This is a genomic window from Streptomyces sp. NPDC001594 (assembly GCF_042893675.1).
Classification (GTDB): domain Bacteria; phylum Actinomycetota; class Actinomycetes; order Streptomycetales; family Streptomycetaceae; genus Streptomyces.
Map to the genome: position 1 here is coordinate 1 of NZ_JBIAVB010000013.1, position 56,043 is coordinate 56,043.

Sequence of the window (56,043 nt, forward strand, 5' to 3'; positions counted from 1 at the left end):
TGGGCGCGGGAGACCAGCTCGTCGATCAGCCGGTCATCCACCGCCCTCGACGGCGTCGGCTCAGAGGGCTCGACGGTCTCTGCCTCGGTCACGTTCTCACTCGTCATCGGTGCATCCTCCATGATCGGGAGTTACACCGAACGATTTACAGTCCCGGAACAGGGAGCGGTTGACAGGAGGCCGGACGCCTCCCGCGGACGCGGGGCCGATTCAAGAACCTTCGCGTCCGGCTCCGCGACCGTCGGACCATCCCCACGAGCGCGGGGCCAACCCGACGGTCGTCGATATCTTCAACGAGATCGACGGCACTTCCCCGCAGGCAGGGGGCAAGTCGTCGTTGTCGTAGGTCGGTTGGTGGCCACCGACACACCCCCGCCAGCGCGGGGTCGACCGGCTCAGGCCTGACCGCCACCGAAAGGGGGCCAGCACATCCCCCGTCGGCGCGGCGCCAACTCCTCCCAGGCGTCGACGGTGGCCTCGTCGAACGGCACATCCCCGCAGGCGCGGGATCCACTAGCGGGTTAGGCTTGACCCCACCCTGATCCCAGGACGATCCCGCGGGCGCGGGGTCGACGGACTACCGGGGCAGCCCAACTCACCGAGGCAGGACCATCCTCGCGGGCGCGGAGTCGACGGCGGCCACTCCCGGACGACGACCCACTGCGCCTGGAAGCCACCTTCCAGGACGCCAGACACGCCGAATGGGCAGTGTGGCAGCTCGGCACCAGCGCGGAGGCCCTGGCACCGCAGTGGCTGCGCGACTCCCTGCGAAACCGCGCCACCGCTATCGCCACCCGCTACGCAGCAGCACCGGGCGCAGGCCGCCCTACGGGCGACAGGCCGACAGATGCGACGCATGCAGGAACCCGCGCTCCGACTACGGATCGTAGAGCAGCAGCACAAACATGACGAGGTCCCGCTTGCTCCCCGGACGTACCCCGCGCCATCCCCGTCCCCGTTGGTCGACGTAGCGGGCCCCTTTAGGGGCCCGCTACCAGTCGTACCAGCTGACGGTGTGCGCACCGTTTGCCGGGCTCAGAGCTCTGGTTCAGTCACCCGATGACAGATGGCGTGGTCGCCCTTCTGCACAGCGACCGCACCAGCCTGGCAGCGGGTCACAACCACCAACCGTCCGTCGCGACAGGCAACGATGAAGTGGCTGTTCTGTACCTTCGTTCCCCTGAAGTTGCATGGCTGGGCGGCATCAGCAGACGCGATGGGAAGGCTGGCGACGCCCAACAAGAGCAGGGTCGTGAAGAGCGAGCGAGTACGCACAGTGCGAGTCCTTGTCGTAGCAGCAGTTCGTCGCTCTCTCCAACGACCGCCAGCGCGCTTCGTGCCGTGCAGCGGTCCGGGACTTCGCCGGCGGCCTGCCGCCCCGGGCCGTGCGGCCCTGCGGGCCGCCGGCGGACCGCCCCTCGGGGCGGTCCGCCCCCGGCAAGCGCTAGCGCGCCAGGGCGAGGTGCAGGTGAGCGAAGCGCATCGGCATACCTGGCTGCTTCGAATCGCTGATCCCTCAGGGTCGTGTGCGGCTCGACGTCGATTCGAAACCTGCCCGCTCCTGCACTCGATCACCGGTCTGCTGCGGGCTCTCGATCGGAGCCCCCTTGGGCTCCGATGGCCGGCGCTTGCGTCGGTCGGTCCGAGGACCACCGGTCAGCACATGACGTGCCTCTGCGGGACCACCTCGGCGGCGAGGGCAGCACCGCACCCGTGGCAGACCGGGGTGCCCTGCGTTTCAGACATGCGCATCACAGATGACTCTAAAGGTGAAAACGCGGATCACACCCCCGGCGGAGGCATGATCCGCACAGTGCGGGAGACAAGGGCTAGCCCCGCAAGTCCCGACAAACCCGCAGGTCAAAGCAGGATTGAGCTGTACTCGCGCACGCGGGACACCGCTGCCCCCTTTAGCCCCGCAACCCCCTGCGAACGCCGAAAATCCGGTCATCCGGCTGCGGCGGCCCGACCCTCCCCGAACCGGGGGACATCCCCCACCGTCACGTCCAGGCGCAGCCGCTTAAAGCGGAGCTGGTGGCGCCAGACGCCGCCCCGGTCCACGGCGCGGTTGGCGCTGATCTCAGCCACGTTCTGGATCATCCGTTCTGTGGGCCTCGGCGCGAGACATACTTCGTCACGTGGCGTGCACGCGCCACGGCCGTCAGCGGCATCCCTGCCGGCCTGTCGGGGACCGGCGGGAGCCGGCGCAGGCGGGGGTGTCGAGTGGGCGGTGTCCGGCCGCAGGCGTTCATCGGCGCCTGGCAGCATTGCGGAGGTGTGGGGATGACTGAGGTCGTCAACGACGACGATGAGTTCAAGCGGGACGTGGTGGCCGGAATCTGCGGCGCACTGGGTGGTACGGGCGCCCGTTCGGGCATGGGGGCCAGGATGGAGCGCAGCAGCTCCACCAACGTCCTGCTGGCCGTGATGCTGAACGGGTTCGCCCGGCACGCGGCCGGGCAGCCCCTGTCGGACCTGGAAGGCGTTTTTACGAACGCGTTCTCCCGTGCGGGTTTCACGGCCGACGAGCTCGGCGAGATGGGGCAGGCGTTCTCTGCGGCGGCGCCGGAGGTCCGCGGGAGCTTATTCCCCGGGCGTTTCGCCGCTCTGGGAGTGGAGGACTCCTACGGTCTGGCCGACCTGCGGGCCGATCTGCCGCAGCTGGGCCGGGATTTCCTCGCCACGTGCAGCAACATTCGGGCGGTGGACGCCACCCGCCCGACGGGCCCGCTCGGTGACGATCCGGATGCGGGGGCGGTGCAGGAGGCGGCCGTACCCGAGCCCAGCGCAGCGTTTTTGCAGGAGACCGCCGACAAGGGATGGGGGCTGGTCTGCATGGGGCTGCCCCTCGACCACCCCACCGCCGCGACCGCACGATCGGGCGGCGCGGGCAAGTATTGGGTGTCGCTCGACTACCTCACATGCCACCGGGAGTCCAACGAGTGGGGCAAGGACGAGCCGAAGTTCTCGCTGGCCCTGTGTGACGGGGATACTCAGCGCAACTACACCAGCGAGAAGTTCAGCATGAACACCGGCGATACCCGCGCTTTCGAGCCGAACCGGCTGTGGAACACTGCGGTGGCCAACGGCGGTCTTGCTGTGGTGGTCGACGCCTGGGAGATGGACCACGGTGGCGGTGACGCCAAGGCCAAGATGATCATCGACGAGGTCCTCAAGATCCTGATGGCCGAGCTGTCGATCGAGACCTGGCTGGACATGGTCGACACCGTCATCGGTGAGCTGACGGGCGTCGGAGTCCCCCCAGCGGTCGTAGCGATGTTCGCGATGATCCTCACCTTCATCAGGCAGATCCTGACGAACCAGGATGATCACATCGGCACCTACTCGCTGCTGGTACCCGAACCAGTGCTGATGCTGCAGAAGCAGATCCAGGACACCCTGCGCAACCCTCCACCCGAGGGAGTGGTGCGCAAGATTGCCGCGCTGACCCGCACCAGCGAGCCCATCGTCGAGATCTTCCTGCGCCTGGGCGCCTACCGGACCTCCAAACGCGCACTGATCTTCGACTCCGGCAGCGACGGGAAATGGGAGATCGGCTTCCTGCTGCTGCCCGACGCCTCGAACCAGCTGACCGGCCTGCTCCCCAGAGTGCGGCTGGAATCCGTTCTCAGCGGCAAGTTCGCCACCATCCACGGCCCCTACAACGACGACAGCCCCTCCATCCGGCAAGAGGGCTGGTATAACGCATCCCACCAGCGCTGGGAACTCAACAGCCTCGCAGGCGACCTCTACAAATTCACCTCCGTCTTCGCCCCCACCCGCGTCATGTCGATCCACGGCCCCTACCCCGGCAACGCCCCCGACATCAACCTGTGGACCTGGAGAGACGCATCGCACCAGAAATGGCACCTGCTCCCCGTCGCCCAGAACGAGTACTTCATCGTGTCCGACTACCGCGGTGGAGCAATCAGCGTCACCAACGCCTCCACCAACGACGGCGCAAAACTGTGCCACCACGGCCTGCAAGGCAACCCCAACCAGCTCTGGAGGCTCCTCGGAGCCTAGTGACCTGAGTCAGAGATTCTGTGGCAGTAGGCGGCGACTTTGTCGAGGATCTCGTCGGCTGTCTTCGTCCAGACGAAGGGTCGTGGGTGCTCGTTCCAGTCGGCGAGCCAGGCCCGGACGTCGCGTTCGAGTGCCTGGACGGAGCGGTGGACTCCCCGCTTGAGTTTCTTTTGCGTGAGCTCGGCGAACCACCGTTCCACCAGGTTCAGCCACGACGCGCTCGTCGGCGTGAAGTGCAGGTGGAACCGCGGGTGGGCCAGCAGCCACCTCTTGATGTCCGGCGTCTTGTGGGTCGCGTAGTTGTCCAGGATCAGATGGACAGGGAGATCCGCCGGCACCTCCTTGTCGACCTTGGCCAGGAACTTCTTGAACTCGGCTGCCCGGTGACGACGGTGGAGCGAGCCGATGACCTTGCCGGTGGCGACCTCGAGGGCCGCGAAGAGGGAGGTGGTGCCGGCCCGGACGTAGTCGTGGCTGCGGCGTTCGGGAACGCCCGGCATCATCGGCAGGACCGGCTGGGACCGGTCCAGGGCCTGGATCTGCGACTTCTCGTCCACACAGAGAACCAGGGCCTTCTCCGGCGGGTCGAGATAGAGGCCGACGACATCGCGGACCTTGTCGATGAACAGCGGATCGGTCGACAGCTTGAACGTCTGCGAACGATGCGGGGCCAGCGCGAACGCCCGCCAGATCCTCGAAACCGCCGACTGCGACATCCCCGTCGCCGCGGCCATCGAACGGGTAGACCAGTGCGTCGCGTTCTTCGGCGTCTCCTCCAGGGTCTTGACGATCACCCGCTCGACATCCGCGTCGGTGATCTTCCGCGGGACGCCCGGACGGGGCTCGTCATGCATGCCCTCCAGGCCGCGGTCGAGGAACCGGCGCCGCCAGGTGCGGACCGTCTCGGGAGCGATCCCCAGGCGGCACGACACCTCCGCGATCGAATGGCCCTCCGCGGACTCCAGCACGATCCGGGACCGTAACGCCAAGGCCTGAGCCGTAGAACGACGACGCACCCACCCCTCGAGCACAGCCCGCTGGGCATCGGTCACAGACTACGGCGGGATCTTCGGTCCAGGACGACTCACACCAAACCAACGATGAATCTCTGACTCAGGTCACTAGGTGCAGATGTCGCAATCCACACCGAACCCGGAGGCCCTCACCCATTCAAGAACCCAGCACGCGTGTCACCAACGTCCCGGGACAACACACCAGGCCCCGGTTCCAGTTCGGGCTTTCGAGAGACTGTGCCGGAGCCCGGCCGCCGCCCTGGGTAGCGTTGGCCAGGCGAGCGTTACGCTCTGTGGCCCAATCCGAAGCGTACTGCCACCTGATTGGCGAGGTCGGTGGCGGGAGTGCTGCCGTCGACCGTGATGGTGTCGAGCCGGTGGTCGTAGGCCTGTCTGCGGACTTCCTCGTCCCAGAGGGCATCGCGGGCAAGGCGCTTGGTCAGCATGGCCTCGGGATCGTTCCTGCCCCAGGTGGCTCTCACGCGGGCGGGATCCGCATAGCGCGCGCCGAGTGCATCCTGCCGGAACTGGGGTGTGGGCAGAAGGAAGACTGCTTGGGCGGGTCGGCACAGCAGAGGTGCGAGGTGGTTGGGCAGGATCCCGAAGTAGTCCACCAGGATGATGTGATCGGTGGGCATGGCGAGGAGGTCTTCGATGAGGAAGCCGGTCGTCTCTCCGTACAGGCTCGCCATCGCTTGGAACACCTCCTTTGCGGTGCGGCTCGCCCACATCCCGCCCGGTGGCATTCCGCGCATGGCGGACAGGCGCGGGTGGCGTTGCGGCGTGCATCGCGTCAGCCAGCCGTGCTCCGCACGGTCGCCGTCGTAGACCTCGACGCCGTACTGGTCGGCCAGTAGGTGGGCCAGCGTGCTCTTACCGGAGGCCGTACCGCCGGCGATCCAGCGGACGTGGGCGAGTAGATCGGACAGTTCTCTGCTGGTCTCGGCGTCCGAGGAAGGAGAGGTCACGCGTGCCATGGTCCCGCTCCCCGCCTGAAAATTGCAGTCTTGTTCTTGGGTAGCAGATGACCGACTCTGAAAGAGAGGTCAAACGACGACACGCCGTCAAACCGAGGCCGCCCTGGCCTACCTGGCCTTCAGATTTGATGCCCTCCGGCTGCAGGAAGTCGTTGCGTCGACAACCGTCAACAACATTCGCTCCCAGTCGGTGATGCGCCGGATTGGCATGACCCGCGACCCGGCCGAAGACTTCGAGGATCCGAGCGTGCCCGAAGGGCCGCTTCGCCAGTGTGTGCTGTACCGGGCCGCCCAAAGAGAAGCCCACGGGCTACACGCGGCGGGACACGAGCTTCTCGTCGCGCCTGGCTGATCACCGGCGAACCCGGACAGGAAGTGACACCGACGATCACGCTTGCAGGAGCGCGCTCCCCAGGGGCAGGAAACTCGGCGAATCGGCGCGGCAGCCCAGCGGGTCCCCGGCCGTGTCCCGCGCCGGGGAGACCGCGATGCGCGTGAGGCGAAGGAGAAGATCAAGGACGTCTTCAAGCACTGACCTACGCGCCGTGAGGGCCCGGACCGCAGGGCGGTTGGGGCCCTCACGCGTGCCGGCGGTCAGGGGGCGGGCTGATGACCTGTTCTGATCTCTGGCCATGTGTCACCCGTGCGCGTGGTAGACCGCTCTTCGGTCGCGCGGCACCGCGCGCACCTGCCCGGTCGTGGACAGGGAACGAGACGCTTTCGACGTCCGGGGAGGTAATGGCAGCTCCCGATCGGGCGACCGCTGCGGTCGGGCGCCCCGTGGGCGGCCGGGGCGCGGGCCGTTGGTGATCTCGAAGGCGGTCTGGGCGTTCTTGTTCGCCCGGGCCGTGACCAGGTCGGGGCCGGGCTGGCCGGCGGCCTTGAGGTCGGGGGCGGTGAACGTGGCGGTGGCGTCCCAAGACGGCTTGGCCGCAGCGCAGCGCGGCGGTCGCCGTGTGCCGGAGCCCCCAGCCTGGCCCCTCCGGCTCACGACGCCACCCCTCGGACCACCCTCGGCGAAGGCCCGGCCGGCAGCAGCCGGCCAGGCCCTCCACAGGGACAGGCTGCCTACGTCCGGACCTGGCGCGCCCACGGCGCCGCTCGGCCCGGCCCTGGAACAGTGGCATCCGCCGGCGGAGCCGGACCCGAACCGACCGCCCTCCTTGACGCTACGGTGGCCGCCTTTGCCCGGCGGCCACCGCAGGGGGTTATGCGGTGGCCGTGTCCTGGCTGGAGGAGTGAGCGACGAGGGCGTGGGCGGCGGTGGGGTGGGCGGGCAGCAGGGTGCTCAGGCCGGTGAGGTCCAGCAGCCGCTCCAGGCGGTCGGGGACGGCGGCAAGGGTCAGGGTGCCGCCGGAGGTCTTGGCGCAGCGGTAGATGCCGACGAGAGCGCTGAAGCCCGTGGAGTCGCAGAAGGTGACGGCTCCGAGGTCCAGGATCAGGTGGCGGTGGCCTTGTTCGATCAGGGCCAGTGCCTGGGCACGAAGGTGGGGAGCGGTGGCTATGTCGAGTTCCCCGGAGACGTGGGCCAGGGCGAGGTCGCCCTCGGTGTGCTGTGTGGTGAGGCGGAAGTCGGTCACGGGTGGCTCTCCGACATCTCGTCGGCGGGGGCGATGGTGTGGGCGGTGGCGGTCGCAGTGAGGCCGTCCGCGGTGCCGGTGAGGGGGACGGACAGGGCCAGCAGGGCGACGTCGTCTCCGGCCCCGTGGGGCGTGGCATTGATGAGGTCGACGGTGTCGTCTATGACCGCCGCCGCGCTGACGGGCCCGGTGCGTGCGGACAGGAAACGGGTCAGGCCCTCTTCTCCGATCATTTCACCGCCAAGGGTGCGGGCCTCGGTCAGCCCGTCTGTGTAGAGGAGCAGTCCTTCGCCTGGGGCGAGGTGGATGGTGTGGGAGGCGAAGCGCGCCTCGGCGAGGGCGCCGATGAGCATGCCGCCTGGGGGGCGAACTTCTTCCGCTGCTCCCTGCCCGCGCAGGTGGTAGGCCGGGGGGTGCCCGCCGGTGGCCACCGTGACAGTGAACCCGTCCTTCTCGTCGGGCTCGAGGATGCCGAAGACGGCGGTGCAGAACCGGGTACCGACGGCGGGGTCGAGGAGCAGCGCCGTGTTCAGAGCGGTGAGGACTTTCTCGGGGTCGGGGTCGATCAGGGCGGCGGCGCGCAGGGTGTAGCGGGTCAGGGAGGTGACGGCGGCCGCTTCGGGTCCCTTGCCGCACACGTCTCCGAGGAAGAACGCCCACCTCGTGCCGTCGAGGGGGAAGACGTCGTAGAAGTCGCCGCCCACGTCCCGCGGGGAGGCGGTGGCGTAGTGGCAGGCCAGCTCCAGCCCCGGTACCACCGGCAGTGCCGGCGGCAGCAGGGTGCGCTGGAGGGTGGAGGCGAACGCCTGGATGGCGGCCATGTCGCGCTCCGCGCGCTCGCGGGCGGCCTCCTGCTCGATGCGCCGCTCCTGCTCGGTGCGCAGGGTGTTCAAGGCTGCCAGGCGCATCTCCAGCTCGTCCAGCACGATCGCGGCCAGGTCGGCGAGGGTGGCGGTGTCGTCCTCGGTGATCAGGCGCGGCTTGGTGTCGAGGATGTTGACGGTGCCCAGCCGGTGCCCGTCGCCGGTGATGATCGGCGCGGCAGCGTAGAAACGGACGCCCATCGGTCCGGTGACCAGGCCGTTGGTGAAGGCGACGGGGTCGGTGAGGGTGTCCGGGATCACGAGTGTTTCGTCGGCGAGGATCGCCGAGCCGCACAGGCCCGGCTCCCGGCCGATCTCACTGACGCCTTCCAGGCCGTGGGCGGCCTTGAACCAGATCCGGTCCTCGTCGACGATCGTCACGCTCGCCACCGGCACCTTGAACAGCCGGGCGGCCATGGCCGCCACCCGGTCGAACGCGCCGTCGGGCGGGGTGTCGAGGATGTCGTAGCGGCGCACTGCGTCCAACCGGGCCGCTTCTTCTACCGCACTGAGCGTTCGCCGGCCTGGAGTGTCCCCCGGGCCGGTCGCGGGTCGCGCTTGCGGCATCGTTTGCCTTTCCTTACCGCGCCGACCTTGGTGGCCAACGACTGTCGCAGCCTAGACCGGCCTGTCGGCGTCAAGAAACCATCATTTATTGAAGGCGAGCGGCCAGACCGCCCCACGACCTCTCAGATTCTTCAAAAACTCCTCCAAAAACCAAGGCTGCTGCAGGTCACGGCGCATCCGTGCCTGGTCGGCGCTGACGTAGCGTCCCGCTGCTGAGCTCAGAGCGCGGGGCCCTCGGCGGCGGCCAGGATGTCCTCGATGAGGTCAGCAGCGCGCGGGGTGCCGCCCTCGGCTCGGCCGGCGGCCTGCAACTGCTTGGACTGGCCGATCCGTTCCCGATCTGTGACCAGGTCGTTCAGCGCCGTACGGAGGGTCTCGGCGGTGGCGTCAGCTGTGTCCACACGGCGGGCGACGCCGAGTTCCACGAGCCGGTTCGGCGTTCATGAGCTGCTCGGCTCCCTGCGGCACGGCGATCATGGGAACGCCGGCGAGGAGTCCTTCGCCGCAGCCGCCCATGCCGGCGTGGGTGACGAAGGCGTCGGCCTGTTCCAGGACCGCCCGCTGCGGGACCCAGGAGTGCACCTCGACGTTGGGCGGGATGGTGCCGAGTTCCCCGGGGTCGGTGTACTTGCCGATCTGGAGTACGACATGCCAGCCGGGTAGGTCGCCGAAGGCGGCGATGCACTGGCGGTAGAACCCCGGCTGGCGCGTGTACGCCGAGCCGAGCGAGATCAGCAGCACGTGGTCTGCGGCCGCCGGGCGGGTCCAGCCGTCCGTGTCCGCTCGGGTGTCGAAGCAGGGGCCGACGAAGGTCACCGTGTCGGTGTCGACTCGTTCGGCGTGCGGTTGCATCGAGCGCGGTATGAGGGCGAGGGCCCGGGCGGGCGGGCCGGAGAACGTGTCCACGTCCGTGGTGGCCCCGCAGTCGGCGAGCCACCGTGCGAACCTGTCCTGGTATGCGTCGGCGCCCGGCAGTTTCCGCAGATGCGCCGCGACTTCCTCCTGGTAGCCGTCCCAGCCGACGAACGTCGGGGACAGCTGCACGAGGGGAACGGTCCTGCGTTTCGGCGAGGGCGCGCGCGGCATAGGCGCCGATGTCGTAGAGGTACAGGTCGGCCGGATCGTCGTCGTAGGCAGCGCGCAGTTACGGGAGCGCCTGGACGGCGTCGTCGAGGAAGAGGCTTGCCGCGGCGATGGGATCGGCGGGCCAGTCGTTGTCCGCGACGGGCAGCGTGGAGGTGCAGGGCACCGGCTCCGCGCCGGTGGACTCGATCCGGTCGGCCACGTACGGGTCGTTGGCGTAGGTGACCCGGTGCCCGCGGTCCACCAGCTCGCGGATAGGGCGAGGCTGGGCAGGACATGGCTGACGATGGGGATGCCGACCATCGCGATATGGGCGCGGCGACGGGACATGGGCCCCTTCTGCGTCGGCCTGCGCGAGCAGGGCGGCGAAGACGCGGTCCCACGTACCGTCGATCGCCCACATCCGCAGCCGGCTGTAGTCGCCCTTCCAAGAGCCGGTGCTACGCGCGGGCCAGGCGTGATCACCCCGGACCCTCAGGAAAGAGAGCCGTACACAGGCGGCCCCCCTACGAGTTGGCGCCCACAGGAAAGGGGTGACGAGACGAGATTCCTGTGAGCAGTCGTGTGTCCCTCTCCGGGAAGGCGGACGCAGACACGAACAGCTGCTGATCCTCTACCGAAAGCTCGTCGCTCAGGCGGGCTGAGGCCGCCGCGTGGAGACGTCCGAGCGCAACAGCGGCACCCGAAGCGCGGCAATCTGTAGCCTGGGCCAGCCCGGGCTGGGCGCCCGCCCGCGCCCTGGACCGGGCGGAAATGTGGGGGCTGCTTGGAGTCAGTGGCCCAGGGCGTTCTTCAGCTGCTGCTTGGTCATGGTCGAGCGGCCCTCGATGCCGCGCTTCTTCGCCTCCTGGTAGAGGTCGTCCTTGGTCCGCCCGGATGAGCCGCCGCCACCGCCGGACTTCTGGCCGCCCCGCTGGGAGGCCGACTTGCCCTGTGTCGAGCTGCGACTCGAGGTCTTGCTCTCGCCCGATTGCGCGCGTTCCTTGTTCACGGTGCGGGAGGCCATTTCCTTGGCCCGGGACTCGGACATCCCCCGGTTCTCACCGGACTCCTTGATGTGCTCGTACTGGCGTTCGCGCTTGGAGCTGGATCCTCTGGGCACGACGCCTCCCTTCATCGACGGTGCGTACAAGGCCATCGTGTGCTCCTCCTGACGCGCCCGCATCTCCCACTACTCCCTGCACCGACCCGGAAGCCAGGCTCCGAGGCGGCGTTCTCCCGCGCCTTCGCACGTGAGTACGCAATGGCACCACGCGAGTGGCGCGCCAGCCGGAGGGCTTAGCCCGGACGAGAGTTTCGGCAAAGAACGGCAGCGGCGCGGCCATGTAGCTTTCCCCAGCGTCCGAATAGCGTGGAAGAGCCGGTGCAGCACCAGCTGGCCGCCGCTCCACGGACCGCTGGCCCCAAGCAGGTGCCGGCGGAGCGCGGGGGCGCCGCTCCCAGACGATTCGGATCGGGCACATGGAACAGCAAGCAGCGACGGACACGGTCGTCCTCATCCACGGCCTCTGGATGACACCCCTCTCCTGGGAGCACTGGGTCACCCGCTACGAGGCACGCGGCATGAAGGTGCTCACGCCCGGCTACCCGGGCATCCAGCCCGGCACCGAAGGCGTCGACGCGCTCCGTAGGGACCCCTCCCCGCTGGCCGGGCTCGGCGTACGAGAGGTCTTCGACCACCTCTCGGAGTTCGTCGAAGCACTCGACACCAAGCCGATCATCGTGGGCCACTCCTTCGGCGGAGCCTTTGTCCAGCTCCTCCTGGACGCCGGCTACGGCTCGGCCGGGGTCTCTATCGACGGCGCGGCCGTCAAAGGCGTGAAGGCGCTGCCGTTCAGCGAGATCAAGGCCACGTTCCCCGTGTTGAAGAACCCGGCCAACAAGAGCCGCGCGGTGCCGATCACCGAGAAGGAGTTCCACTACGCCTTCACCAACAACCTGACCGAGGAGGAGTCCAAGGTCGTCTACGACCGCTACTCGGTCCCGGTCTCCGGCCGCATGCTCTTCCAGGGCGGATTCGCCGCCGTCACCCCGAACGTGGCGACGACCTACAACTTCGCCAACGACGACCGCGCCCCGTTGCTGTTCATCGCGGGCGGCAACGACCACATCCTGCCCTCGGCCGTGCAGCACGAGAACTACCAGAAGAACGCCAAGCACTCCCAGGCGATCACCGCCTCCAAGCTCTTCGACGGCCGCAGCCACTACACCTGCGGCGAAGACGGCTGGGAAGCCGTCGCTGACCTCGCGCTCGACTGGGCTCTGACCCCCACACCCGGAGTGCTCGGCCAAGCCTGACCCACCCGATCCAAGGGTGAACACGCTCTGTCACCGTCGGCGGTCAGTTGGATCCCGAGTAGTTGGCCGCCAGTTGTGGGTTGCAGCAGCCACCGTCACCGCAACCGCAGTTGCGAGCGCATGCACAGCACCCTCGCGGAGCACGCGCAGTGCTTTCTCTGCGGAGACGAGTACCGTCCGACATCGACGTAGCGTCAGCCGGGAGGCTGCGCAGAAGTGTGGTGCAGGGTCCGGACTTGGAGTGGCGGAACGGCCTACGGCCTGAGCCACAGGCGGGTCGAGGCCAGGGCGACGGTGCCTGTGAAGACGTAGGCGCGCTTGTCGTAGCGGGTGGCCACGGCCCTGGAGTGCTTGAGCTGGTTGACCGTGCGCTCGATCTCGTTGCGGCGCTTGTACATCTCTTTGTCGAACCCGGCCGGCCTGCCGCCCCGGCTCCCCCGGCGTCGGCGGTTGGCCCGCTGGTCCTTCGGCTCGGGGATGGTGTGTTGGTCGGTCAATGCCGGCCGGAACGCTCCGGTCACGGCCCGGCGGCACAGCCGCCCCCTACGGGCGATCAGCCGCACTGACCTCCTACACCGACGCCGCCAGCCCCGCCCGTGTCCGCACGCGATCACACAAGCGCGTCTCCTCGAGAGCAGCGAGCATGTCGGCCAGTCGGCCGGCCAGAGCACCTGCGGCCCCTGTATCCGAGTGCAGCAGGGCGGCCCGGAGCGCGTGTGCATTCCGGGCCGTGCGCAGCGTGTCCACCGCCGGCTGCGCACCGGCAGCGAACCTCCGCAGCGCGGTGGTGATCAGCAGATCGGCGGTAGCGGCCGGGCCGGCCCCCGGCGTGCGCCTCCGCGGGGAGGGATCCGGAGTGGAAGCCGGGAAACCGGAGGGCTGTTCAAGTGCGGCGCAGGGGCGGCGGTTGTCTGTTGATGCCGACGGCGGCCAGGGCTGTGGTCCAGTCGGTGGCGATGGCGCGCTGTGCCGGGGCGAGCTGGATGGTGCCCGCGCAGACCGCCTGGTACAGCTTGTACTCCACGGTGTCCTTGTCGCCCGCCGTGGAGCCGCCGGCCTGGTAGCGGGGCTCTGGCCACAGGTTCTGCGGGCTCGTGGGGTTTCCGCCGAGGCTGAGCGCGATGAGGTGGTCCTCCTCGTAGTCCGCCGTGCTGGTGTCGGCGTAGCCGTACTCGGCGCAATGACGCGAACGCCGTCGTCCCCTGAGCGTCAGTAGCTGAACGAGACGACCGCTTGGGGCGAACAGATGTCGGACCAGTGCGCCCGGTCGACGCACACCTTGATGACGGCGCGTGCGGCGTGGGCGTCGTGACGCAGCTTGCGCGACATGGAGCCGCTGGCGGAGGTGTCGGTGCGCGGGGTCTGGGTTGTCCCCGCGCTCTCCCATTTCCCGTTCTTGAGGAAGAAGAACTCCGCTTCGACGTAGACGGGGTTGTGGTCGCTGCGGCGCAGGTCGTCCCAGTTGGCGCCGACGGTGGCGTAGACGCCGCCGTTGTTGGCGAAGTCCCCGTAGGCGCGGGCGAGCTTCCCGGAGTCGTCGCGGGCATAGAGCTTGCCCCAGGACTTTCCGGCTGCTTCGGCCGGCGCGGTGGCCAGGACGGCGGTGAGCAGGGACGCGGCCGCCACGGTGGATGCGGTCAGAAGGTGCCGAAGTCGGGTCACAGCGTGCTCCTCGGATTGCCGGTGGAGGGCAGCGTATCGGGGAAACAAGGACGCTTTGGGGTGTTTCGGGGTACTGGCCCCGTACGAGGAAGGGACGCCAGAGTAGCGAGGCGTGCTCGCCGACTGCGATGGCGTGGCCCGGAGCCAGCGTCTTGACGCCGGTCCCGCCGCCGCACCCACACAGGCCCGCCGCCGAGACCGCACGCCACCGTGAACCGGCCGAGAAGAACGTAGCCGTCGGCACCACCCGGGAACAGGAGGGCACCGCGCCGTGGTGGGAGCTGGCGACCTGGTTGGTGTGCAGACCGCCACGCCGCGCCGACTGGACGGCACTCACTCTGACGCCGAGCCGTGCCGCCCGGTCGAGATGGCCGGGCCGAGCACCGCTGCGGCGCGGCGGAGATCGCCGAGTGGGAGCGCATCGACCAGCTGCTCACCGCGTTGCCGGCGGGCACCGTCTACGACCCGGACGTCGACGACGTCGTCCAGGCCGAGCTCGCCGCCGACGCCACAGCCGCCGTCCGGGAGGTCGAGCTACGCGAAGCCGCCGAGCGGACGGCGCGCTGTGCGCCGGGTCGGCCAGGGCGTGGTCATCACGGCCTCGCAATCGTGGGCGGCCATCAGGTTGCGGGCCGCTGCCGGAGCGTTCTCGGCGGCCCGCCGCATTGTGACTGTGCATTTCAGTTGGCCAGTTGAGCGCGACCCTCGTAGCCTCCGCAGATGATCGAAGACAGCATCATCGACGGCCCATGCGTACGTGTGGGCGAGACAGCGCAGCGGGCCGTCCACCTGGTCTTTTCCGAGCCGACGAAACTCTACGGTGACGACCCGACGCTGGACTTCCTCGTCAGAGCCCGTGGGCAAGGGGTGCGCATCGAGACATCGGTGCGCACATGGAGCGGCGACGGCCTCGACACCTTCCTCTCCTCGTTGGCGGAGGAGTTCCAAGGCTGGGAAGGGCTTCGCACCTGGCGCTCCTTGGAAGGCGATCTGACCCTCTCCGCGGAGCACCGCTCGCGGGGATATGTCCATCTGACGTGGGGCATCCGCCCCCGGCCGCCCGAGGAAGACTGGAACTTCGAGATCACCACGGCTCATGCGGCCGGCGAGGACATGCGCAACCTCTCCGCCCGCATTGCCACGTTCCTCAGGGGCAACCTCGGCTGAGTAGCTCTGTTCACTTCTAGGGGTTCTGGCACAGCTTCCGTGCAGCAATGGGGGCTGCCTCGCTGGTCAGGACTGGATTTGATCCGGCCCTGCGAGGTTAGGGTGCTGATTCACGAACCGAGGAGAGCTGACGTGCACGACAGACCCCGGATAGAGGGAGCCCTCGATGTCCTGCGTGCCGAGCTGGAGGTCGAGCGATCGACGAGGACCGAGTTGACCACGCGGGCTGCATGGCTGGCCTTCATGCGATTCGCGCGGCAGCGCTTTGCGACTGCGCCCACCCCCGACTCAGACGGCTTGCTCTTCCAGTACGGCACGTACGCCTTCAGCGGGCGTCCGATGTTCACGGTGGACCTCACGCGACAGTTCGACATCAGCGACGACGGTGGTGAGCACGACCGCTACGTACAGATGCACTGCGAACTCCGCTACGAGTGCGAACCCGCCCTGGAGGCCCTGGGAAGCTTCAACTCCTGGTTCTTCCACGACGCCGACGCGGACCTCGACGAGTGGCTCGCCGCCATGGAGGGGCACCTCGAGTTGTTGCTTGCTCGGGTGCCCTCCGAGATCGATGTGTACGAGGAGCCGGTCTAGGACGTCACGCCAGCAGGACTCGTTTACGCAGGAGGTCAAAGCCAGCGCGGCCGAACATCTGACGCTTCAGCATCTTGATCCGGTTGACGTGGCCTTCGACGACTCCGGAATTCCAGGGCAGGGTCAGGCCGGCAATGACGGCATCGAGGTCTCGGTGGATGCCCGCAGCGAGAGTGGGGAGGCTGGGAAGGTCGTCCTGGCGCTCGGTGAGCATGGTCGCGAAGGACCGGACGTGACCGGTCAAGGCGTCGAGTTCGGGGCAGCGTGTGCGGACGGACTTGAGTTGAAGCTGCTCGGACTCGGTGAGGGTGTCCGGGTGTCGGAGGATCCATCCGGCCAAGGCGCGGGGCGAGGGCGGCCCGGCAGTCACCGGCCGTGGTGAGGTGCGCTTGTCGTGCAGGTAGGCGCGGACGCGCTGGTAGCTGCCTTTGTAGCCGAGGGGCAGGATCTCCTTCCAGAGTGTCCAGGCGTTGGTACAGCCCCTCGTCCCAGCGGTCATCCAGGTAAGGCTTGTAGTCGTCGAGAACGGAGGGCCGGTTCTGCCATTGTCCGGTGGAGAGGTCCTCCGGCTTCGCGGCATCGGCGAGCTGTTTGACGGCCCGCCAGGTCATCCCGAGTTGTTGCTGGACCGAGCGTTGGCTGTGGCCTGCCTTCCGCTCGGCCGCTTCGCTCAGGTTGTGCCAGAGGTGCCACCTGTCCGCGACCTGGATGGCCTGTGGTGCTCCGGCGGCGGCGCCTTCGGCGAAGAACGGTGCTCGGTCCCGGCAGATCACCTCGACGCGTGGCCGCTGGGCGAGCCACGCCGCCAGACTGGATGCCTCCCGGTCTGGGAGGAGATCGATTGGACGGCGGGTTTCGACATCCACGAGGACGGTGCCGTAGTGGCAGCCCTTGCGGGTGGCGTACTCGTCGACACCGACCACCCGCGGCGCCGGTACTTCCGGCTCGGGCAGTGCGTTGACCAGGCACAAGACAGTGCTCCGGCCCACGGACACGCCGAGGACGGCGGCCAGCCGGGCGCCGGCCCGGCCAGCCAGGGCGAGACCGAGTGCCGCGAGGGTCGAGCGCAGTCGTTCCGGGCGCTGACCATGCCTGCCGGTCAGGCCGGATATCTGCTCCACGAAGGTCCGGCGCCGACACAAGGCCGTCGGGCACCGGAATCGCCGGACCCGAAGCTGCAGCACGACCCTGCGCCCGGCGCTGGGCACGTCGGCAGGAAAACCGCAGGCAGGAACTGTGAACACGGGTCGACCAGGCTCCGCAGTCCGGGCAGGCGGCGTCAGTCGCGGTGCACTTCGCGTCAACACGCACCATCGCGATGCCCACGTCCACCGACAGCACCGCGACGTTCGCGATCGACGGGAACAACAGCTCCTTCAGTCGGAGCACGACCTCGTCCACAGCCCCGCACTGTCAGCCCGACTGCCCTGACCACGGCTCATTTTTGGGCGACTTCGAGCGCTGCCCGGCGACGCTCAGCCTTCACTCACGGTGGCCACTGCACGGAAGCTGTGCCAGAACCCGGGATTTGGCAGCTCCCGCGGGGCATCACTGCCCGGCGGTCCCTGGCCGGGTGAGTCCGGCTCCGACCCTGGTCAGCATCTGGCCGAGGAGGTGGAGGGCTCGCGCCCCTGGCGGCAGGCGTCGGTGAGTTTTTCGGTCACCGCGAGGGTACGGCTGTCGTCTTGGGCGGCCAATACAAGGACGAAGCGCACGTAGTCACCGATGTCGGTGCCCTGCGGGTGCTGGTTCATGGAGGTGTGCAGGCGCGCTGCCAGGGCGGGCAGAGTGCGGTCCGTCGGGAAGACGACGGCGAGGCCGGCGAGGGCGAGCCGGACTGCGGGGCATTCGGCGGACCAGCGGGCCAGCAGATCAGGGGTGCGCAACTGGACCGCGTTGCGGGCCCGGGCCTCGCTGTCGGGATCGGCATGTTGCGGGGTGGCCGGCCAGGTTTCAGCGAGGTTGCGCTCGGCGACGGTGGCGGCACGGAACAGCAGGTCGACGGCTTGGAACCGGTGTCGGGCGGGAATCCGGTCGTCGACGGCCAGGGCCGCGAGCAGGGCGAGGCCGTCGGCGGTGTAGGGCTGGCAGGTGTCCTGGTGGAGGATCTCGTTGTAGAACTCGGCGAGGAAGGCCCGGTCGTCCCAGTCGGGGTCGATCTCCGAGTGGAACAGCATCGCCGCTTGGAGCGGCATGCGGTCCGGCAGGCGATCGGCGATGACGTCCCGGAAGAGCTGCCGGATCGGCGGACCACAAGCGATCGCGTGGTGCTGGGTTTGTTCGGGTGCGGCGTGCGTGTCCACGACCAGCGCAGCCTACTGGAGCGTCTCAGGCGTCGAGGCAGGCAGCGGCAGAGGTCAGCGGGCGCAGTGGCGCGATGGCGCAGTGAGGCCTGGCGATCATGGTCGTCGCGGAATGCCTGGTGCGCGGAAAGTCGGCAGGATGAGGGTCTGAAGGGGTCTGAACGCAGAGCGGCAAGTGTTCGGTTCGTGGCAGGGGCCGGGCCCCGACCCAGGGGGAGGAGGTCGGGGCCCGGTCGTTGCCGCGGCCGGTCATCGTCCCTTTCGGAAGGTGTCCTTGACGTCTTCCTTGGCCCGGCGGGCGTTGCCCTTGAACTGGTCGGCATGGCCTTCGGCGGTCATCCGCTCGTTGCCGACGGCCCTGCCGACGATCTCCTCGGCCTTGCCCTCGGCCTGCTCGACGTGGGCTTTGGCCTTCTCGGTGCCCGACATGGGGACCTCCTCGTGACGTGCCGGATGGATCGTGACCCTCGCATGCTCCCGAGCCCGGCCGATAAACCTCACCCTCTCGCGACCACGTACGAGCGTCCCCGGACCCCGCCTTCCCGGTGGACCGATGCGCTCGCCGTTGCGCGCCTGCGTCGATGGAAAACCGGTGAAGATCCGCGCATGGGCGGGGAGTACCGGGCATCCGGTGCTTCGGAGGTTGATAACCATGGCTCCCCTGCTCCTCGTTCTCCTGCTCGCCCTGATCCTGTCGGTGCCGGTTTCACGCTGAAGGTCCTCTGGTGGGTCGCGGCCGCGGTGCTGGTGCTGTGGCTGCTCGGGTTCGTCCCCGCCCGAGGAACAGTTCCGGCCGCTGGTACCGCTGCCCCGACGTGACAGGGGCCGTGAAAGCCTCCGGTCCGGAACGGCACTCGGTCGCGGATCGTGGTTCACGGCGAAGCCTGGCGGCAGTGTTGCCGGTAGCGGGATCGATCGTGACGCGGTGGTGTCCTCAGGACCCGAACAGCCAGGTGGCGAGTGTGGTGACGGCGTCGGTCCCATAACCGCGGAGCCGGTGACCGGGGTGGAGGAACATGTCGATTCCGGCGTGCCGGCAGACGGGAGAGTGCCCCGCCGACGCGGCCCCGGCCGCCACCCCCGCCGCAGGTCACGGCCGCCGCCCTGAGCCGGGCCGTGGAAGCCCGGCGGCCCGCAGCCCGGGTCCACCGCCATCCCGGCCCCGCCGACATCCTCCTGGCGGCAGCCCGGCCCTGCTCTTGGTCGGGCCCGTTCATCCCCCCGTGTCCTCCGGACGTGCGACGCGCCCGCAGGGGCCCGGCGGTTTCACTGAACGGGTCGGTGCCTGAGGAACCAAGCCCATCTGTGACCCAAAGCCCATCCCCGAGGGGACCTGCCCGATCCGGCATCGCACCGATGGGTCCCGGCCTCCAGGAGGACCAGATCATGCGTACCCACCGAGTCCTTTCGACCGCAGGGATGGCAGCCGCGACCTTCGCCTTGATCGGCCTGGCTTACGCAGCACAGGCATCCGAAGGCCCGGTCCACGCTCGCGCGGCCGCCGCGGCGAGTCAGAGTGCCGCTTACGAGGTCACCGCCTCGTCGGCCCCCCTCGGCCACAGGGCCGCGGTCACGCCCCACACCACGGTGGGGGCCTTCTGCTCCTCGCTTCCGGGCGCCCGTCCGTAGAAGGCTGAGGCCGGTACTTCGGCCGCGAGAGCCGACAGGGGAAAACGATCCGGCAGGGGGAGGGCCCGTTTGAGCACCACCCGGCACCGAACCGAACTGAAAGGCGTGTGGAATGAGCTCGCAGAGGACATCACTGTCCGTTCCCCTTGGAAACGTCCCGGCGGTCTTCCGTCCGGTGGACGGGAAGGGTACGGGCCCCAAGAACGCCGCCAGCTCCCCTTCCCGCCTCGCCACCGTCCTCCACGGTGACAGCGCACAGCTCCCACGCTTCCGACTGAGCACCTTGGACACCGGAGACGGTCCACACCCCCTTCCGGGCGTCACCCGTGCACACTTCGTGCCTCTGGGGACTCAGCATGACGCCCTACGCTCCCGTCACGAGGGGAGACTCCATCGGGCGTCGACGCGTGCCGCGCACCGACTTGACCGCGTGGCAGCACTGTTCGGATGCGGGTATCCGGCTGACGCCCGCAGTGCCCTCTGCTTCCATCCAGGGGACGAGGAGAACACCGTCGTCTTCGCCGAGGCACGCTTCGCCCGATCGCAGCCGCAGTTCCTTCACCTCCAGGGCGCCAAGGCCATACCTGATGGGGGTATGAAGCCGGACCACGTCAATTTCAAAACGGGCCCCTGCCTCTTCGGCGCGCGAGCCGTGCGCGTCTTCGACGAAGCAGGTGGACAGCTCGATGTCCTGTCACCCCGGAAGAATTCTCTTTCACACCGCCTTACCCGCGTGTGGGCGGATCCGGAGCTCTCCCTGTACGAGTACGAAGCCGTTCTGCGGCAGACGCGCGCCATCGCGGATGTGGCCTCCGCGACCCCGCCCGATGCACTGCTGACCGTCACGATCGATATACCACGCGTCCAGTACTACCTGTACCTGCTCGACGCGTTCCGCCGCCAACTGGCAAGCCCCGGCCTGCTCCTGGAGTGGTTCGACCTCGTCGATCTGCGGCACGACCGCCTGGTCGACTTCTTCCGGGACCGCTTGCACGCCGAACTGAAGGAGGTCGCGCGCGACGACGTCACGGTCCGCGCATCCGACGGCCTGGATGCGCTCGCCTCCCCGATACGCGCTGATGTGGCCAGGAACGCCGTGCCGCGCCTGGAGGCCCTGCTGGATGACCTGGCTGCCACCGGCGACGCGGCGTGGACACTTCTGCTCGACACTCAGCCGCCTCGTGACATGGCCGCACTCGGTACCGCGAGCTACCTGGTGGAGGCTCTGCGCACTGCCGTCGTACACGAGGGCAACGGCACGGACCTCGGCATCCACGTCGAGGACTACAGGGAGTGGAAGATCCTCGACCGCGCCGAGCGCGTGCTCGACGGGATCAGAAGCGCCGGCTACCAGACCAGCCCCGGCATCATGCTCGGCATGTATCCGTTGGAGCGCATCATCAACAGCTCTCCGGCCAGGCGACCTGCGGAGCTCTACTACCTGGACCCCGGCCGCCGCGCCGTGGACGAACGAGGACGCGAGGTGGACCTCTTCGACGCCGTCGGCGCCCTCTACGCCTGAGCTCGTGCTGCGCCGGCCATGGACGGCAGGGCAGCCGCCCTCGTACCCGATGCGGCGGGCGACGCGCGGCCGCCAAAAAGGGCGGCACAGCGGAGCACCAAGGAGCAGTTCGGGTATCGCAGCAGGGGCCGCAGGGTCTGGTCGAGCGGATGGAACACCACCAGGTGGCGATCTACCTGGCGGCGATGGCCGTAGGCGGTCTGCTCGGATGGACGGCCCCCGGCCTCGGTCCGGGGCTGGAGAGCGCGATCAACCCGGTCCTCGGCGCGCTGCTGTTCGTCGCCTGCCTCCAGGTGCCGGTCACCGAGGTGCTGCGGTCGCTGCGTGACGGTCGGTTCCTGTCCGCCGCGGTGGTGGTGTCCATCGGTGCCAGGTAGCTTGCACAGTCACACATGATGTGGCTGAGCGCGATAGGTGGCCTTTGAGCACGCTGGTCGGCCCTTGTGCGCGGTAGTTGGCCCGCCGGCTGACCATCCTTCGAAAGTCGTTCCTCCCGGAGGTGGGCCAGGACCGGGAGTCAGAGGGCCAGGCGGCGGATCGCGACTGCGGCCGCGTCGTCGTCCAGGTGGCCGTGGACGTGGGCCAGAAGGTCGTCATGGAGGGCGTGGAGGAACTCGGCAGGGTCGTCGTTGGTCCACGAGGGCGCGCGGTCGGTGAGCTGGTAGAAGTGGTGGCCGGCGTCACGTGCCTCGATGACGCCGTCCGTGTACAGGAGGAGGAGGTCGCCGACCTCGAAGGGAAACGTCTGGACCTCGTAGGCGGGCATGCCGAAGGCGCCGCCGAGTCCGATCGGAAGGTAGCTCTTCTCCGGCGTGAGGGCGGTGACGTGAGTGCCGCGCAGGAGCAGCGGCGGTGGGTGGCCGCAGTTGATGAGGTGGACGAGCGGTTCGTGGTCGGGGATGTCGAGCAGGATCGCAGTGGCGAAGTCCTCGTCGGTGTCCTGTTCCGTCCCCGGGCGCCACTGGCTGCTGTCCCAGCGGAAGGCGGCGTCCAGGTGGATGGCGAGGCGGGGCAGGGTGGCCTGCCGGTGGGCGGCCGCACGGAAGGCGCCGAGCAGCAGGGCGGTGTTGTTGATCGAGGCCAGCCCGTTGCCGCGGACGTCGCCGATGAGGAGCCGGGTGCTGTGGTGATCGGTCCGCGCGGCTGCGTACAGGTCGCCACCCAGATGGGCTTCCTCCTCGGCCGGAATGTACAGGCCGGCGACCCGTAGCGGGCCGGCGCGGCCGGGCAGGGGCTGCAGCAGCACGCTCTGCGCCGCCTCGGCGACGGACCGCACCCGGTGCAGCTGTCGCTCCCGCTGGTCCCGCAGCACGCAGATGCCGACACAGACGGCCGAGACGACGACCAGAGCGGCGATCTGAGCCTGGATGTTGGCGGAGGACAGGCTCTCCCTCAGCACACCGATCAGCACCTGGGCCGCCACCGCGAGCACTCCCATCAGAGCCGTCACGCGAGCGCCCGCGAACGCCACCGTGATCGCCGGCGCCGCCACCAGCAGAGGCCCGAGGTGAATGTGCGCTGGAGCCAACACGTCCACCACGCAGACCGCGACGATCAGACCCACAGGGATCACCATCAGCGCGGGCGCATGACCCGGCTGCCAGGACCGCCGGAGGTCCCGCCGTGGTCGCGAAGTCATGCCCCAAGCCTTCCACTCGCCTCCCCGATGCAGGAACGCGCCGCTCCGAAGGTCGTGCGCTGCGCATGACCACTGACCGCGCCTGCGCCCCTGACGGCCTCCTGTCGATGGGCCGCCGCGCACGGCTCCCAGGGGTGCCGGGCCACTCGCCAGCCGCCCTGTCACGCCGGGGCCCCGCCCCTGTGCATCGCATCCGTCCATCCCGGCACCTATCGTGCACAGTCACACTGGTCTACGGCTCCTGTCGGATCCGCCCGGGGCGACATGCGGCGGTTCTCGGCGTAGGCGGCGATCTTCGCCGTTCCGACCATGGTCGCCGGGGTGTACGGGATGAACTTCGAGCACATGCCGGAGCTCGGGTGGAGCCCCGGCTACCGTCTGGCCGTCGCCTTCCTGCCCCTGGCATCCGGCCTCTTCTACTGCGCCTTCCGCCGCAACGCCTGCTCTGACCGTCGACGGTCGTCCGGAGGGGGCTGCGGGGGGGCCGGGTCAGGTGATGCCGATCGTGTAGGCGGCCCGGAAGCCGGGGCCGTCGGCGTCGGGTGCAAGGGTCAGCGCGGCGCCGGACTCCCGGTAGCGGTCGTCACGCTCGTTGGGATGCGCGGGCACCTCGCGCTGCGAGTAGGGCGGCCGCGTGTACAACTGCTTCAGCCAACCCTCGGGGAAGAACAGCTGTGAGGACGTTTCGGAGTGGTTGTCCGGTCGCACCTTGAAGTGGATGTGCGGGGCCAGCTCGGCGTACCAGCCGGGCACGACCGTCCGGAAGGTGCACCGGCCCGCGCTGTCGGTGAACTGGGTACCGCGCAGCCAGGTGGCCCCCTTCGCGGAGTACTCCCCGGCGGCGTCCGCCTGCCACACGTCCACGGCGGCCCCTTCGACCGGCCGGCACCCCTGTGAGGTGCGGACGACGGTCAGGTCGAGCCGGAAGGGGACCCCTTGGCGTCCCCCGGTGATGTCGGAACGGACCAGGTCCAGGTCCAGGTAGTACGGGCCGGATCCCCACTCGGTGGTGAGCACGCAGCGGGGGGCGGCGGCAGCGCCGGGCGGGGCCGGATCCGGGGAGAGGCCGGCGCCCTCGTCCACGCCCGTGCCCTCAGCGGCCGAAGCGGCCAAGGCCGAGGCGAGCGTGATCACCCCGGCCGTTCCTGCCGCGAAGAGGACCGCGCGCCGGGTCGCGGGGGCAGCGTCATGTTCGGCCATGAGGGCTTCCTTCGACGTAGGTGTGCCGTCGCGCCGTGACGGCCCGCGCACCACTGTGCCCGCCGGTCACGGACGACGGGGTGACCGACACGGGCCAACCCCGAGCCGTCCGGCCAGTACGCCTCGGCCACCACTGACGGTGCCTGGAGATGGCGTCACTCTCGGCGGCCTACGCCGGGGCTGATCTGTTCTTCCGGCCCACAGTGGAGCCACCAACGGCTCGGGATGTTGCCTTCCGGTGACCCACGCAGCCTGCGGTCGCCCAGCCTCCCGGGCCCGGCCAGGCGTCCGCTGACGGAATCAGCCCGGAGCCGGCCGCCCGCCCTGAGGGGTCAGCCGGCGCACCGATGCCCCGAAAACTCGGGTCTGCCAAAGGAACGGTGGAACAGCCCCGGGTCTCGCGACCAATGTGCATCGATGTCAGCTGACACGGCACTACACACGAGACCCACGTTTGCCCATCGCGGATGCGAGCAGGAGAGCGGTCACGACCGATCCGGTACAACACGCAAGACGAGCAACTGCCAGGTGCGTCCTCTGTCACTCGACGAGCGAAGGGCCGACAACTGCTCTCCCCCTCTCCCGCCGTCGAAACCACTGCGTTGATGACCAATCCTTCCTCAAACGCACCGGGGCGAAGCCGTCTCCGAACCTCGTCGTTGTCACGGAGGATGCGAGGCGCCGCACCGGCGCCGACGTCGGGAAGGTAGGTGTGGATCAGACGAGTTCTGGGCCCATCCCCGTTTGCACCGCAGCCGCATCCGCCGCAGGCCGAGGTGGCCGCCTCCCGTAGGGGGCCCTCGGCGATCACCTGTCCGCTCTCATGCAGCAGCTGGGCCAGCATGTCACGCACCACAAGCCCGTCGGCAGGATGCACGTCCAACCGCAGGACCGTACGGATGTCGCTCTCGTCGCCGGTCAACAAGCCCGTGATGACAACGGCCGGCCGGGCGACCGTCTTCTCCTCGTGGATCTGCAGGCGGCGAAGCTCATCCGGCGGGGGTAGGGAAGATCTCGGCGGGGAGACGACCCAGGTGTGCTACCGCGCGAAGATACTCTCCTCGCCCGGCCGCTGTCCGCGCACCGACGCCATGGTCGTCCACCTCGGAGCCGACGCCTGGCAGCTCGCAGCCGCCCTGCCGAAGGCCCTGGCGGGGCTTCCCGGCACAGGAACGACCACCTCCATCCTCGCCCGCCGGCTTTCGCCGGGACTCGCGATGGCGTGGGAACCGGACGACATCCGGCCCGGCTACGCCCACCTGAGCTTCGGCGAGCACCGGGCCGCAGCTCTCGCCGACGGCCTGATCCGCCACGCCTCGGCCTGCGAGCCGCTCTCCTGCGACGAGGCCGTCGGTGGAGCCTTCACCGAGGCGGGCATCGATCCACTTTCCCCCGACCGCAACACCGGCTCACCCACCCTGGACCCGTGACGCTGGAAAGGCCTGATGACAGACGCCGCAGGGTACGACGGGGCGAGCTGGGGGCCTTGAGCCTCGGCGTGGGTTATCGCAACGGTCTCCCAGCGGCCTTCCGTTCATCCCTCCGCTCGTCCGAGTGGAGGACAGGCCTGCCGCGAAGAGATGGTGGAGTGGATACCGCCAGCAGGACGGTCATCAGGGAACACGAACGAACTGATCGCAGCCCTCGTAGGGCGAGCACCCTGGGCATCACTGCGAATGGCCCCGGTAGCCGAGCGACCGCTTCACTCACGCACTGCAACAGGTCGACTACCCCCCGAGATATACGCTGTACGGAGGTTCTGATGAACACCATCAAGTCCGGGAGTCACGTGGCATCGCGCGGGCGTGTCGTCGTGAGTGTGGAGAGTGCCGAATCGGGCGTAGCCGCATTGCGGCGGGGGGCCGCAGAGGCCCGGCGGCGCAAGGCCGACCTGGTCGCGGTCGCGACCTGGACGCCCTATGGAGGTGAGCTCGCCGAACTGCAGATGCCGTGCCCCGAGATGTGCGCGGCGTTGGAGCGCAAGGCGCGTGACCTCTTGGACACGGCGTGTCGGGGTGCCGAACTGGAAGACGTGACAGTCGAGCGCCGGGTGGTGCGCGGCACACCTGGCAAGGTGCTCCCCAGTCTCGCCTTCGGTCCTGATGACGTCCTCGTTCTGGTCGACCGGCTCGGCTCCGCCTTCTGGCCGGCACCTCGCTCGTTGGTGCGCAAGTGCCTGCACCGATCCCCGGTGCCGGTGATCGTCGCCACCAAGGGTCGGTCTTGAGCCGGGCCGACAGACCTGCCATCACCACCTCCCGCGCGGTTCCCGGGCACGGCCGAGAGGGGCTCCCTTCGGCCGCGCCCTGGGCGCCGCCACCGGACGCGAGAGTGGCGACCCTCTTCTCACATCCGCCCACACGGTGGTCGACCTCTGGATCTGCGCAACCATGAGCGCCGGGCACTGACGAGACCCTGTGCGCCGGTGCGCCCTCGGCCACACCGGCGGCGTCCATGCACCTCCCGACTCCTCCGTCGACCGTCCGTTGCGCTGAAAGGGTGGTTGGGGAGTCCGGTGAGCGGATGGCGCACCGGCAGTGGGCGCGAACCCTGCGATGGTCCTTCAGGGCTTGCGCAGACCGCGGACGGGGAGCTGGGTGTGAGGGACTCCGGAGGCGCCCTTGTCCTCGTCTGACGGTGTCCGGCTTGGCGCCCGGGACCGGCTGGTGCTGACCGCGCTGGTGCTGATCACCTTCGTCGGCTCGATGGACTCCACGATCCTGGCCACGGCGCTGCCGACCATCGCCGCCGACCTGGGTGACCTCCAGCACCTGTCCTGGGTGGTGACGTCCTATCTGCTCGCCGTCACCGGCTCCGCTCTGATCTGGGGCAAGCTGGGTGACCTGCTCGGCCGCAAGCCGCTCCTGCAGACCGGGCTCGTCCTCTTCCTCCTCGGCTCGGTGCTGTGCTCGCGCGCGCAGGAGCTGCCCGAACTGATCTGCTTCCGTGCTGTGCAGGGTGTCGGGGCCGGCGGCATGTGGGCCATCGCGCCTGCCGTCCTCACCGGCGTCGTCGGCCCTCGCGAGCGCGGCCGTTACCAGGCGTACGTCGCGGGAGCGGCGGCTGTGGCGTACGTGCTGGGGCCCTTCCTGGGCGGTCTACTCGTGGAGCACGCTTCGTGGCGCTGGGCGTTCTATCCGAACCTGCCGTTCGGGCTGGCGGTCATCGGACTGCTCGCCGCCTGTCTGCGTCCTGAGCGGGCCACCGGGCGGCCCCGGATCGACTACTGGGGCAGTCTGCTGATCGCGGCCTGTGCGTGCGGGACCACCCTCCTGGTGACCTGGGGCGGGGTCGTCTACCCCTGGCTCTCGTTGCCGATGCTCCTGCTCCTCGCCGGGGTCGTGGCCCTCGGCGTCCTGCTTCGGTGGGTCGAACGCGGCCACCCTGAACCGCTGCTGCCCGGCCGGGTGGTGCGCGAGCGCGTGTTCCGCACCGTGGCTCCGCTGACCTTCTTCTTCTGGGTGGTCGAGTCCGGCATCGTGAACTACCTGCCCCTGTTCTTCCAGGTGGTCCGGGAGGGGTCACCGACCGTCTCGGGCATGATGCTGCTCCCGACGTCCCTCGCCTGGCTGCTGACGTACACCGCCATCGGCCGTGCCATCGCACGGACCGGCCGCTACCGTCATTTCCCGATCATCGGGGCCGTGCTCCTCGTCGCGGGGCTGCTGCTGTTCGTCGCGCTGCCCAAGGCTGCCTCGGCCCTGGCCTACGGCGCGGTGCTGGCGGTGCTGGGAGTGGCGTTCGGGCTCGTCTCCCCGATCGCCCTGATCGCGGCGCAGAGCGCGTGTGCCTACGAGGACGTGGGCGTCGTGACCTCAGCGGTGGTCTTCTTCCGCAACCTGGGCAGCATCTACGGGGCGGCCCTGTTCGGAGCGGTCCTCAACAGGAGGCTCGTCGACAACCTGGTCCGCGACGCAGACGTGGGCCGGTTCACGGCCGCGGAGGCCGAGCGCATCCGTATGGGTCGGCCCATCGCTCCGGAGAGCCTGACCCCAACCGCCCGGCAGGCCTACCTCGGCGGTTACGAGGCGGCCGTGGACGAGGTGTTCCTCGCCGGGCTGGCCGTGTCCCTGCTCGTGCTGGCGTTCGCCTGCGCCGTCCCAGCCGTTCCCCTGCGGCGGACGATGACGGCCACCGGCGTGCGCAAGGACAGCAACGTCATCCCTTCCCTCCCCGCCGGTGACGACCACGTGCGCGAGGCCCTGGAGACCCTGGCCCGGGGCGGACTGCGTTCCGTACGGCGCAAGGCCGGGGAGCTGGGGCGGCGCTACGAGGTCTCCCTCGACGAGATCTGGCTGCTGTGCCTGGTCACTTACTGCGAGACGGCCGACGCGCACTACCTCGCCGAGGTCATGGGCCTCTCGCCGCCCGCGCTGCGCGCCCGCCTCCGGTCCCTGCGGACGCGGGCGCTGCTCCACGCCGACGACCGGACGCGGGAGCCGACTCCCAAGGGGAGGGATCTCGTGGAGGAGCTGTCCGCCACGCTGCGCGAAAAGCTCGACGCAGACGGCTCCCGCGACCCGGCCGCCCGCGGCGCGCGGGACCCGCTCGATCTGGGGGCCCACGCGCTGGAAATCCTGGCCGAGGGCTCGGCCTTCCGCCCGCGGCGGGAGGCGGACTGATGACGCGGCGCCGCCGGGCGGCTCGGGGTGGGCCCGGTGGCGGATGGTCGGTGGGGGCGGGCGGTTCGGCGTACTCGACGGCAGCGGCACGGGCGGCTCGACGGATCTGCGACGCCTATCACTGCTGCACTTCGCCGCGTACCAGAACGCCGGCCCCGACAGTCCGCTGTACCGCAGGGCGCGCACCGGAACGCGCATCGAGAGCACGATCGGCGCCAACGGGCTGCCTGACTTCGACCAGTTGTTCGCCCATCTGCGCCGCGACGTGGGCAGCGGGCGGCTGCCCAGGTGTCGTGGATCGCGGCCCCGGAGCTATTCAACGAGCACCCCGTCTACCCGGCGAACTACGGCGCCTGGTATGTCGCCCACGTCCTCGACGCGCTCACCAGCGACCCGAAGGTATGGAGTAAAACCGCGCTGATCGTCACCTACGACGAGAACGGCGGCTTCTTCGACCCGCAGCACCGCAGCAGCCTGGCGTCGGGCTGTCCACCATCCCGCACCACTCCACCCGGCCGTCCTCCGGGCAGGCCCCGAAACGTCACGTCAGTGACGGCGGCGTCCATGCAACGGGTGTTGTACACGACCCAGGTGTTGAGGAAAAGCCGAGGGCGCCGACCTGGTCGCACCGGCGGGGCCGGTGCGGCGGGGTTCGGCGGACGCTCGACCCCGGGCCCGCGACCGGGTGGACGATCGCCGGGCAATCACCCGACTTCCGGCGGCCGTCCCAGCTGGGCGGACACCCGCCCGTCACCCGTGCGGACAACACTGCGGGTCGATAAACCGAGGCCGACGCCGCCATGCTCGCCGCCAGGGACCGGCCGTGCTGAACGCCGCGCTCACCCCCGCCTCCGAGGACTGGCGCGAGGATCAACTCGCGAAAGACAGCCCGCCGCCGCCCGCGATGGTACGGCGGCCGACTGCCCCAGCCTTGTCAGCGGCGGACGGCGACCGCCTCCACCTCGAACAGCACCTCCGGCGTGGCCAGGCTCGCCACCCCGAGGAGGGTCTGGGTGGGCGGCTTCCCGCCCCAGCCCTCCCGCACGGCCGCTGCGATCGGCCCGAGCTTGCCGGGGTCGTGGTCGACCACGTACGTCCTGAGCTGGACGACGTCACCCAGGCCCAGCCCATGGGCGGCGAGCGCGACGCCGATGTTGCGGAACGTCTGCCCCACCTGCTCCGCGAAGTCGCCCGAGACGACCGCGCCGTCCGGGCCCGACCCGTACTGACCCGACACCAGCACCAGTGCCGAGCCCTCGGGAACGCTGACCGTGTGGCTGTAACCGAACGGGACCGGGTCGTGCAGGCCATCCGGGTTGATCACTTCGTGTGCCATGTCGTTGCACCTCTCCTACGGGACGGGTGTTTTCCGTGGCCCCAACCCTCCCAACCCATCACGACATCCTGTGTCATGTATTCGGATAGGCTCCTCGGATGCGTGCCGACCGGTTGGTGTCCCTGGTCCTGCTCCTGCGGCAACACGGCCGGATGTCCGCACCCGAGCTGGCCCGCGAGCTGGAGGTGTCCACCCGGACCGTGCTGCGCGACATGGACGCCCTGGCGGCAGCCGGCGTCCCGGTCTACGCCGAACGCGGCCGGCACGGGGGCTTCGCCCTGCTCCCCGGCTTCCGTACCGAGCTCACCGGACTCAACCACGACGAGGCACTCGCCCTGCTGGTCGCCGGATCGCGACGCGGCGCGCAGGCGTTCGGTCTCGGCACGGCCCTCTCCTCGGCCATGCGCAAAGTGGTCGACGCGCTCCCCCACACCTCCCGGGCCACCGCGGCCGGCGCCGCCCAGCGCCTGCTCATCGAGCCGGAAACCGACCTGCTCGCACGCCGCTCACCCACCGAAGAGGTACCCGAAGCCGTCCTGACCGCAGTGCGGCGCGCGGTGTTCGCCGGACGCAAGCTGCGCATCCACTACGCGGCCGCGGACAGCACCCCCACCTGGCGTACGGTCGACCCGATCGGGCTGGTCACCGCACGCGGCCACGGCTATCTGCTCGCCACGAGGTCCGGCGCGGACCGCACCTACCGGATGTCCCGGATTCTGGCCGCCGAGGAACTCGACGAGCCGGCACAGCGACCCGACCGTGTCGACCTCAACCAGGCCTGGCAGGAACGCAGCACACGGTTCCGCACCGGTGGCGACCAGGTCACCGTGCTGCTCCGCCTGGACCCGGCACGGCGCGGGGAACTGCTCGACACCGCGCTCGCCGTCCGCGCCGACAACCAGCAGCCGGACGCAGACGACCTGCTGCGCCTGGAGGCCACCTTCCAGGACGCCAGACACGCCGAATGGGCACTGTGGCAGCTCGGTACAAGCGCAGAGGCCCTGGCACCGCAGTGGCTGCGCGACTCCCTCCGGGACCGCGCCACCACGATCGCCACACGCTACGGGACACCACCGGGCACAGGCCGCCCCAGGGACGACGGGCCGGCAGATGCGCGTCCAAGAACCCGTACTCCGGCTACGGGACGCGGAACAGCGACGCGAACGTGACCCGCCCGGTCCTGGCCAGCAGGGTGGTCGCCATCCGAGTTGCCCGGTGACGACACATCTGCCGTTGGCTGGAGCAACGCGGGCCCCTGCGGGCATGCCGCCCCCGCCCCGGTCGATTGCCCCGAAGGCCGGACAGCCCCTCCGCGGAACAGGCGCGCGCCGGGACCGGCTCACCGGCCGACTGGTCGTCGCCCCTGCCCCGAACCCCTGTGGCCACCCGCAGACCCGGGCGTCTACTGGACCAACCAGTTCCATGTCCGGGCCCCCAGAAGTGGACGGGCCCATGGGGCCCGGACCTGCCGCCGGGCACCGCGCCTCTTTGCCACGCCGCTACACGCCGCGTGGTGCCTGTTGCGCAGCTGGCGACTCCGGTCCTGGGGTCAGTCACGGCGCCTCGGGGGCTGGCCTGGCCCTTCCTCCCGGTCCAAGGCCGCCAGTCCGTCCAGCCAGCGTGTCCGCCGTTGCGCGCTGGTTTGGTCCCACCACGGGGTGCCGCGTTCGCCGAGAGCGACCTTGGCGGTCTGGACCCGCTTCCTGGCCGCGCTTTCGGCTTCCTCGTCATGGACCCGCAGGGCGGCTCCAACGGCCCGCCGGGCCTCCATCAGGTGGCTGCGCAAGCGCTGGGCGACATCCGGGGGCAGCTCCGGGTCGGTGGCCCGCCAGCGCCTGCCGTTGACGACGACGTAGCGTCCGTCCTCGGTGTGCTCCGGCGGAGGGCGGGGTGACATCAGGCGTTCCCTCCTTGCCGGGGATACTCGGACGGGCGAAGAGTCGGGGAAGAGTGTCGCACCCCTCCGGGCGCCACGGACGAAACCGATCGGCCGGACCTCCGAGAAGGCCATGCCGTTCACCCGGCATAACGGCCAGCCGCCTCAACCTGCGCCCGCCAGACGTCGATGATCGGGTTTCCACCGTTCAGCGCGGGGGCGACCTGTTGGTCGTCGATCCATTCCTCCAGGTCGATGCGGCGCGTCTCCTCGGGCATGCGCAGTACCTGTTCGGGCTGCGGTGGTCGAAGGGCAGCCCGGCCCTTCACCCGATGGCGGCGGCCGTCTGAGGGGGCTCATGAGCCACCCACATGCCCTATCGCGCTGCCTGCCGACGTGGAAGCATCGGCTGGCGAATCGGTCCGCGAGGCATGGCGTGAGAAGCGGTGGCTCAGATGTGGGAGTACAAGATCCAGCGCATCGACGTTCTGGAGCAGGCGGAGTCGGTGCTCGACCAACTCGGCCGGGCCGGATGGGAGGTGGTGGCCGACGTCCCCAACGCGGTCACGCCGATGACGCACTGGCCGACCGGCCACCTCCCACGGAAGGTGCTCCGGCTTGTGCGTGAGGTCGCCTGCCTTTCCCGGCCCCGGCTCGGCCCGGGCGCACCGGCTGCTGCTGAACCCGATCACCTCTTCGCCGGACGAGCGGGACGCCCGTGGCCTCCACGCGAACCGACCTCGCCCCTCACCCTTCCCGCTTCACTGGGTGCCCGAAGCCGGCAGATCCGCTTCTTGAACCGCGAGTCCAGCAATCCGCGGCCTCACGCACGTCAGCGTCAGACGGGGAAAGTCAGCCATTCGGCTGCGGGCCCGCGCGTTCAGCCGGGCCGGAAACCGCTTGCGCCCTAGCGTGGCTCGGGGGCGATCCAGGCACATCGCCGCCGACATCCCGCGTCTTACGGAGGCAGCACCTTGACCACCACACTTGGCGAGCTCACCGGGGACTATGTACTCGACCCCGCCCACACCCGGATCGGCTTCGTGGCCCGCCACGCCATGGTGACGAAAGTGCGCGGCGCGTTCCACGAGTTCGAGGGCACTGCCCATCTGGACGGCGCCGACCCGTCCCGCTCCAGCGCCCAGGTGGTGATCAAGACCGAGAGCATCGACACCGGCGTCGAACAGCGTGACCAGCACTTGCGCACCAACGATTTCCTGGACGCTCCCACCTTCCCCGACATCACCTTCCGTACCACGGCGGTCGAGCGGAAATCCGACACCGACTACCGCGTCACCGGCGACCTCACCGTCAAGGACACCACCAAGCCGGTGGTCATCGACTTCGAGTACACGGGCAACGCCGTCGACCCCTACGGCAACCTGCGCGTCGGCCTGGAAGGCTCGGTGACCATCTCCCGCAAGGAGTTCGGCGTGACCTGGAACGCGGCCTTGGAAGGCGGCGGAGTGCTGGTCGGCGACAAGATCGTCCTGGAGTTCGACATCTCCGCGATCAAGCAGGGCTAACGGCGCCTGTCGACCCATCAGCTTCGGCGCAACCGGGGCAGGAAGCAGTCAGCCGCTCTGCCTGATCGGTGGCTCTGGGACCGGCACGTCCCCCATGCTGATCGCGCTCGGAACCGAGGCGGCTATGGCCGGCTATCGGGTCAAGTACGTGCTGGCCTCTCGTCGGGCGGCCTCGACGCGCGCTGGAGCTCTGGCAGCATCAAGGGCGCCGAGAACCGCATCAGAGGGGTCAAAATGATCTGGTTCGTGAACCAGATCACAGAGATCGCCCGGATCTCGGCGCCCGACGACGAAGGAGACCGTATCCGGGGCTTGTTCCTCGCCAGCCACGAAGTCGAGGGGACGATTGAGTGGCAGGTCCGCGACAGCAGGCTCATCATGTCGCCGGCCGACACCGGACACCACTACCTCGACGAACAACCCACCCATTCCGAGGGTTCCGATACACGAGCCCGCCATTGTCGACGGCCCGGAACGAGGTCGTCGAGTGCCTGCGGGTCTGGGCCGCCGACGGCACCTGAGAGAAGGTCTGACGCCGGTCCTCAGCCGACCAGGCGGCGGCGCCAGTCCAGGGGGGTGACGGTGATGGCCCGGCCGGGGTCGTGATCCCACTCGGCGTGGAGGCCGACGGCTTCGAGGGCAGTCACGACCTCGTGTCCGATGGCTGCAGTGGTATCGGCCGAGTCGTCGAAGCCGCCGTAGAGGAGCGTCAGTCCGTGGCCGGCTGCGGCGGAATCCGTGCACTGGGAGTGGAAGTAAACGAAGCCGCGGGCATCGGGCCCACCTTCGCCGCCGATCTCGGACTGGCCGCAGCTACGGCAACAGGTGAAGTTCTCGCGGGCGGTGATACGGGCCTCCTGCAGGGCGGTGAACGCGCGGGTGAGCCGCTCAGGGTCGGTCTCGCCCTGCCATGCGGCTTGCTCCGCGACCCGCTCCAGCCACAACCGGTCGGCCAGTGCCTCGGCCTGCTCGCGCGAAACGGGCCGGCGGTCCTTGGTGACCAGGAACTCCTCCGCAAGCTCAGCCAGTTCGGCGCGAGAGGCGTAACCGCAGGCCAGCACCTCGCGGACACGCTTCTCCAACTCCGCGCGCTCGTCTTCGTCGAGGTCGAGAGGCGGCACCTCACGGGCGGGCCCCATGTCCAGCAGCGACCAGGCCAGGCCGTCGTCCCATCCGGCCTCCTGGCGGGCCCATCCGGTCATCGCCGCAATCACGACCTCCGGCCCGTCGGCCATCGCCTGGAAGTGCCGGTCAGCGGCACCGTCGCGGTACTCCAGCGTGTAGTCGCCACCGGCCTTGTGCCAGACCTGGGCGAAGACGTCGGGCAGGTCGGGTATGCGCTGGACCACCAGGAACAGGTCACCGTCACCACCGATCCGCCGGACCAACCCAGCCAGCTCCTCGGCGGATACACGGACGTGCCGCTCCCAGTTCTCCGTCCCCACTACGATCTCGAGCATGCGCAGACTCTGACACACCCCTCTGACAGCAGACCTCCCGGGAGCCGGCAACGCACATGCGCTGCGAAAGCTCGGCCTCGGAAGACGCCGCGCAGGCCAGATTGGCCTCACTCCTCTCACCCCTGATCGATGGCATCGGGCAGCCGCGCCGATGCTGCGGGCGCGGGTGAGGGGAGGGCGGCTGCTCGACGGGGAGCGCGCTGTTCGCGCTGAGCGTGTTTCGCAGTCTGGGCCACCCGCCGATGCCTCGATCTCGGGCGAGAGAGGGGTTGCTCCGGTTCGGCGGACATGCGAGATCCGGGTTCGTGCCCGGGAGGGATGTCCGTGAAGGCCGCCCGGGCCCGATGTCGGGTAGTTGTCCGTCGGTGTCGACCAGGTCCGAGGGTGCTGCCCCGGGCGGAACGGTCCGACACGCCGCGTCCGGTGGACCGGGCTTCACCGGTGTCCCGGCCTCGACGGCCGACAATGCGTGACGGAGCGGCCGGCGGGTCGGCTCCCGCTCCGGCTCACGTGACGGGACACAGCGACCATGACGAGACATGCGAACGCCGGCGGGGGCGGGACATCCCGGGGCAGGTTCGGCCGTCGGGACCGGGCGGTCATCGCGGCCGCCGGCATCTGCATGCTCCTGGTGCAGATGGACTTCTTCGCACTGAACCTGATGCTTCCCGTCATCGGCCGGGACTTCCACACCCCCGCCACCAACCTCCAGTGGCTGTTCAGCGGCTCCATGCTCGCCCTCGGTGCCCTGTTGATCACCGGTGGCCGGGCCGCTGACCTGTGGGGCCGCAAGCGTGTGCTCGTCACCGGACTCACCGGCTACGCCCTCGCTTCCGTCGGGTGCGCCGTGGCGCCGAATCCCGCCTGGCTGATTGCGGGGCGAGTCGTCCAGGGGTGCACCACGGCCCTGGTCTTCCCCGTGGCCGTCGCCGTGGTCACCGCGTACTTCCAGGACGCGCGGCAAGGACGCGCCGTCGCCATCGTGATCACCTGCGGCACGATCGGAACCATTGTCGGGCCCGTCGTGGGCGGGGCGCTGGCCGAACACGTCAGCTGGCGCGCGTTGTTCCTGCTGAACCTGCCGTTCTGCCTGACGGCCATCGTGCTCCTGCTGCGGCACGTCCCCGAGACGCGCGACGAGCAGGCCGGCGGCCGGCCCGCCCCGCCCAGCGTGCTGACTCTGGCCGGCGGTGTGGCCGGCATCCTGATCGGCGTGGACCAGGGAAGACGCTGGGGCTGGGACTCAGCCGCGACCCTCGGCTGCCTCGCCGCAGGGGTGGCGCTGCTGGGCGTGTTCCTCCGCATCGACCAGCGCTCCGAGCGACCGTTGCTCGACCTCGGGCTGCTGCGCAACCGCCTCTTCGTCGCTGTCGCACTCGCGGGGACGCTGTCCAACATGGTCCACGCTCTGGTCAACCTCTTCTCCGCGATCTACCTGCAGCAGGTACGCGGGCTGTCGCCGCTGGGCTCCGGCCTGGTCTTCCTGGCCCTGTCCGTGGGCCTGGGCGTCGGCAACTACTCCTCGGGGCATCTGGCGGAGCGGATTCGTCCCGAGACCCTGATCGTGGGCGGCCTCCTGCTCAGCGGCGTCAGCCTGTTCACTTTGACCTGGATGACCGACCTCGCCGCGTACACGGCGGTCTTCGCGGTGGTGGGCCTGGGGGGCGGGGCCGTCTGGGCGCTGGCGAACGTGACCACACAGTCGTACGTCGAGCCCGGACGCCTCGCCGCCGCGTCGGGTCTGTTCCTGACCACGATCGTGCTGTTCGGTGCCGTGACGCTGGCCGTGGGCTCCACCCTTCTGGAGGCGATCAGCGGCTCGGAGGTGCATGCGGCCTTTGACGGCCCGGCCATCGACACCCTGCTGCGCGGGGCCGCGCTGCTGTCGGTACTGGGATCCGCTGCCTTGATGCTGGTCACTCGGGGCCGCCGGCGGCCGGCCGGCGGCTGAGACGCCGGCCGGCTGTCGTGACAGCGTTCTTACCGCGCCCCGAGTGGGGTCGTCGGCGGCGGTCGACCCGTGACCCGGCCGGCCGCTCGAAGGCCGTAGCACGAGCCGCTGTCCGGGCAGTTCCACGTAGCGGTACGTGAGCTGGCTCAGGCCGAGCGTCAGGACCAGGAAGACCGCGGTGGGGAGGAACTTCTCGCCGGGCCGACAAAGGCCAGGCCTACCCTGGCCTTGTCGGCCCGGTGGAGCAGGCGCAGTGGACGCAGGTGGTCGCCGCGGGACGGATCTCCAGACGTTCGGGCGGAATCGTCTCGCCGCATGCTTCGCACTGCCCGTACTGTCCCGTCCCAGTCGTTGCACCGCCCGGTCGAGTTCCTCCAGGTGCTCGCGCGCCTGCGCCATCAGGGCGGCCGCGTGGGCCCGTTCGAAGGCTGTGCTACCTCCTTCGGGGTCGTGCTCGTCGTCGACCGCGATCAGGGCGTTGGCCGCGACGGTCCCGTCGAAGTCACGGCCGAGCGCGGCCGCCCGTGCGAGGGTGTCGGCTCGGTCGGCCGCGAGGCGTGCGCGGGCGGTCGAGAAGCTGGAGGGGCCGGGCTCGTCATGGCCTCGTCGGGGTGTTACCGGGCGAGCGGGTCATCGAAGGGAGACACCATCTGGCCCCCGGGCTTGCCGATCGCTTCCGCCCGGTCCTGGGGCGAAACCGGCGACGAAGTCGGGGGCCGGTGAGGGGCGGTCAGGGGAATCGGGAACGGCGAAGCGGCGTTGCCCCAGCATGGGCGACGGGACGGGCCCGTACGCCGTTCCAGGGTTCACCGGCAGGCTCGCCGCGTCGGGCCGGCCGCCCCAAGTCCCGGCTGCCGGGCAGGACCTCGTGCCCAGACCGTCTCCCGCGCCGGCCGGGAGCGGCGTACCGTGGTCGGGTATGAACGATGCCGCGCGGGCCACGGGTCCCATGCTTCCGCCGACCGATCCGCCGAAGTCCCCGCCCCCGCAGAAGGAGCCCGTCGAGGCGGTCGGGCCGCGGCAGCCGGCGACGAGGCCGGCCGGCGGGGTGGAGCTGCCACGGCCGCGGATGGTGATCCGCAACCGGCCCACCCGCGCGCTCGTGTTCCGCTCCGACCAGTGGGCGCCGGCCAAGGCCGCCGCCGCCGCGGTCGAGACCGTGCGGGGGTGGGGGTACACCCGTATCAGCACCGATGACCTGACCGCTTGCGTGCGCGTCCTGGCCTGGGCCGCGGTCGGCGCGGGGGGCCGCCGGCTGAGCCTGCACCTGGCCGACCAGGAACAGCGGATCCTCGTCCTCGTCCTCGGCCACGCCCCGGCCGACACCGGTGAGGACGTGCTGCGCGTTCTGGGAGCGCTGCGGAGCGTGGCTGCCTGCGGCACCGACACCGACGAGGAAGACGGCCCGCGGTTGTGGGCGCTGCTGGAGGCCGAACCGCGGCGAGGGCCCGTGGTCACATCACCGCGTCCCGGCCCACGACGGCCGCTGCGTTAGCCCGCGCCGGGGAGACCGGTCCTGACCGCCCAGGTTCTGCCCGTACGGTCGGTCACCCAGCCATGTACTCGTCGAGTACCGCTATGCCCAGCCACCGTCGGCATATCGATACCCGACAGGGAGAGGCATGAGGAGCACACGACTCGCGAGGACCCTCGCCTCGGTCACCTTTGCGCTGGCGGTGCTCTGCGCCCTCGTATGCGTCTGCACGGCGGTCACGCACGCGCTCGTCCAGGCCCATGCTGTACAGGGACATGCTGTTGCCCACGGTGCCCAGCAAGGCGTGCAGGAGCAGCGGCAGGAGGTACCAGGCGGGTGCGGCGGCGACCAGGGGCCCGATGTAGTCGCCGGATCGTTCCGCCGGCCGCTTCCCGGTGGACGGTGAGGGGCTGGGCCCGGCTTCCGCCGCCGGGCGCGAAGCACAGCGGGTCCCCGTCGCCCAGGGACTCGTCCAGTTCGTGCTGGGTGTAGATGGTGCGGAAGTCGAGGTCCGTCCGCCGGCCGATCCCCTTCGTCTGCCCGGCCGGGGTGGTCCAGGGCTGCGATGCGGCGAACGCGCGCATGGTCCTGTCGGCCTGGGCGTAGCGTCCCCGGTCCTCCAGAGGGAGGTGTTTCGTGATCTCGTGGGTGAGGTCGGACGGGAGGTCGGCGGCAGGGAAGCGATCGAGGTGCGTGGGCGAGGAGGAGGCCTCCGATTCCTCGGAGTGCTCCATGCCGCTTCTCCCCGCGGCCGCAGGGGCCGACGGGGAACCCGCGCCGTCGGCTTCGGCAGCCCGGGAGTGCTGTGACAGACGCGGGATCGCGGGATCCTGCGCCGTGGTTGTCCCGCTGTCCAGGAGGCGTTCGCATCCCACGTGCTCGGTCAAGGTGGTCTCCTTCTTCCGGCCCGTACGTGGTGTGCGGGGCCCAGCGCATGAGGTGCGGGTCAGCGCCTACGCGCTCGGTCGTCTCCGCTGCGCGCCGGGTGACCGTTCGGGCCGTGACACGAGGTTAGGGAGGGGAACCAGGGAGCAGATCCACCACTTGGACGACCAATGGGATGATCATGCCATGCAGGAGTACCGGGCGTCGGGAAGGCCGTGCCGCACTCGCCGTCGAGGCGCCGCGCCTGCGGGTCACGCTGGACGCTGTCACGGACCGGCCGGCCGTCCCCGCTTCCCCACGACGTTAGGACCTTCGTATGACGGGCGATCGCAGCGGGCCACGGTACAACTTCGCGCGCTGGTTCCCCTTGAAGCGGACGCGTGGCGGTGAGTGCCGCCGGGGTCGACGGCGCGGGGCGGCACTGATCTCCTCGCCGCGGCCGGTCCAGGCCGGCACGGATTCCGGCTCCAGCCCACGAGATGGGCGATTGAGCGCACCTTCTCATGGCTCACCGTCCCACCACCGCCGCCGCCTTGCGCGTGGGTACGAGACCGGCCGGCCCGCTCAGAGGCCATGATCCGCTGGGCAATGATCGGCATCAGGGTCCGCCATCTCACACGAGGTGAACCGGCTCGACGGTCACCACGAAGGCCGCTCACGCTATCCTGATGGCCCTCTGCTACAGCGGCCACCGGGACGGCGTCAGTGAACAGGCTCCCCGTGCAGAACGGTGGCGAGGACTTCCTCTGCCTGTTCATCGAACCGTACTGCGACGTCTTCTGGTTGAAGCCTGGGGACGAGTTCACCGTTGTGCCGGCTGATGAGGTATCGGATCCTCAGTTCACGGTGGTTGCGGCCAAGCACCGGCTGATCGTCTGGATCTTCGAAGGCGGCGACCCCGCGAAGGTGATCGTCGACTACACGGTCATCGACAGCAACGGAACCGAGCTGCCCGAGGGCTACCAGTGGCCTGCCGGCCAAAGCCCATACTGACGCCCGACCAACCGATCTCCGACACGCTCTCAGTGGTTGAACCGCGGCCCTGACCTCGCGTTACGGCCGCCCCGGGGACAGACCTGGAGCCGGTGGGACCGCACCCCGGTCGTGACCGTCAGCGGGCAGCGCTCGGGACGGCTGTCGGTGGCCGGGCTGATCGTGATGGGGCAGTTCGCGGACCCCGGCTGTGCCGGTCAGCGGGGAGTGAGCGCGCGCGGTACCGCCCCCGCACGCATGCGCCCGCTCAGTTGATTCCTCAGCCCCGGATCGAATCGGGGAGGGGAGGGTCACCCGCACCCTCCCTGAGCATTCCGTCCGCAAGATCGAAGAACGGCACCTTGCTGAGTTGCCCTTCCCCGAACTGCGACAGACCCCATACGGTGGCGCGGTACCCCTCGGTTCTCACCGTGAGTGTTCCGGAACAGCGAACCCGCGAAGAAGGCCGAGCCATGGAATCCTGGTGCTCGCTGAAACCCCCGCCTGCTGTTGTGACGTAGGTAAACCTGGTGTCCTCCATCTGCTGGAAGAAGAGTTGCTTGACCCCGTCGCCGCCGGAATTCCATGCGGCCCTGTTCTTCTGCTTGATGTCAAGCAATTCGCGGCGCACGGCCGGATCTTCGTCGTACGACGGATCGACAGCCCTCCACAACTGCCCAGCGGACTCAACCGAGTCCGATGACTCCTCCTCGCAGGAATCCGCCGTCTCCTCCGAGGCGTGCCACTCGTAGAAGCCCGTGCAGTCCACCCAATGGATCTCGTGGTCTCCCGACCATCCCCACTCATCAAGCCGCGCAAGGAGTCCACTCATGGAGAGCCGATCGGCAACGCCATCCACACCAGGGCGGACGACCAGATCGACACCGGGCACTCCATCGAAGACATGGCTTTCGAGGTACGGATCGGACTCGACTTCGGAATCATGCAGGCTGCCGGCGCAGGGCCCGCCCACCGCTTCGACATGGTCCCAGAGGAATATCCCTTCACCAACGGGGATCCCGTGACCCCGGTCGTACCAGAGCTGAATCGTCGTCCCCTGCGGGATGTCAAACGAGGCATCGCTTTCTGAAACGACTCGCCCCAGCACAACGATCTTGGCCATTTCCACATCCTTGCTTTTGGCTCACCGGGACGCTATTCAACGCCCGACGACCTCGGCCAGAGCCTTCCGGGCAGCCCACCGGGCAGACGGAATTCCCTTCGGCACACGCCTGTGCCGCCGCGGGATCAGCCCGCGTCCGGGACATCAGGGGTTGAAGTGGCCGTAGGGGCCCGGGAAGGGCTGCCTTTCGAAGGCGTGCTGCGGTTCGCGTCCCCGCGTCCAGGTTTTGCTCCGCCCATCACGGACCGCAAGGCGGTCCAGTCGGCGATCCAGGTCAGCTCCACCAGCGGTCAGGCGGTCGTCGGCCACTGGTTCAGCCCCACCCGGCTGGACTTCCGCCCGCAGGACTACTGGAAGCCCGATTCCGAGGTCACCGTGAAACTCGCGCTGAACGGCGTGCGGGGCGGCAAGGACATCACGGGGGTGCAGAACAAGACGGTCGGCTTCCGCATCGGCCGGTCCCAGATCTCCACCGTCGACGCCAAGGCCAAGACGATGACCGTGGTCCGGGACGGCAAGACGATCAAAACGGTGACGGCAACTACTGGGCCGCCGAGAACGTGTTCGGCCGGCAGAACACCAGCCATGGCTGCATCGGGCCGCGCGACCTCCAGGGCGGAGGGGACCCCCACAGCCCCGCGGCCTGGTTCTACGACAACTCGCTCATCGGGGACGTCGTCGTCGTCGAGAACTCCGACGACGAGACGATTCACCCCGACAACGGCCTCAGCGACTGGAACATGCCCTGGAGCGCCTGGGTGCGGGGCTCCGCCGAATGACCCGGGGAAAGCTCAGGCCACGCAGTAGGGCAGGGAAACGGTGGTTCTGACGTCGCTCGCCGACACGTACCCCTCGCCTCCGGCGAGCCAGTACCAGGTGGCGTGAGCGCCGCCCTCCTCCCCTTCCCGCCAGCAGGACAGCGTGAGGGTGGAGGCGGCCTGGTAGGTGCCGAGCACCCGGGAGCGGCTGGACGGCGCGCTGTACCGGTTCACGCCCGGCCGCAGGACACGGCCCTGGGGTACTCCGGTCACGGCGACGGGCGCGGAAGCCGGCTTGGAGTCGTCCTGCGGTGACGGATCGTCGACGAGGACGCGGCCTGCGGCGGCGCAGGCCAGGAGGACCAGCGCCGAGCTGAGAACGATCCAAGGTGCCTTGCGCGGCATCACCGGTGCCCCTCTTTCCGAACCAGGGCCACGGACCGGGAACGCCGGGCGGCCTTCGTCCCCATTTGCTCACAACGGGGGCGGTCGGCACCGACGGCACGCTGCGCCGGCCGGAGAGGTACCGCCGTCTGCCTCGAGGCCTGCCCGAACGCGCACAAGATCACTGCGGCCGACTGGCAGCATGGGCGGGACGTGATGCGGGACTCGAGAAGGAAGAGCAGCCGTGGGATACATCCTCCTGGGACACGGGATCCTCTCCGTCGACGCCGCACTCACGCCCCCCGACATGGAGTGGGTCGCGATCCCCCACGGAACCAGCATCCAGTTCTACGCCGACTCCTTCCAGGGACTCTGCTACCGCTCGCGGCACCTCGAGGCCTGGGAGGAGATCCAGCCGCATCTGCTCCCCCTCACCCCCAACAGGGTCACCTACAACCTGTCGCTCAGATCCGACCCCTCCTGGGAACGCGACCTGGCGAACAACCCGAGGTTCGGCGGCCACCAGCTCATCCGGCCCGGAATCGGCGACATCCCGGACCCCGTCCGCCTGTGCACCGGAACGCGAGCCACCTGCCCCACCAGCCCCGACCAGACAAGCTCCGGCCGGACGCACACCTGCGACGGCATCCTCGGCAGGCCCGACTTCCAGGGTCAGGAGCTGTTCTGGCTGGCGTGTACCGAGGTCGAAGGCGCGGACGAAACGGTGGTCGCGGCCGCACTGGCGGGCAGGCCCACGGCAGTCATCCTGGGCGATGACCCGGACCTCTTCCGCACCCTCGACGAGACCGGCCTGAGGGCCGTCGACGAGCACAACGAGGCCGAACTCCGCTACTCCCCCCACGGGGCCGAACAGCCCTACGCCCTGGCCGGCCCGGTCTTCCTCATGGGGTACCACCACGCCCCCGAGCACGTCGACTACGTCTGCGCCCACGACGGCATGCTGGCAGGCAGCCTGCTCGTCCTCAACAGCGGCGACACCCGCGTGGTGGTGTTCGAGGAGCTGCCCGAGGACGCATATGACGTCGTGGACACCGCCGTCCAGCGGTTCGCGGCCGGCGCCGAGGTCTGGGTCTCGGAATTCGACACGGCCCGTCGCTACTACGCCGACCGCTGCGTACCGACCGACGGCGACGAGTCGTGCACCAGCGGCGACGAGACGGGCAGCGACCGGGCGGACGGCGACGAGGACCTGCTCGGCGCCTTCCACGTCCCACCGTGCAGCGTCCAGTGACGCGCCCGCCGTCCAACGGGCCCGCACGGCATGCCGCAGTACGATTCCATGAGTGGGGCACGCCGACAGAAGCACCGGAGGCCGCCATGTCCGCCGCGCTCGTCCTCAACCCCGTGACCGTGCGGGAACTGGTCGACTCGATCGATGCCGAGTTCGCCATGGAGCTGATGGACGCCTTCTTGAAGGACTCACCCCGCCTGGTGGCGGACATCCGCCAGGGCCTTGGCGAGGGGGACGCGGAGCTCGTGCGCCGTTCCGCCCATACGCTCAAGTCCAACGGCTGGACGTTCGGGCTCGAACAGCTCGCGCCGCTGTGCCAGGAACTGGAGGATCTCGCCGGCGCCGAGGGAGTGGCCGGCGCGGAGCCTCTCGCGCGGGAGGTGGAGGCCTCCTACGCGGTGGCACGCGGTGCCGTGGAGGCCGCTCGGGACGGGCTGTCCGAGGGACAGCCTCCGGGTTGATGCCGTGGCTCGGCCCCCTCGCGGCCGTCAGCCGGATCCGGGTCCGGCCTGTCCCCTGCCCGGCGGGGGGTGGTGTTCACGCCTCGATCGTCCGGTTCGGGGGAGCCACTTCCCTGGACGCCATCCGCGACTTCCGGCAGGGCAGCGTGGAGGTGGTGATCGAACCCGGCTCCGACCGCGTGCTGACCAAGCCGGACACGTCGCTGCTGGAGGTGGCGGAAGGCTCGGGCATCTCCATGGAACCGGGCTGCCGGATGGGCGTCTGCGGTGCGGACCCGGTGTGCGTCGTGAAGGGGATGGAGAACCTCTCGGCGCCGACCCGTGAGGAGACCGCCACCCTCGAACGCCTGGGGCTGTCGCACGACGTGCGCATGGCCTGCAGCGCACGGGTCCACGGGCCGGTCACGGTGAACCTGGAGCCCGACCGGGCCGAGGCCGCGAGGAGCGCGCGCGTCGCGGGTTTCACCTACGACAGGTCCGTCGGCAAGGTCGTCGTCCTGGGGAACGGGATCGCCGGGGTCACCACCGCGGACCACCTGCGGTGACGCCACCCCGACTGCTCCATCGACATCGTCGCCGCGGAACCGTATCCCCTGTACAACCGGATGGGGATCTCGCGCATCATCTACGGGCGCTCCGCCATGGCCGGCCTCACGCTCCTGCCGGACTCCTGGTACGAGAGCAACGGCATCACGGCCTGGCTGAACACCCGTGCGGTGGCGATCGACCGGGACCGGCGGCAGGTCCTCCTCGGGACCGGGGAGACCCTCGCCTACGACCGCCTCGTGATCGCGACGGGTGCACGGTCCTTCATCCCGCCCCTCGAGGGCTTCGGGACGGGGGGGGGACGTTCGCCCTGCGATCGGCGGGCGACGCGTTCTCGATCCGGGAGTACGCGCAGCGGGCCGGCTGTGACCGGGCCGCCGTCGCGGGCGGCGGGCTGCTCGGTCTCGAGGCGGCGGTCGCCCTGGCCAAGATCGGCCCGAAGGTGACGGTCCTCGACCGCAACAAGTGGCTCCTCAGCCGCCAGCTGGACCGGCGGGGCGCCCAGCTGCTCCAGGCCTACCTGGAGGGGCTCGGCCTGAGCGTGCTGCTGAACGCTTCCTGTACGCGGCTGCGGGGTGAGGACGGCCGGCTCGAGGAGCTGGAGCTCGCCGACGGCCGGACGGTCAGGGCGGAGATGGTCCTGGTCGCCGCGGGGATCGTGCCCGACATCGCCCTGGCGCGGGAGGCCGGGCTCAGGACGGCCCGGGGGATCGTGGTGGACGACCTCATGCGGACGAGTGACCCGTCGGTGTACGCCGTGGGAGACGCCGCGGAACACGAGGGGACGGTGCTCGGGCTGTGGCCCACCGCCGTCGAGCAGGCGGAGGTCGCCGGTGAGGCGATAGCCGGGGGGACGCGCACGTTCAGGGGCACGGCGCCTGTGACCCTGTTGAAGGTGGCGGGCATCGACGTGCTGTCGTGCGGGCGGATCGAGGAGTCGGGCGCCGACGGCGAGGAGGTGATCGTCCACGACGACCGGGCCGCGAAGCGCTACACGAAGCTCCTGGTGGCCGACGGGCACCTGGAGGGGGCGATCGTGGTCGGGCACCGCGTCGAGGGCACGGGAGAGCTGAGCGCGGCAGTCAGGGAACACCGTGAGGTGGGCGGGCGGATCGAACGCCTGCGGGCGGGGGACCTGGACCTGACCGGCCGGTGACCCCCGGTGTGCCCCCCGCAGCACGGCCGACCCGCTGTCACGGGTGGTCCAGCAGCCGGTGGCGAAGGGTGTCGTAGATCGGCTCGCTGCCCATGCGGTCGGCGGTGAAGGCCGCCGCGAAGCAGGCGATGAGCAGGGGGAGCATGAGCGGGACGCCTCCCGTCATCTCCGTGACCAGCACGATGCCCGTGATCGGGGCCCGGACGACTCCGGTGAACAGCGCGGCCATCCCGACCACCGCGAACGCGGCCGGTCCCGCCGTGTCGGCCGGGAGCAGGGGTGCGGTCAGTACCTGGGCCAGGCTCCCCCACAGGGCGCCGAGTGCGAGGAGCGGGGCGAAGAGGCCGCCCGGGGTGGCGGCGGCGTAGCTGAGCGGGCCCGTCATGAACCGGACGGCCAGGAAGACGGCGAGCGCCGGCGCTGCCACGCCCGTTCCCGTCAGCAGCCGCCGGGTCAGGGTGTCGCCGCCCCCGGTCAGCAGGGGGTCGGCCGCCGTCAGTGCCCCGACCATCGCGCCGATGGCGGCCGCCCGCAGCGGCACCGGTACGCGGGCCAGCCGGTCGGAGGCCTCCAGCAGCCGGATGACCATACGGCTGTAGGCCGCCCCCAGGGCCCCGGCGGCGACGCCGAACAGCAGGAAGACGGGCAGCGTCCACACCGGCGGGGCGGGGAGGTGTGGTGCGGCGAAGACGGGGGCCGTGCCGACGACCAGCCCGGCGCAGGCCACGGCCGTGACGGTGCCGACGAGGGTGAGCAGGATCAGGCGGGGCCGGACCGACCGGGTCACCTCCTCGCAGACGAAGACCAGTCCGCCCAGCGGGGCGGAGAACGCCGCCGCCAGGCCGGCCCCGCCGAGTGCCGTGTGCAGCAGGCGGGCGTCCTCGGCCGCGAGGCGGCCGTGGCGGCCGGCCAGGACTCCGATCGCGGATCCCATGTGGACGATGGGGCCCTCGCGCCCCAGGACCAGGCCGGAGCCGATCCCGGCGAGGCCGCCCGTGAACTTGGCGACGGGCAGCAGGAGGGGGTGGGTGTCCGCTTCCCGCCGCCACACGGCTTCCACGTGCTGGATGCCGCTGCCGGCGGCGTGGGGGACGGACCGGGCGATGAGGCAGGCCACCAGGGCGCCCGCCGCGGTCAGCGCGACCGGCACGAGGGCTCCGGCCGCTCCCAGCCCGTGCGCGGCGTGCAGGAGCGCGACGCGCAGGGCGTCGGCCCGCTCCAGGCACCAGCGGAAGGCACCGCCCACCAGTCCGACCAGGCAGCCGGCGGCAGCCGCGACCAGGAAGGGGCGGACGGCCCTGCCGAAGGACACCCGAGCACCGGTCATGAGCCCCTCCACCGGACCGCCGACGATCCCCCGAGCCTCACTCCCCGGACGTCCGCGCGGACCGCGCCGCGCCGTAGGCCCGCGGTACGGCGCCCCGGCCGGGCCAAGCGGGGGCGCGGTCGTGGTGGTTCGGCTTCCACTCCGCCGCGTCCGGCCTCGCCGAGACCGTGCCGGACGGCCACGAGGCCGCCCACGTCGACTGGTTCCTCGGCTCCGGCACGGCTCAGAGGATCACGCACGACTCCTCTCCCTGCGGCTCCTCCTCCCGGTAGCCGGCTTCGTACAGCGTCTGGCGGACGTACGCGTCGTGGAGGAGGAGCTGCCGCTGCTCCGGTGTGAGGTCGGCGACGGCCCGTCGGATGTCGTGCGCGCCGGCGCACACGAGGCGCAGGGCGGCGAACGCTTCCCCGCGGTCGGGCGGGAGGTCGGAGTAGACGAACAGCTCCCGGGCCTCGTCGTCGGCCGGTTCGGCCGTGGCCGTCCAGAAGGCGGGGACGGAGACCGTGAGCATGCGGTCGTTGAAGCAGCCGCCCCGGGTGTAGAGGCCCTGGTCCTCCAGCCAGTGCCGGAGCACGTCGTTCATGAGCAGCCCGCGGCGCGCCTCGGGGTCGAGGTCGGCCGCGAAGAGCCCGGCCATCGCCTCCGGGCCGTGTTCCCGCGCCTCCCACAGATGGGCCACGCACATGCGCCATTCCTCCGCGACCGAACCGGCCGGGAAGGCCGCCCTGATCAGCGCTTGGAATTCCAGGTTCGGCCGGAAGCTCTCGTAGCTGAGGGTGGTTCCCTCGAACGCCGCTCTGGAGGCCTCGGTCTCCTGGGTGAGGTCCCCCGCGCTCGCGTAGCTGGTCATGTTCTGGTTGCCGTCCCAGCCGAGGTTCACGCCGACCGCCTGGCCGCCCACGCCGTTCAGGTCGACCCCCGGGCAGGCGCCCCAGTGGATCGTGTGGCCGGGGTAGCGGGCCACGATCTCCGCGAGGGTCGTCTCCCGGTCCGGGATGAGCTGCTCGTAGTCCGCCGTCGGGTCGAATCGGAAGACGCGGTCCACTCCCGTGGGAGGGACGACCGTGAAGTTCGGGCAGTGGTCGCGGAAGCGGCGCACCGGGTTCGTGAGGAGCTCGGGCAGCAGCTGTTCGAGCTGGAGGGTCAGGCTCTCGGGGACGAGGTGGAGCACCTCCTGGTAGAGGTGGACCTCCTGGCCGTGGTGGAGGGTGGCGTGGGCGGGGGAGATGCTGGGCGACCATGAGGCGTGGCCGCTCACGACGAGTCCGGGCATGTGAACCTTCGGGGGAGGTGGGTGGAAGGGGCGCGGCCTGCCGGGCTGTCGGGGAGAGCGCGGGGCCCGCTCACCATCCTGTGGCGGGGGCGCTCCGGGGGCCAGGGCCTCCCGGGCGGGATCGCCTGCCCGCCGCGCTCATCGGCAGCCTCAAGGGGCACCGGAAGTGCGCGTTAGGGCCTGTCCGGCGGATCAGGGTCGGACAGGCCGCGGTGTCCGGCGCGGTGCATCGCAAGGCGCCGGAGCGTCTCGATAGCGGAGCTATTGGGGCGTTTCGGCAACGCCGCGAGGCGCCGTGCCGGGCGCCGAGGGCCCGGCCATGATCCGCCGGACAGGCCCTAGCCCCTTGTGCGGTTCAGGGGGCGGGGGTGTCGGAAACGGAGCCGTCACGGAGTTCCGGTGGACAGGGACAGCTCCGTCTTGAAGCGGTCGAAGTCGTGCCAGTCGATCGTGATCTCCTCGACGCGGCTGCGTGCGGTGTCCTGTACCTGCTCGACCTCGGACGCGTAGGCCGCCGCCAGTGTCCGCACGTTCGCCGTCAGCTCGTCGACGCTCGAGGCGTTGAGGATCCAGGCGTTCGCGTCGCCCATGCCGAACGCCCCGTCCACCGCCCGGTCGTAGGTCTGTACGTGGTCGAAGACGTGCTCCTGGACCATGGATTCCTTGAACCGGGACAGGTGCAGGTTCCATTCGTGGGTGAAGGCGTCCCACGCGGTGTCGAACCAGGTCTGGAGCGCTACCAGATCGTCCGCGGAAGCCGGTTCGGCTTCGCCCAGGAGGCGGGTCGCCTCGTCGCAGATGCGGGCGAACGTGAAGACCGTCGCCCGGGTCGCCGCGACGTACTCGTCCCCGGCGTGCGCGGCCCGCGTTTCGTCCCGTGCGGCGTTCGACCTCCTGAGGGCGTTCAGCTGCCATCCCGCGTACGCGTCGGCCTGGTGCAGCAGCCGGCCCGCGCATTCCTTGGCGTAGGTGATCAGGGTGGCAAGGTCTTCGGCCGAATGGGTGGCGCCCGGCATGGTCATTCCTCTTCGTGGCGTGGTCCGGCGGCTGCGTGGGATGCCACCACCATGATCCGCTCGGGTCGTCGAGGCAACCGTGCGGGGGCAGTCCTGCCCGTAAGGGCACGCGCCGCCGACGCCGGGCCGGCGGATGGGGGCGGCGGCGCACGAGCCCCGCATCCGCCCAGCGGCCTCCTCCTTCGGGCGCCGTGACGACGCTGGACGGACAGCTGGTCGGGGGATCCCGGGGCAGTCGCCGTGGTGCGTAGCCTGGCGGACAGCAGGCCACGGCAGCGTCCCCCGTCATGTCGTGGCCTGCGCGAACCGCTCGGGAGGCGTGCCTGCCTGACCTCCCAGGACACGCGCCGCACCCCGCCCCGGCCCGTCGGCGATCCCGCCGGTCCGGTGACGGTGCGCTCCGCGGCGCGTGTCCTGGGAGGTCAGGGGCACGGGATTGCGTAGGTTCCGGGTGCCGGGTCCGCGCGGGAGGTGCGGGCGCCGTCCGGCCGACCCGGCCCCGAGGGGCCGCCGGTCCGGCCTCGATCCCCGGGGAGTGCGCGTCGGATGACCCGGCTTCAGGGAGTTCTCGGCCTCATTCTGGTCTACGGCCTGTGCTTCGCGCTCTCACGCCACCGCGGGCGCATCAGCTGGCGGACCGTCGGGATCGGCTTCGCGCTCCAGGTCGGATTCGCCGTCCTGGTGCTCAAGTGGGAGCCGGGGCGCGAGGCGCTGAACTGGTTCGCCTCGAAGATCGCCGGGCTGATCGGCTACACGCACGCGGGGACGGAGTTCCTGTTCGGTTCGCTGGCCAAGGGCTCCGCGGTCCCGTTCGCCATCAGTGTGCTGCCGGTCATCATCTTCCTCGGCGCCCTCGTCGGCCTCCTCTACTACCTGCGCGTCATCCAGTGGTTCGTCCACATCGTCGGCGGCCTGATCTCCCGGCTGCTCGGAACCAGCAAGATCGAGTCGGTCTGGGCCGTGACGGTGATCTTCCTCGGGCAGTCCGAGGCCCCGCTGCTCATCGCGCCGTACCTGAAACGGCTCACGCGCTCGGAGTTGTTCACCTGTATGACCGGCGGGTTCGCCTCCGTGGCCGGCTCGACGCTGGTCGGGTACTCGCTGCTGGGCGCGCCCTTGCCGTACCTGCTGGCGGCCAGTGTGATGAACGCGCCCGCCATGCTGGTCGTCGCGAAGGCGATCCTCCCCGAGACCGAACAGTCCCTGGTGCAGGGCGACATCCGGGGAGTGCGTGACACGGAGTCGGCGAACGCCATCGACGCGCTCGCGCGCGGCGCGCTCAGCGGCGGCCGCCTCGCGGTCATCGTGGGCTGTCTGCTGCTCGCGTTCGTGGCGCTCATCGCGCTGGCCAACGGTCTGCTCGGCGCGGTCGGCGGCTGGTTCGGCGAGGGGGGCCTGACGTTCCAGCGGCTGCTGGGGTGGATCTTCGCGCCGGTGGCGTGGCTCATCGGGGTGCCGTGGTCGGAGGCGGCGACGGCGGGCAGTCTGCTGGGACAGAAGACCGTGATCAACGAGTTCGTGGCGTACGCCGCCTTCGGCCCGCAGATCCCCTCCCTGGAACCGAAGACGGTACTCGTCACCACCTTCGCCCTCGCCGGGTTCGCCAACTTCGGATCCATCGCCATCCAGCTCGGCTCCTTCGGCGCCCTGGCCCCGGAGCGCCGCGGTGACGTCGCCCGGCTCGGCCTCCTGGCCCTGCTCGCCGGCACCCTGGCGAACCTCAGCAACGCGGCCATCGTCGGTATCGTCGGCTGAGCCGCGGCGGGTTCAGCTGTAGAAGGTGACCTCGGCGGCGAAGAGCCTGTCGATGGCCGCGCGCAGGAAGTGCTTGCCCGTGTCGGAGAGCTCCGCGTCGGGAACGGCGTCGATACGGCGGCCGGAAGCGGCCCCGGGGGCGGCGCGGTAGAGGAAGAGGGCTCCGGTGCTGGCGCCTTCCGTGCCGTGCGAGCGCACGTAGTGCCGGTTCCTCGGCTTGTGGTTCGCGAAGTCCTCGTCCGGGGAGATGAGGAGCAGGCCGCCGCCGATCCGGTAGTGCAGCTCGTTCCGTTCCCTGAGGTCCGCCAGATGAGAGGCCGGGAACGCGCCCTTCAGGGCGGCCACGTTGGCGTAGTGGGCGTGCTCCTCGTCCAGGTGCCGGGGCGAGATCTCCGGTTCGGTGACGAGGAAGGGCGGGGCGTCCCGGCTCCTGGTCGCCCGGTGGGCGTTCTCGACGTAGGCCGAGTCGTCGGCCACGGGCCGCCGCGGGCCGCCGGTCGCGAAGACCACCTCGCGGTGGTGCGGATCACGGATCTGCTCCGCGATGCGGGTCCTCTCGGCGGGCGCTGCCGCCGTGTCGGGAACGACCGTGATCCGCCGGTCGGTGACGAGGAGGGTGCCGGTGACGGGGCGCCCGGCGCCCACGTAACGCCGGTTCGGCTTGCGGTGGTTGTCGGGGCCGCGTTGCGGTGAGAGGAGGAGCAACTCGTTGCCGAGCATGTAGTGGAGCTTGTCCGCCGTACCGGAGGTACCGGTGCCGGAGTGGGCGAGGAGGGCGCGGTTGACCTCGTGGGCGTGCGCGGATGCGGGTTCCCCGGCGGGGGTGGGGTCGCGCCGTGGTCCCGGTTCCTCGAACGTCACCTCGCACGGGGCGAGCCTGCGGAGCGCCGCGCGGACGAAGTCCTGGTCTCGCGGGTCGCGGACTCCGTGGACGCGGATGAGCCTGATCGTCCCGCGGGCGTCCCGGTCGATCAGGAGCTCTCCCGTGACGCGGCCGGGGTCCTCGCGGGCCCAGCCGGCGAAGTCCGGGTCGTGGTTGCGGAGGTCGCGCTGCCGGTCGATCAGGAACATCCCCCCGCCGAGCACGTAGCGCAGGGACGGCTCCCGGCGGAACTCGGCGAGCATGTTGCCGTTCTCCAGGGCTGTCGCCGCCTGGATGTCGGCGTCGGCGCGGATGCACGCCGCGGCCTCCTCCCTGGTCTGCGGCGGCTCTTCCTCGTCCGGGCCGGTGTGCCGTACGCGGGTGGTGAGCACCAGGTAGGCGGTGCCGGTGAATCCGCTGCGGGTGAGGTGGCCCAGGATGCCGTCGCAGGCGTGCGCCCTGCCGCGCCGGACGTCCTGCGGGGTGGTCGGGCAGTCCTGCGGGGTGCCGGAGCACAGGGGGAGCGGATCGGGCAGGCCTCCGTGGCCCGGCGCGGCCACCAGGGCTCCGTCGAAGGCGCGGTGGAAGTCCGGGTGGCCGAAGGCCTCCCCGCCGTGGAGCTCCAGGATGTTGGGGGCGGGTTCCGTGTCGCTCAGGACGTCGGCGCAGTCCCCCATCGCGCTCCACTCGTCCCAGTGGTTCCAGCCCTCCCCGTAGGGAACGCACTCGGGCGTGAAGACCGCGATCTTGGTCCCGGTCGGTATCGCGACGTACTCCATGCCGTCCTGCGGGACCCGTGGGCAGCCGAGGTCTCCGAACCCCACCCAGACAACGTCCGTCATCGTCGTTTCATCCTCGGTATCCGGCCGACTTTCGCACCAGACTCCCGCCGTGGCCCCTAGGGCACCTCGTGCGATCAGGGGACATATCAGTGGATTACCGATTCGCCGACCGGTGGAGACCGCACCTATGCGTGCGATGTCATCATTTCTGCCGCTCCAGCCGGCCGCAGGAGGTGACGGCGGCGCCGCCGTGCTCGGCGTAGCAGTAGTCGAGGACGTTGCGGCGGATCAGCTTGAAGGTGTACACACCCTCGTCGTTCGCGCCGGACATCACCGTGCGCTCGGGGGTGAAGCCGCCGACCACGGTCTTGCGGACGGCGGTTCCGTTGGCGGCGGTGTATCGCGTTTCGCCCTGGAAGGTGCGCCCACGCTGCTCCTTGATCTCCAGGGACACCGGTCCCTCGAAGAATCCCGTCGCACTGTTGATGACGTGGCGTTCACCAGTCCAGGTACCCACCAGCCAAGGGGTGCCGCCGTCCTCGGGATCTGCACCGGCGGCCGACGCGGACGTCAGCGCCGACACGGCCAGGGCTCCCGCCAGCATCACAGCGGCCGCCGCCCCGACGGTCTTCGTGGTGGAGGAACGCTTCTTACGGGACGTACCAGCCATTTCATCGTCTCCATCGCAGGCGAACGAGCGGACGCCACGCAATGTAACGAGACGTATCAGCAGTGCGGCTCGACACTCCCCGCACTGCCCGGCCATTCCCCCGTGTGGGGCAGACTGCCCCGAGCGTCGTCCCGTCCGGGCGGGGTGCTCCGCCTACTGTTCCCCCCATGCCCGTCGATCACCGCCACGTCCGGCGGCGGCTGCGCTTCGTCGTCGCGGTCCCGGCCGTCGGCCTGGCCGCGGGTGTGGCCGGGGCCCTGCTCGCCCTGCTGCTGCGCGTCGTCCAGCACACCGCGTTCGGGTACTCCGAGGGGTCGTTCCTCGAGGGCGTGGAGGCCGCCCCGCCGCTGCGCAGGCTGCTGGTGATGGGGTGTGCCGGAGTGGTGGCCGGCGTGGGCTGGTGGCTGCTGCACCGTTACGGACGGCCCCTGGTGGGGGTACGGCGGGCCCTGCGGATGACTCGGCCGCGGTTGTCCGGTGCGAGCACGGCCCTGCACGCGGCGCTCCAGACGGTCACGATCGGCATGGGCTCGCCGCTGGGCCGCGAGGGCGCGCCGAGGGAGCTCGCCGCCCTCCTCGCCACCGGCGTCACCCGCTGGACCGGGATCACCCCCGCGCAGAGCCGCACCCTCGTGGCCTGCGCCGCCGGGGGCGGACTCGCGGCGGTCTACGACGTACCGTTCGGCGGTGCGCTGTTCACGCTGGAGGTGCTCCTGGGCACCTGGGCCCTGCGCTCGGTGGTGCCGGCGGTGCTCACGGCCGCCGTGGCCACGCTCGTCGCCCGGGTCGTGGTACCGGACGAGACGGCCTACCGGCTCCCGGAGCTGCCGTTCAGCGGCTCCCTGCTCCTGTGGTCGCTGCTCGTGGGGCCGGTGGTGGGGGTGTGCGCGTACGGGTTCTCCCGGCTGATGTCGGCGGCGGGCCGGCGGGCGGAGCGCGGCAACGCCCTGTTGGTGACGGCGCCGGCCGCGTTCCTGTCCGTGGGGCTGCTGGCCCTGCCCTTCCCGCAGCTCCTCGGCAACGGCAAGGGGCCGGCGGAGGTCGCCTTCGACACCCAGCCCTCCCTCGCGCTGGCCGCCGTCCTCCTGTTGCTGCGTACGGTGGTGGTCGCCCTGTGCGTGCGCGCGGGAGCGTACGGAGGGCTCCTGACGCCCTCGTTCGCCAGCGGTGCGCTGCTGGGCATCGTCACCGGCCGGCTCTGGGAGCTGCTGTGGCCGGGCAGCGGGCTGGGGGCCTACGCGGTGGTCGCGGCGGGGGCGTTCCTGGCGGTGGCCCAGCGGATGCCGGTGACGGCGGTCGCCCTCGCCCTGGAGTTCACGGGAGCTCCGCACGCGGTGGTCCTCCCGCTGCTGTTCACCGTCGCGGGCGCGACCGCCACGGCCGCGCTGCTGCGTGGGCCGAAGGCGCCGGCCGGGCAGGCGGAGCGGGCCCGGTAGGTGCCGGTCCGGCTCCCCCGATCGGAGGCGTGCGGCTCATTGGACGCGCCCCCTGATCGGTCGGCGGACACGGGGAACGGCGCGTGGAACGCTTGCGGGGCGGTCGCATTCCGCGGCCGGGGCGGCGGCCTCTGTGGGGCCTGTCCCAGGGGGCCGTGCAGCCGATCTTCGTCTTCGTCACGTCATCCAGGAGCTCACGATGGCCGATCTGGCTTTCGTCGCCGCCGCCCTCGCCGTTTTCGCGCTGGTAGCCCTCGTCGCCAAGGGGGTGACCAAGCTGTGACCGTCGAGAACGTGGTCGGGCTGCTGGTCGCCTTCTCGCTGCTGGGCTACCTCGTGCTGGCCTTCCTGTACCCCGAGAGGTTCTGAGCCCCGATGAGTCCCGTTCTTGCCGGGATGCTGCAACTGCTCGCGCTGGTGGCGGCACTGGCCCTGGCGTACCGGCCCCTCGGCGAATACATGGCCGGTGTCTATTCCTCGGGGAAGCACTACCGCCCGGAGAAGTGGATCTACAAGGCGATCGGCGCCGATCCGGACGCCGACATGCGCTGGACCGCCTACCTGCGCGCCGTCCTCGCCTTCTCCGTGATCGGCGTCCTGTTCCTGTACCTGCTCCAGCGGCTCCAGGGCGTGCTGCCCGGCTCGCTCGGGTTCCGGTCGATCGACCCGGACCAGGCGTTCAACACCGCCGCCTCGTTCGTGGCGAACACCAACTGGCAGTCCTACGCGGGCGAGCAGGCCATGGGCCACGTCGTGCAGACGGGCGGCCTCGCGGTGCAGAACTTCGTGTCGGCGGCGGTCGGCATGGCCGTGGCCGTCGCCCTCATACGCGGGTTCGCCCGGTCCCGAAGCGGTGGGCTGGGCAACTTCTGGTCGGACCTGGTGCGCGGCGTGTTCCGCATCCTGCTGCCGATGTCCGTCGTCGGCGCCCTGGTCCTCGTCGCGTGCGGGGTGATCCAGAACTTCGCCGGGATCCACGAGGTCGGCCAGTTCCTGGGCGGTTCGCAGCAGTGGAAC

46 protein-coding genes and 15 pseudogenes (1 of these 61 only partly in view) are annotated in these 56,043 nt (G+C 70.1%); 32 read left to right on the forward strand and 29 right to left on the reverse strand.

Annotated elements, in window-relative coordinates; genetic code table 11:
* Positions 1–651 precede the first annotated feature (651 nt).
* Positions 652–813: pseudogene (locus ACFY0O_RS24650) on the forward strand (WYL domain-containing protein); the annotation flags it as partial.
* Between the two features lie 1,134 nt (positions 814–1,947).
* Here ACFY0O_RS24650 and ACFY0O_RS24655 read toward each other — a convergent pair.
* Positions 1,948–2,088, reverse strand: coding sequence for a hypothetical protein (locus ACFY0O_RS24655; RefSeq protein WP_388950068.1), 141 nt, complete (start codon positions 2,086–2,088; stop codon positions 1,948–1,950).
* Between the two features lie 195 nt (positions 2,089–2,283).
* On the opposite strand from ACFY0O_RS24655, the gene ACFY0O_RS24660 reads away from it, so the two are divergent.
* Complete coding sequence (locus tag ACFY0O_RS24660) at positions 2,284–4,026, forward strand: RICIN domain-containing protein (RefSeq protein WP_388950071.1); 1,743 nt, start codon at positions 2,284–2,286, stop codon at positions 4,024–4,026.
* Here ACFY0O_RS24660 and ACFY0O_RS24665 read toward each other — a convergent pair.
* Both ACFY0O_RS24665 and ACFY0O_RS24670 read right to left on the reverse strand, forming a co-directional pair.
* Positions 4,023–5,078, reverse strand: coding sequence for an IS630 family transposase (locus ACFY0O_RS24665; protein WP_388950073.1), 1,056 nt, complete (start codon positions 5,076–5,078; stop codon positions 4,023–4,025). The genes ACFY0O_RS24660 and ACFY0O_RS24665 overlap by 4 nt on opposite strands.
* Positions 5,079–5,323: 245 nt before the next feature.
* Positions 5,324–6,016: a hypothetical protein gene (locus ACFY0O_RS24670; RefSeq protein WP_388950076.1), complete on the reverse strand. Its 693-nt coding sequence runs from the start codon at positions 6,014–6,016 to the stop codon at positions 5,324–5,326.
* 91 nt (positions 6,017–6,107) lie between these two features.
* Between ACFY0O_RS24670 and ACFY0O_RS24675 the strand changes: the two are divergent.
* Positions 6,108–6,368: pseudogene (locus ACFY0O_RS24675) on the forward strand (GNAT family N-acetyltransferase); the annotation flags it as partial.
* 856 nt (positions 6,369–7,224) lie between these two features.
* On the opposite strand, the gene ACFY0O_RS24680 reads toward ACFY0O_RS24675, so the two are convergent.
* From ACFY0O_RS24680 to ACFY0O_RS24695, 4 genes and pseudogenes are all read right to left on the reverse strand, one after another.
* Positions 7,225–7,596 carry an STAS domain-containing protein gene (locus ACFY0O_RS24680; protein WP_388950078.1) on the reverse strand — a complete coding sequence of 124 codons (372 nt, stop codon included), beginning with the start codon at positions 7,594–7,596 and terminating at the stop codon, positions 7,225–7,227.
* The gene (locus ACFY0O_RS24685; protein ID WP_388950622.1) at positions 7,593–8,936 is read right to left on the reverse strand and encodes a PP2C family protein-serine/threonine phosphatase; all 1,344 of its coding nucleotides are present in this window, start codon (positions 8,934–8,936) and stop codon (positions 7,593–7,595) included. The genes ACFY0O_RS24680 and ACFY0O_RS24685 overlap by 4 nt, the downstream gene beginning before the upstream one ends.
* Before the next feature lie 308 nt (positions 8,937–9,244).
* A pseudogene (locus ACFY0O_RS24690) lies at positions 9,245–10,439 on the reverse strand (macrolide family glycosyltransferase).
* Positions 10,440–10,881: 442 nt separating this feature from the next.
* Positions 10,882–11,211: a plasmid stabilization protein gene (locus tag ACFY0O_RS24695; protein ID WP_388950625.1), complete on the reverse strand. Its 330-nt coding sequence runs from the start codon at positions 11,209–11,211 to the stop codon at positions 10,882–10,884.
* Between the two features lie 359 nt (positions 11,212–11,570).
* Here ACFY0O_RS24695 and ACFY0O_RS24700 point away from each other — a divergent pair, with 359 nt between their 5' ends.
* Positions 11,571–12,407: an alpha/beta hydrolase gene (locus tag ACFY0O_RS24700; protein ID WP_388950080.1), complete on the forward strand. Its 837-nt coding sequence runs from the start codon at positions 11,571–11,573 to the stop codon at positions 12,405–12,407.
* Between the two features lie 254 nt (positions 12,408–12,661).
* Here the strand turns inward: ACFY0O_RS24700 and ACFY0O_RS24705 are convergent.
* The 3 genes and pseudogenes from ACFY0O_RS24705 to ACFY0O_RS24715 all read right to left on the reverse strand — a co-directional run.
* Positions 12,662–12,895 (reverse strand): annotated as a pseudogene (locus tag ACFY0O_RS24705) (IS5/IS1182 family transposase); the annotation flags it as partial.
* Positions 12,896–13,290: 395 nt separating this feature from the next.
* Positions 13,291–13,431, reverse strand: a complete 141-nt coding sequence (locus ACFY0O_RS24710; protein WP_388950082.1) for a hypothetical protein — start codon at positions 13,429–13,431, stop codon at positions 13,291–13,293.
* A 185-nt stretch (positions 13,432–13,616) separates the two neighbouring features.
* Positions 13,617–14,069 (reverse strand): hypothetical protein, encoded by a 453-nt coding sequence (locus ACFY0O_RS24715; protein WP_388950085.1) that lies wholly within the window; start codon positions 14,067–14,069, stop codon positions 13,617–13,619.
* A 351-nt stretch (positions 14,070–14,420) separates the two neighbouring features.
* On the opposite strand from ACFY0O_RS24715, the gene ACFY0O_RS24720 reads away from it, so the two are divergent.
* From ACFY0O_RS24720 to ACFY0O_RS24730, 3 genes are all read left to right on the forward strand, one after another.
* Entirely contained in the window at positions 14,421–14,765 is a 345-nt protein-coding gene (locus ACFY0O_RS24720) for a hypothetical protein (protein WP_388950087.1), read from the forward strand.
* A 24-nt stretch (positions 14,766–14,789) separates the two neighbouring features.
* A complete protein-coding gene (locus tag ACFY0O_RS24725; RefSeq protein WP_388950090.1) occupies positions 14,790–15,236 on the forward strand; it encodes a DUF6228 family protein in 447 nt (148 codons plus the stop codon).
* A 297-nt stretch (positions 15,237–15,533) separates the two neighbouring features.
* A complete protein-coding gene (locus ACFY0O_RS24730; protein ID WP_388950093.1) occupies positions 15,534–15,830 on the forward strand; it encodes a hypothetical protein in 297 nt (98 codons plus the stop codon).
* 4 nt (positions 15,831–15,834) lie between these two features.
* On the opposite strand, the gene ACFY0O_RS24735 is transcribed toward ACFY0O_RS24730, so the two are convergent.
* The 4 genes and pseudogenes from ACFY0O_RS24735 to ACFY0O_RS24750 form a co-directional block, all read right to left on the reverse strand.
* The gene (locus ACFY0O_RS24735) at positions 15,835–16,329 is read right to left on the reverse strand and encodes a transposase (RefSeq protein WP_388950643.1); all 495 of its coding nucleotides are present in this window, start codon (positions 16,327–16,329) and stop codon (positions 15,835–15,837) included.
* An 82-nt stretch (positions 16,330–16,411) separates the two neighbouring features.
* Positions 16,412–17,137, reverse strand: a pseudogene (locus ACFY0O_RS24740) (ISL3 family transposase); the annotation flags it as partial.
* Positions 17,138–17,425: 288 nt separating this feature from the next.
* On the reverse strand, positions 17,426–18,133 hold the full coding sequence (locus tag ACFY0O_RS24745; RefSeq protein WP_388950095.1) for a hypothetical protein: 708 nt from the start codon (positions 18,131–18,133) through the stop codon (positions 17,426–17,428).
* A 249-nt stretch (positions 18,134–18,382) separates the two neighbouring features.
* A complete protein-coding gene (locus ACFY0O_RS24750; RefSeq protein WP_388950097.1) occupies positions 18,383–18,562 on the reverse strand; it encodes a CsbD family protein in 180 nt (59 codons plus the stop codon).
* A gap of 223 nt (positions 18,563–18,785) precedes the next feature.
* On the opposite strand from ACFY0O_RS24750, the pseudogene ACFY0O_RS24755 reads away from it, so the two are divergent.
* A pseudogene (locus tag ACFY0O_RS24755) lies at positions 18,786–18,942 on the forward strand (hydrophobic protein); the annotation flags it as partial.
* Between the two features lie 128 nt (positions 18,943–19,070).
* On the opposite strand, the pseudogene ACFY0O_RS24760 reads toward ACFY0O_RS24755, so the two are convergent.
* A pseudogene (locus ACFY0O_RS24760) lies at positions 19,071–19,178 on the reverse strand (aminoglycoside 6'-N-acetyltransferase); the annotation flags it as partial.
* A 1,014-nt stretch (positions 19,179–20,192) separates the two neighbouring features.
* On the opposite strand from ACFY0O_RS24760, the gene ACFY0O_RS24765 reads away from it, so the two are divergent.
* Both ACFY0O_RS24765 and ACFY0O_RS24770 read left to right on the forward strand, forming a co-directional pair.
* The gene (locus ACFY0O_RS24765) at positions 20,193–21,284 is read left to right on the forward strand and encodes a hypothetical protein (RefSeq protein WP_388950098.1); all 1,092 of its coding nucleotides are present in this window, start codon (positions 20,193–20,195) and stop codon (positions 21,282–21,284) included.
* Between the two features lie 149 nt (positions 21,285–21,433).
* Positions 21,434–21,646: pseudogene (locus ACFY0O_RS24770) on the forward strand (arsenic resistance protein); the annotation flags it as partial.
* 155 nt (positions 21,647–21,801) lie between these two features.
* Here ACFY0O_RS24770 and ACFY0O_RS24775 read toward each other — a convergent pair.
* On the reverse strand, positions 21,802–22,860 hold the full coding sequence (locus ACFY0O_RS24775) for a PP2C family protein-serine/threonine phosphatase (RefSeq protein ID WP_388950100.1): 1,059 nt from the start codon (positions 22,858–22,860) through the stop codon (positions 21,802–21,804).
* A 354-nt stretch (positions 22,861–23,214) separates the two neighbouring features.
* Between ACFY0O_RS24775 and ACFY0O_RS24780 the strand changes: the two are divergent.
* Positions 23,215–23,346 (forward strand): annotated as a pseudogene (locus tag ACFY0O_RS24780) (CorA family divalent cation transporter); the annotation flags it as partial.
* Between the two features lie 66 nt (positions 23,347–23,412).
* Here ACFY0O_RS24780 and ACFY0O_RS24785 read toward each other — a convergent pair.
* A complete protein-coding gene (locus tag ACFY0O_RS24785; protein ID WP_388950103.1) occupies positions 23,413–24,123 on the reverse strand; it encodes an intradiol ring-cleavage dioxygenase in 711 nt (236 codons plus the stop codon).
* A 1,034-nt stretch (positions 24,124–25,157) separates the two neighbouring features.
* On the opposite strand from ACFY0O_RS24785, the gene ACFY0O_RS24790 reads away from it, so the two are divergent.
* The 4 genes and pseudogenes from ACFY0O_RS24790 to ACFY0O_RS24805 all read left to right on the forward strand — a co-directional run.
* On the forward strand, positions 25,158–25,553 hold the full coding sequence (locus tag ACFY0O_RS24790) for a T3SS effector HopA1 family protein (protein WP_388950105.1): 396 nt from the start codon (positions 25,158–25,160) through the stop codon (positions 25,551–25,553).
* 332 nt (positions 25,554–25,885) lie between these two features.
* Complete coding sequence (locus tag ACFY0O_RS24795) at positions 25,886–26,350, forward strand: universal stress protein (RefSeq protein ID WP_388950107.1); 465 nt, start codon at positions 25,886–25,888, stop codon at positions 26,348–26,350.
* Between the two features lie 394 nt (positions 26,351–26,744).
* Positions 26,745–28,745: an MFS transporter gene (locus ACFY0O_RS24800; protein ID WP_388950109.1), complete on the forward strand. Its 2,001-nt coding sequence runs from the start codon at positions 26,745–26,747 to the stop codon at positions 28,743–28,745.
* Positions 28,746–29,033: 288 nt separating this feature from the next.
* Positions 29,034–29,144: pseudogene (locus tag ACFY0O_RS24805) on the forward strand (hypothetical protein); the annotation flags it as partial.
* 535 nt (positions 29,145–29,679) lie between these two features.
* Here ACFY0O_RS24805 and ACFY0O_RS24810 read toward each other — a convergent pair.
* The gene (locus ACFY0O_RS24810) at positions 29,680–30,081 is read right to left on the reverse strand and encodes a RidA family protein (protein ID WP_388950111.1); all 402 of its coding nucleotides are present in this window, start codon (positions 30,079–30,081) and stop codon (positions 29,680–29,682) included.
* A gap of 98 nt (positions 30,082–30,179) precedes the next feature.
* Here ACFY0O_RS24810 and ACFY0O_RS24815 point away from each other — a divergent pair, with 98 nt between their 5' ends.
* Entirely contained in the window at positions 30,180–31,250 is a 1,071-nt protein-coding gene (locus tag ACFY0O_RS24815) for a helix-turn-helix transcriptional regulator (protein WP_388950113.1), read from the forward strand.
* A gap of 380 nt (positions 31,251–31,630) precedes the next feature.
* Here ACFY0O_RS24815 and ACFY0O_RS24820 read toward each other — a convergent pair whose 3' ends face one another.
* On the reverse strand, positions 31,631–31,978 hold the full coding sequence (locus ACFY0O_RS24820; RefSeq protein ID WP_388950115.1) for a hypothetical protein: 348 nt from the start codon (positions 31,976–31,978) through the stop codon (positions 31,631–31,633).
* Positions 31,979–32,097: 119 nt separating this feature from the next.
* Positions 32,098–32,235, reverse strand: coding sequence for a hypothetical protein (locus tag ACFY0O_RS24825; protein ID WP_388950118.1), 138 nt, complete (start codon positions 32,233–32,235; stop codon positions 32,098–32,100).
* A 696-nt stretch (positions 32,236–32,931) separates the two neighbouring features.
* Here ACFY0O_RS24825 and ACFY0O_RS24830 point away from each other — a divergent pair.
* Together ACFY0O_RS24830 and ACFY0O_RS24835 are read left to right on the forward strand one after the other, a co-directional pair.
* On the forward strand, positions 32,932–33,483 hold the full coding sequence (locus ACFY0O_RS24830) for a YceI family protein (RefSeq protein WP_388950121.1): 552 nt from the start codon (positions 32,932–32,934) through the stop codon (positions 33,481–33,483).
* Between the two features lie 46 nt (positions 33,484–33,529).
* Positions 33,530–33,646: pseudogene (locus ACFY0O_RS24835) on the forward strand (AAA family ATPase); the annotation flags it as partial.
* Between the two features lie 379 nt (positions 33,647–34,025).
* Here ACFY0O_RS24835 and ACFY0O_RS24840 read toward each other — a convergent pair.
* A complete protein-coding gene (locus ACFY0O_RS24840; RefSeq protein WP_388950123.1) occupies positions 34,026–34,943 on the reverse strand; it encodes a DUF6891 domain-containing protein in 918 nt (305 codons plus the stop codon).
* 529 nt (positions 34,944–35,472) lie between these two features.
* On the opposite strand from ACFY0O_RS24840, the gene ACFY0O_RS24845 reads away from it, so the two are divergent.
* Entirely contained in the window at positions 35,473–36,894 is a 1,422-nt protein-coding gene (locus ACFY0O_RS24845) for an MFS transporter (protein WP_388950125.1), read from the forward strand.
* Positions 36,895–37,111: 217 nt separating this feature from the next.
* Here the strand turns inward: ACFY0O_RS24845 and ACFY0O_RS24850 are convergent.
* A pseudogene (locus tag ACFY0O_RS24850) lies at positions 37,112–37,458 on the reverse strand (TraR/DksA family transcriptional regulator); the annotation flags it as partial.
* 355 nt (positions 37,459–37,813) lie between these two features.
* Here ACFY0O_RS24850 and ACFY0O_RS24855 point away from each other — a divergent pair.
* Both ACFY0O_RS24855 and ACFY0O_RS24860 read left to right on the forward strand, forming a co-directional pair.
* Entirely contained in the window at positions 37,814–38,389 is a 576-nt protein-coding gene (locus ACFY0O_RS24855; protein WP_388950127.1) for a hypothetical protein, read from the forward strand.
* A gap of 1,584 nt (positions 38,390–39,973) precedes the next feature.
* Positions 39,974–40,246, forward strand: a complete 273-nt coding sequence (locus tag ACFY0O_RS24860; RefSeq protein ID WP_388950129.1) for a hypothetical protein — start codon at positions 39,974–39,976, stop codon at positions 40,244–40,246.
* A 259-nt stretch (positions 40,247–40,505) separates the two neighbouring features.
* Here ACFY0O_RS24860 and ACFY0O_RS24865 read toward each other — a convergent pair whose 3' ends face one another.
* A complete protein-coding gene (locus tag ACFY0O_RS24865; protein ID WP_388950132.1) occupies positions 40,506–41,348 on the reverse strand; it encodes a hypothetical protein in 843 nt (280 codons plus the stop codon).
* A gap of 225 nt (positions 41,349–41,573) precedes the next feature.
* Between ACFY0O_RS24865 and ACFY0O_RS24870 the strand changes: the two are divergent.
* Positions 41,574–42,127 (forward strand): annotated as a pseudogene (locus ACFY0O_RS24870) (Ig-like domain-containing protein); the annotation flags it as partial.
* A 12-nt stretch (positions 42,128–42,139) separates the two neighbouring features.
* Here ACFY0O_RS24870 and ACFY0O_RS24875 read toward each other — a convergent pair.
* Positions 42,140–42,511: a hypothetical protein gene (locus tag ACFY0O_RS24875; protein WP_388950135.1), complete on the reverse strand. Its 372-nt coding sequence runs from the start codon at positions 42,509–42,511 to the stop codon at positions 42,140–42,142.
* A gap of 223 nt (positions 42,512–42,734) precedes the next feature.
* On the opposite strand from ACFY0O_RS24875, the gene ACFY0O_RS24880 reads away from it, so the two are divergent.
* From ACFY0O_RS24880 to ACFY0O_RS24900, 5 genes and pseudogenes are all read left to right on the forward strand, one after another.
* Positions 42,735–43,742, forward strand: coding sequence for a hypothetical protein (locus ACFY0O_RS24880; RefSeq protein WP_388950138.1), 1,008 nt, complete (start codon positions 42,735–42,737; stop codon positions 43,740–43,742).
* Between the two features lie 86 nt (positions 43,743–43,828).
* Positions 43,829–44,203, forward strand: a complete 375-nt coding sequence (locus tag ACFY0O_RS24885) for an Hpt domain-containing protein (protein WP_388950141.1) — start codon at positions 43,829–43,831, stop codon at positions 44,201–44,203.
* Complete coding sequence (locus tag ACFY0O_RS24890; protein WP_388950144.1) at positions 44,203–44,748, forward strand: 2Fe-2S iron-sulfur cluster-binding protein; 546 nt, start codon at positions 44,203–44,205, stop codon at positions 44,746–44,748. Before ACFY0O_RS24885 ends, ACFY0O_RS24890 begins: the two co-directional genes overlap by 1 nt.
* 24 nt (positions 44,749–44,772) lie before the next feature.
* Positions 44,773–45,039, forward strand: a pseudogene (locus ACFY0O_RS24895) (FAD-dependent oxidoreductase); the annotation flags it as partial.
* Between the two features lie 20 nt (positions 45,040–45,059).
* Complete coding sequence (locus tag ACFY0O_RS24900; protein ID WP_388950628.1) at positions 45,060–45,905, forward strand: NAD(P)/FAD-dependent oxidoreductase; 846 nt, start codon at positions 45,060–45,062, stop codon at positions 45,903–45,905.
* A gap of 37 nt (positions 45,906–45,942) precedes the next feature.
* Here the strand turns inward: ACFY0O_RS24900 and ACFY0O_RS24905 are convergent, their stop codons facing one another.
* Positions 45,943–47,232 (reverse strand): ClC family H(+)/Cl(-) exchange transporter, encoded by a 1,290-nt coding sequence (locus ACFY0O_RS24905; protein WP_388950147.1) that lies wholly within the window; start codon positions 47,230–47,232, stop codon positions 45,943–45,945.
* A 107-nt stretch (positions 47,233–47,339) separates the two neighbouring features.
* On the opposite strand from ACFY0O_RS24905, the pseudogene ACFY0O_RS24910 reads away from it, so the two are divergent.
* Positions 47,340–47,453: pseudogene (locus ACFY0O_RS24910) on the forward strand (alpha/beta hydrolase); the annotation flags it as partial.
* Between the two features lie 2 nt (positions 47,454–47,455).
* Here the strand turns inward: ACFY0O_RS24910 and ACFY0O_RS24915 are convergent.
* Both ACFY0O_RS24915 and ACFY0O_RS24920 read right to left on the reverse strand, forming a co-directional pair.
* The gene (locus ACFY0O_RS24915) at positions 47,456–48,505 is read right to left on the reverse strand and encodes a putative adhesin (protein WP_388950150.1); all 1,050 of its coding nucleotides are present in this window, start codon (positions 48,503–48,505) and stop codon (positions 47,456–47,458) included.
* 386 nt (positions 48,506–48,891) lie between these two features.
* Complete coding sequence (locus ACFY0O_RS24920; RefSeq protein ID WP_388950153.1) at positions 48,892–49,521, reverse strand: hypothetical protein; 630 nt, start codon at positions 49,519–49,521, stop codon at positions 48,892–48,894.
* A 546-nt stretch (positions 49,522–50,067) separates the two neighbouring features.
* Here ACFY0O_RS24920 and ACFY0O_RS24925 point away from each other — a divergent pair.
* Positions 50,068–51,276, forward strand: coding sequence for a NupC/NupG family nucleoside CNT transporter (locus ACFY0O_RS24925; protein WP_388950156.1), 1,209 nt, complete (start codon positions 50,068–50,070; stop codon positions 51,274–51,276).
* A 12-nt stretch (positions 51,277–51,288) separates the two neighbouring features.
* Here the strand turns inward: ACFY0O_RS24925 and ACFY0O_RS24930 are convergent, their stop codons facing one another.
* Both ACFY0O_RS24930 and ACFY0O_RS24935 read right to left on the reverse strand, forming a co-directional pair.
* The gene (locus ACFY0O_RS24930; protein WP_388950158.1) at positions 51,289–52,980 is read right to left on the reverse strand and encodes a hypothetical protein; all 1,692 of its coding nucleotides are present in this window, start codon (positions 52,978–52,980) and stop codon (positions 51,289–51,291) included.
* A 142-nt stretch (positions 52,981–53,122) separates the two neighbouring features.
* Positions 53,123–53,590: a hypothetical protein gene (locus ACFY0O_RS24935; protein ID WP_388950160.1), complete on the reverse strand. Its 468-nt coding sequence runs from the start codon at positions 53,588–53,590 to the stop codon at positions 53,123–53,125.
* Between the two features lie 167 nt (positions 53,591–53,757).
* On the opposite strand from ACFY0O_RS24935, the gene ACFY0O_RS24940 reads away from it, so the two are divergent.
* From ACFY0O_RS24940 to kdpA, 3 genes are all read left to right on the forward strand, one after another.
* On the forward strand, positions 53,758–55,026 hold the full coding sequence (locus ACFY0O_RS24940; RefSeq protein WP_388950163.1) for a chloride channel protein: 1,269 nt from the start codon (positions 53,758–53,760) through the stop codon (positions 55,024–55,026).
* A gap of 279 nt (positions 55,027–55,305) precedes the next feature.
* Entirely contained in the window at positions 55,306–55,395 is a 90-nt protein-coding gene (gene kdpF, locus ACFY0O_RS24945) for a K(+)-transporting ATPase subunit F (protein WP_388950165.1), read from the forward strand.
* 6 nt (positions 55,396–55,401) lie between these two features.
* On the forward strand, positions 55,402–56,043 hold the 5' end (the start) of the coding sequence (gene kdpA / locus ACFY0O_RS24950) for a potassium-transporting ATPase subunit KdpA (protein ID WP_388950166.1). 1,023 nt of this gene lie beyond the right edge of the window; the window shows 642 of its 1,665 coding nt (coding positions 1–642); its start codon is at positions 55,402–55,404; its stop codon lies off the right edge, out of view.

Bases quoted from the DNA above. Each gene is read 5' to 3' on its own strand.
- ACFY0O_RS24660 (WP_388950071.1), top strand. From the start codon at position 2,284: ATGACTGAGGTCGTCAACGACGACGATGAGTTCAAGCGGGACGTGGTG.
- ACFY0O_RS24670 (WP_388950076.1), bottom strand. From the start codon at position 6,016: ATGGCACGCGTGACCTCTCCTTCCTCGGACGCCGAGACCAGCAGAGAA.
- ACFY0O_RS24700 (WP_388950080.1), top strand. From the start codon at position 11,571: ATGGAACAGCAAGCAGCGACGGACACGGTCGTCCTCATCCACGGCCTC.
- ACFY0O_RS24725 (WP_388950090.1), top strand. From the start codon at position 14,790: ATGATCGAAGACAGCATCATCGACGGCCCATGCGTACGTGTGGGCGAG.
- ACFY0O_RS24735 (WP_388950643.1), bottom strand. From the start codon at position 16,329: ATGACCGCTGGGACGAGGGGCTGTACCAACGCCTGGACACTCTGGAAG.
- ACFY0O_RS24750 (WP_388950097.1), bottom strand. From the start codon at position 18,562: ATGTCGGGCACCGAGAAGGCCAAAGCCCACGTCGAGCAGGCCGAGGGC.
- ACFY0O_RS24775 (WP_388950100.1), bottom strand. From the start codon at position 22,860: ATGGTGATCCCTGTGGGTCTGATCGTCGCGGTCTGCGTGGTGGACGTG.
- ACFY0O_RS24785 (WP_388950103.1), bottom strand. From the start codon at position 24,123: ATGGCCGAACATGACGCTGCCCCCGCGACCCGGCGCGCGGTCCTCTTC.
- ACFY0O_RS24795 (WP_388950107.1), top strand. From the start codon at position 25,886: ATGAACACCATCAAGTCCGGGAGTCACGTGGCATCGCGCGGGCGTGTC.
- ACFY0O_RS24810 (WP_388950111.1), bottom strand. From the start codon at position 30,081: ATGGCACACGAAGTGATCAACCCGGATGGCCTGCACGACCCGGTCCCG.
- ACFY0O_RS24815 (WP_388950113.1), top strand. From the start codon at position 30,180: ATGCGTGCCGACCGGTTGGTGTCCCTGGTCCTGCTCCTGCGGCAACAC.
- ACFY0O_RS24820 (WP_388950115.1), bottom strand. From the start codon at position 31,978: ATGTCACCCCGCCCTCCGCCGGAGCACACCGAGGACGGACGCTACGTC.
- ACFY0O_RS24825 (WP_388950118.1), bottom strand. From the start codon at position 32,235: ATGCCCGAGGAGACGCGCCGCATCGACCTGGAGGAATGGATCGACGAC.
- ACFY0O_RS24840 (WP_388950123.1), bottom strand. From the start codon at position 34,943: ATGCTCGAGATCGTAGTGGGGACGGAGAACTGGGAGCGGCACGTCCGT.
- ACFY0O_RS24845 (WP_388950125.1), top strand. From the start codon at position 35,473: ATGACGAGACATGCGAACGCCGGCGGGGGCGGGACATCCCGGGGCAGG.
- ACFY0O_RS24855 (WP_388950127.1), top strand. From the start codon at position 37,814: ATGAACGATGCCGCGCGGGCCACGGGTCCCATGCTTCCGCCGACCGAT.
- ACFY0O_RS24865 (WP_388950132.1), bottom strand. From the start codon at position 41,348: ATGGCCAAGATCGTTGTGCTGGGGCGAGTCGTTTCAGAAAGCGATGCC.
- ACFY0O_RS24875 (WP_388950135.1), bottom strand. From the start codon at position 42,511: ATGCCGCGCAAGGCACCTTGGATCGTTCTCAGCTCGGCGCTGGTCCTC.
- ACFY0O_RS24885 (WP_388950141.1), top strand. From the start codon at position 43,829: ATGTCCGCCGCGCTCGTCCTCAACCCCGTGACCGTGCGGGAACTGGTC.
- ACFY0O_RS24890 (WP_388950144.1), top strand. From the start codon at position 44,203: ATGCCGTGGCTCGGCCCCCTCGCGGCCGTCAGCCGGATCCGGGTCCGG.
- ACFY0O_RS24905 (WP_388950147.1), bottom strand. From the start codon at position 47,232: ATGACCGGTGCTCGGGTGTCCTTCGGCAGGGCCGTCCGCCCCTTCCTG.
- ACFY0O_RS24915 (WP_388950150.1), bottom strand. From the start codon at position 48,505: ATGCCCGGACTCGTCGTGAGCGGCCACGCCTCATGGTCGCCCAGCATC.
- ACFY0O_RS24920 (WP_388950153.1), bottom strand. From the start codon at position 49,521: ATGCCGGGCGCCACCCATTCGGCCGAAGACCTTGCCACCCTGATCACC.
- ACFY0O_RS24925 (WP_388950156.1), top strand. From the start codon at position 50,068: ATGACCCGGCTTCAGGGAGTTCTCGGCCTCATTCTGGTCTACGGCCTG.
- ACFY0O_RS24930 (WP_388950158.1), bottom strand. From the start codon at position 52,980: ATGACGGACGTTGTCTGGGTGGGGTTCGGAGACCTCGGCTGCCCACGG.
- ACFY0O_RS24935 (WP_388950160.1), bottom strand. From the start codon at position 53,590: ATGGCTGGTACGTCCCGTAAGAAGCGTTCCTCCACCACGAAGACCGTC.
- ACFY0O_RS24940 (WP_388950163.1), top strand. From the start codon at position 53,758: ATGCCCGTCGATCACCGCCACGTCCGGCGGCGGCTGCGCTTCGTCGTC.